The 56973-nt window shown below is 69.2% G+C and carries 49 protein-coding genes and 1 tRNA gene; 33 read left to right on the plus strand and 17 right to left on the minus strand.

What is annotated here, in order from left to right:
* Nucleotides 1-67 precede the first annotated feature (67 nt).
* Nucleotides 68-144, plus strand: a tRNA-Met gene (locus F1599_RS12525).
* Nucleotides 145-351: 207 nt separating this feature from the next.
* Here the strand turns inward: F1599_RS12525 and F1599_RS12530 are convergent.
* Nucleotides 352-1308, minus strand: a complete 957-nt coding sequence (locus F1599_RS12530; protein ID WP_190286348.1) for a helix-turn-helix transcriptional regulator — start codon at nucleotides 1306-1308, stop codon at nucleotides 352-354.
* Between the two features lie 414 nt (nucleotides 1309-1722).
* Between F1599_RS12530 and F1599_RS12535 the strand changes: the two genes are divergently transcribed.
* Nucleotides 1723-1980: a hypothetical protein gene (locus F1599_RS12535; protein ID WP_150083309.1), complete on the plus strand. Its 258-nt coding sequence runs from the start codon at nucleotides 1723-1725 to the stop codon at nucleotides 1978-1980.
* Between the two features lie 299 nt (nucleotides 1981-2279).
* Nucleotides 2280-2717, plus strand: coding sequence for a universal stress protein (locus tag F1599_RS12540; protein ID WP_150083310.1), 438 nt, complete (start codon nucleotides 2280-2282; stop codon nucleotides 2715-2717).
* Between the two features lie 87 nt (nucleotides 2718-2804).
* Here F1599_RS12540 and F1599_RS12545 read toward each other — a convergent pair whose 3' ends face one another.
* Together F1599_RS12545 and F1599_RS12550 are read right to left on the minus strand one after the other, a co-directional pair.
* Nucleotides 2805-3836 carry a serine/threonine protein kinase gene (locus F1599_RS12545; protein ID WP_149316802.1) on the minus strand — a complete coding sequence of 344 codons (1032 nt, stop codon included), beginning with the start codon at nucleotides 3834-3836 and terminating at the stop codon, nucleotides 2805-2807.
* Nucleotides 3837-3867: 31 nt separating this feature from the next.
* Nucleotides 3868-5430 (minus strand): DEAD/DEAH box helicase, encoded by a 1563-nt coding sequence (locus tag F1599_RS12550; protein WP_150083311.1) that lies wholly within the window; start codon nucleotides 5428-5430, stop codon nucleotides 3868-3870.
* 469 nt (nucleotides 5431-5899) lie between these two features.
* Between F1599_RS12550 and miaB the strand changes: the two genes are divergently transcribed.
* The 11 genes from miaB to F1599_RS12605 all read left to right on the plus strand — a co-directional run bounded on the left by miaB (nucleotide 5900) and on the right by F1599_RS12605 (nucleotide 18500).
* A complete protein-coding gene (miaB, locus tag F1599_RS12555; RefSeq protein WP_262484850.1) occupies nucleotides 5900-7216 on the plus strand; it encodes a tRNA (N6-isopentenyl adenosine(37)-C2)-methylthiotransferase MiaB in 1317 nt (438 codons plus the stop codon).
* Nucleotides 7217-7349: 133 nt separating this feature from the next.
* Nucleotides 7350-8345 (plus strand): PhoH family protein, encoded by a 996-nt coding sequence (locus F1599_RS12560; RefSeq protein WP_149316799.1) that lies wholly within the window; start codon nucleotides 7350-7352, stop codon nucleotides 8343-8345.
* 1 nt (nucleotide 8346) lies between these two features.
* Nucleotides 8347-9096, plus strand: a complete 750-nt coding sequence (ybeY, locus tag F1599_RS12565; RefSeq protein WP_150083312.1) for an rRNA maturation RNase YbeY — start codon at nucleotides 8347-8349, stop codon at nucleotides 9094-9096.
* 271 nt (nucleotides 9097-9367) lie between these two features.
* Nucleotides 9368-10240 (plus strand): HlyC/CorC family transporter, encoded by an 873-nt coding sequence (locus F1599_RS12570; protein ID WP_149316797.1) that lies wholly within the window; start codon nucleotides 9368-9370, stop codon nucleotides 10238-10240.
* On the plus strand, nucleotides 10237-11943 hold the full coding sequence (gene lnt, locus F1599_RS12575) for an apolipoprotein N-acyltransferase (RefSeq protein WP_150083313.1): 1707 nt from the start codon (nucleotides 10237-10239) through the stop codon (nucleotides 11941-11943). The genes F1599_RS12570 and lnt overlap by 4 nt, the downstream gene beginning before the upstream one ends.
* Nucleotides 11944-12392: 449 nt before the next feature.
* Entirely contained in the window at nucleotides 12393-13388 is a 996-nt protein-coding gene (gene glyQ, locus F1599_RS12580; protein WP_150083314.1) for a glycine--tRNA ligase subunit alpha, read from the plus strand.
* A complete protein-coding gene (locus tag F1599_RS12585) occupies nucleotides 13385-13978 on the plus strand; it encodes a hypothetical protein (protein WP_149316794.1) in 594 nt (197 codons plus the stop codon). Before glyQ ends, F1599_RS12585 begins: the two co-directional genes overlap by 4 nt.
* A 64-nt stretch (nucleotides 13979-14042) precedes the next feature.
* Nucleotides 14043-16166 (plus strand): glycine--tRNA ligase subunit beta, encoded by a 2124-nt coding sequence (glyS, locus tag F1599_RS12590; protein ID WP_150083315.1) that lies wholly within the window; start codon nucleotides 14043-14045, stop codon nucleotides 16164-16166.
* 65 nt (nucleotides 16167-16231) lie between these two features.
* A complete protein-coding gene (gene gmhB, locus F1599_RS12595) occupies nucleotides 16232-16873 on the plus strand; it encodes a D-glycero-beta-D-manno-heptose 1,7-bisphosphate 7-phosphatase (RefSeq protein WP_150083316.1) in 642 nt (213 codons plus the stop codon).
* Nucleotides 16870-17622: a lysophospholipid acyltransferase family protein gene (locus F1599_RS12600; RefSeq protein WP_006579167.1), complete on the plus strand. Its 753-nt coding sequence runs from the start codon at nucleotides 16870-16872 to the stop codon at nucleotides 17620-17622. The genes gmhB and F1599_RS12600 overlap by 4 nt, the downstream gene beginning before the upstream one ends.
* Entirely contained in the window at nucleotides 17619-18500 is an 882-nt protein-coding gene (locus tag F1599_RS12605; protein WP_370639527.1) for a M48 family metallopeptidase, read from the plus strand. Before F1599_RS12600 ends, F1599_RS12605 begins: the two co-directional genes overlap by 4 nt.
* Before the next feature lie 81 nt (nucleotides 18501-18581).
* Here the strand turns inward: F1599_RS12605 and F1599_RS12610 are convergent, their stop codons facing one another.
* Complete coding sequence (locus F1599_RS12610) at nucleotides 18582-22751, minus strand: ankyrin repeat domain-containing protein (RefSeq protein WP_150083317.1); 4170 nt, start codon at nucleotides 22749-22751, stop codon at nucleotides 18582-18584.
* 253 nt (nucleotides 22752-23004) lie between these two features.
* Here F1599_RS12610 and gloA point away from each other — a divergent pair, with 253 nt between their 5' ends.
* Nucleotides 23005-23412 carry a lactoylglutathione lyase gene (gene gloA / locus F1599_RS12615; protein WP_149316789.1) on the plus strand — a complete coding sequence of 136 codons (408 nt, stop codon included), beginning with the start codon at nucleotides 23005-23007 and terminating at the stop codon, nucleotides 23410-23412.
* Between the two features lie 96 nt (nucleotides 23413-23508).
* Here the strand turns inward: gloA and F1599_RS12620 are convergent, their stop codons facing one another.
* The 5 genes from F1599_RS12620 to F1599_RS12640 form a co-directional block, all read right to left on the minus strand.
* Entirely contained in the window at nucleotides 23509-24795 is a 1287-nt protein-coding gene (locus F1599_RS12620) for an ankyrin repeat domain-containing protein (RefSeq protein WP_150083318.1), read from the minus strand.
* Nucleotides 24796-25008: 213 nt separating this feature from the next.
* Nucleotides 25009-25821, minus strand: a complete 813-nt coding sequence (gene rsmA / locus F1599_RS12625) for a 16S rRNA (adenine(1518)-N(6)/adenine(1519)-N(6))-dimethyltransferase RsmA (protein WP_150083319.1) — start codon at nucleotides 25819-25821, stop codon at nucleotides 25009-25011.
* 10 nt (nucleotides 25822-25831) lie between these two features.
* Nucleotides 25832-26935: a 4-hydroxythreonine-4-phosphate dehydrogenase PdxA gene (gene pdxA, locus F1599_RS12630; RefSeq protein WP_223819614.1), complete on the minus strand. Its 1104-nt coding sequence runs from the start codon at nucleotides 26933-26935 to the stop codon at nucleotides 25832-25834.
* 93 nt (nucleotides 26936-27028) lie between these two features.
* The gene (locus F1599_RS12635) at nucleotides 27029-28534 is read right to left on the minus strand and encodes a peptidylprolyl isomerase (RefSeq protein WP_149317091.1); all 1506 of its coding nucleotides are present in this window, start codon (nucleotides 28532-28534) and stop codon (nucleotides 27029-27031) included.
* A gap of 9 nt (nucleotides 28535-28543) precedes the next feature.
* Nucleotides 28544-30967 carry an LPS-assembly protein LptD gene (locus F1599_RS12640; protein WP_149316786.1) on the minus strand — a complete coding sequence of 808 codons (2424 nt, stop codon included), beginning with the start codon at nucleotides 30965-30967 and terminating at the stop codon, nucleotides 28544-28546.
* A 157-nt stretch (nucleotides 30968-31124) separates the two neighbouring features.
* Between F1599_RS12640 and F1599_RS12645 the strand changes: the two genes are divergently transcribed.
* The 10 genes from F1599_RS12645 to purH all read left to right on the plus strand — a co-directional run bounded on the left by F1599_RS12645 (nucleotide 31125) and on the right by purH (nucleotide 40514).
* On the plus strand, nucleotides 31125-32168 hold the full coding sequence (locus F1599_RS12645; protein ID WP_149316785.1) for an aminoglycoside phosphotransferase family protein: 1044 nt from the start codon (nucleotides 31125-31127) through the stop codon (nucleotides 32166-32168).
* The gene (locus F1599_RS12650) at nucleotides 32168-32899 is read left to right on the plus strand and encodes an AzlC family ABC transporter permease (protein WP_150083320.1); all 732 of its coding nucleotides are present in this window, start codon (nucleotides 32168-32170) and stop codon (nucleotides 32897-32899) included. Before F1599_RS12645 ends, F1599_RS12650 begins: the two co-directional genes overlap by 1 nt.
* Complete coding sequence (locus F1599_RS12655; protein WP_149316783.1) at nucleotides 32896-33219, plus strand: AzlD domain-containing protein; 324 nt, start codon at nucleotides 32896-32898, stop codon at nucleotides 33217-33219. Before F1599_RS12650 ends, F1599_RS12655 begins: the two co-directional genes overlap by 4 nt.
* Nucleotides 33216-33992 (plus strand): nucleotidyltransferase family protein, encoded by a 777-nt coding sequence (locus F1599_RS12660; protein ID WP_149316782.1) that lies wholly within the window; start codon nucleotides 33216-33218, stop codon nucleotides 33990-33992. Before F1599_RS12655 ends, F1599_RS12660 begins: the two co-directional genes overlap by 4 nt.
* 221 nt (nucleotides 33993-34213) lie before the next feature.
* Nucleotides 34214-35599 (plus strand): aminopeptidase P N-terminal domain-containing protein, encoded by a 1386-nt coding sequence (locus F1599_RS12665; RefSeq protein WP_150083321.1) that lies wholly within the window; start codon nucleotides 34214-34216, stop codon nucleotides 35597-35599.
* Nucleotides 35599-36066: a hypothetical protein gene (locus F1599_RS12670; protein ID WP_150083322.1), complete on the plus strand. Its 468-nt coding sequence runs from the start codon at nucleotides 35599-35601 to the stop codon at nucleotides 36064-36066. The genes F1599_RS12665 and F1599_RS12670 overlap by 1 nt, the downstream gene beginning before the upstream one ends.
* Nucleotides 36047-37375 carry a UbiH/UbiF/VisC/COQ6 family ubiquinone biosynthesis hydroxylase gene (locus tag F1599_RS12675; RefSeq protein WP_150083323.1) on the plus strand — a complete coding sequence of 443 codons (1329 nt, stop codon included), beginning with the start codon at nucleotides 36047-36049 and terminating at the stop codon, nucleotides 37373-37375. Before F1599_RS12670 ends, F1599_RS12675 begins: the two co-directional genes overlap by 20 nt.
* A 259-nt stretch (nucleotides 37376-37634) precedes the next feature.
* The gene (gene dusB / locus F1599_RS12680) at nucleotides 37635-38693 is read left to right on the plus strand and encodes a tRNA dihydrouridine synthase DusB (RefSeq protein WP_150083324.1); all 1059 of its coding nucleotides are present in this window, start codon (nucleotides 37635-37637) and stop codon (nucleotides 38691-38693) included.
* Complete coding sequence (locus F1599_RS12685) at nucleotides 38690-38923, plus strand: Fis family transcriptional regulator (RefSeq protein ID WP_006578759.1); 234 nt, start codon at nucleotides 38690-38692, stop codon at nucleotides 38921-38923. The genes dusB and F1599_RS12685 overlap by 4 nt, the downstream gene beginning before the upstream one ends.
* Before the next feature lie 16 nt (nucleotides 38924-38939).
* Nucleotides 38940-40514: a bifunctional phosphoribosylaminoimidazolecarboxamide formyltransferase/IMP cyclohydrolase gene (gene purH / locus F1599_RS12690; protein WP_150083325.1), complete on the plus strand. Its 1575-nt coding sequence runs from the start codon at nucleotides 38940-38942 to the stop codon at nucleotides 40512-40514.
* 148 nt (nucleotides 40515-40662) lie between these two features.
* On the opposite strand, the gene F1599_RS12695 is transcribed toward purH, so the two are convergent.
* Nucleotides 40663-40953, minus strand: a complete 291-nt coding sequence (locus tag F1599_RS12695) for a HigA family addiction module antitoxin (protein ID WP_150083326.1) — start codon at nucleotides 40951-40953, stop codon at nucleotides 40663-40665.
* 140 nt (nucleotides 40954-41093) lie between these two features.
* On the opposite strand from F1599_RS12695, the gene ruvC reads away from it, so the two are divergent.
* The 5 genes from ruvC to F1599_RS12725 all read left to right on the plus strand — a co-directional run bounded on the left by ruvC (nucleotide 41094) and on the right by F1599_RS12725 (nucleotide 45914).
* Nucleotides 41094-41639, plus strand: a complete 546-nt coding sequence (gene ruvC / locus F1599_RS12700) for a crossover junction endodeoxyribonuclease RuvC (RefSeq protein WP_150083327.1) — start codon at nucleotides 41094-41096, stop codon at nucleotides 41637-41639.
* Between the two features lie 294 nt (nucleotides 41640-41933).
* Nucleotides 41934-43121, plus strand: coding sequence for a glycerophosphodiester phosphodiesterase (locus F1599_RS12710; RefSeq protein WP_150083328.1), 1188 nt, complete (start codon nucleotides 41934-41936; stop codon nucleotides 43119-43121).
* Nucleotides 43122-43303: 182 nt separating this feature from the next.
* Nucleotides 43304-43885: a Holliday junction branch migration protein RuvA gene (ruvA, locus tag F1599_RS12715; protein WP_149316773.1), complete on the plus strand. Its 582-nt coding sequence runs from the start codon at nucleotides 43304-43306 to the stop codon at nucleotides 43883-43885.
* Nucleotides 43886-44193: 308 nt separating this feature from the next.
* The gene (gene ruvB / locus F1599_RS12720; RefSeq protein ID WP_149316772.1) at nucleotides 44194-45270 is read left to right on the plus strand and encodes a Holliday junction branch migration DNA helicase RuvB; all 1077 of its coding nucleotides are present in this window, start codon (nucleotides 44194-44196) and stop codon (nucleotides 45268-45270) included.
* Between the two features lie 14 nt (nucleotides 45271-45284).
* On the plus strand, nucleotides 45285-45914 hold the full coding sequence (locus tag F1599_RS12725; protein ID WP_223819615.1) for a hypothetical protein: 630 nt from the start codon (nucleotides 45285-45287) through the stop codon (nucleotides 45912-45914).
* Nucleotides 45915-46023: 109 nt separating this feature from the next.
* Here F1599_RS12725 and cobA read toward each other — a convergent pair whose 3' ends face one another.
* From cobA to F1599_RS12760, 7 genes are all read right to left on the minus strand, one after another.
* A complete protein-coding gene (gene cobA, locus F1599_RS12730; protein WP_150083329.1) occupies nucleotides 46024-46788 on the minus strand; it encodes a uroporphyrinogen-III C-methyltransferase in 765 nt (254 codons plus the stop codon).
* Nucleotides 46789-46836: 48 nt separating this feature from the next.
* A complete protein-coding gene (locus F1599_RS12735; protein WP_150083330.1) occupies nucleotides 46837-48150 on the minus strand; it encodes a sulfate adenylyltransferase subunit 1 in 1314 nt (437 codons plus the stop codon).
* 106 nt (nucleotides 48151-48256) lie between these two features.
* Nucleotides 48257-49243, minus strand: coding sequence for a sulfate adenylyltransferase subunit CysD (gene cysD / locus F1599_RS12740; RefSeq protein WP_149316768.1), 987 nt, complete (start codon nucleotides 49241-49243; stop codon nucleotides 48257-48259).
* A gap of 8 nt (nucleotides 49244-49251) precedes the next feature.
* Nucleotides 49252-50061 (minus strand): phosphoadenylyl-sulfate reductase, encoded by an 810-nt coding sequence (locus F1599_RS12745; protein ID WP_150083331.1) that lies wholly within the window; start codon nucleotides 50059-50061, stop codon nucleotides 49252-49254.
* Nucleotides 50058-50636 (minus strand): DUF934 domain-containing protein, encoded by a 579-nt coding sequence (locus F1599_RS12750; protein WP_149316766.1) that lies wholly within the window; start codon nucleotides 50634-50636, stop codon nucleotides 50058-50060. The genes F1599_RS12745 and F1599_RS12750 overlap by 4 nt, the downstream gene beginning before the upstream one ends.
* Before the next feature lie 41 nt (nucleotides 50637-50677).
* Nucleotides 50678-52357 (minus strand): nitrite/sulfite reductase, encoded by a 1680-nt coding sequence (locus F1599_RS12755; RefSeq protein ID WP_149316765.1) that lies wholly within the window; start codon nucleotides 52355-52357, stop codon nucleotides 50678-50680.
* Between the two features lie 75 nt (nucleotides 52358-52432).
* Complete coding sequence (locus F1599_RS12760; protein WP_150083332.1) at nucleotides 52433-53206, minus strand: sulfite exporter TauE/SafE family protein; 774 nt, start codon at nucleotides 53204-53206, stop codon at nucleotides 52433-52435.
* A 157-nt stretch (nucleotides 53207-53363) separates the two neighbouring features.
* On the opposite strand from F1599_RS12760, the gene F1599_RS12765 reads away from it, so the two are divergent.
* From F1599_RS12765 to F1599_RS12775, 3 genes are all read left to right on the plus strand, one after another.
* On the plus strand, nucleotides 53364-54305 hold the full coding sequence (locus F1599_RS12765; protein WP_150083333.1) for a CysB family HTH-type transcriptional regulator: 942 nt from the start codon (nucleotides 53364-53366) through the stop codon (nucleotides 54303-54305).
* Between the two features lie 77 nt (nucleotides 54306-54382).
* Entirely contained in the window at nucleotides 54383-55534 is a 1152-nt protein-coding gene (locus F1599_RS12770; RefSeq protein ID WP_223819621.1) for a methyltransferase, read from the plus strand.
* 175 nt (nucleotides 55535-55709) lie between these two features.
* A complete protein-coding gene (locus F1599_RS12775) occupies nucleotides 55710-56909 on the plus strand; it encodes an ABC transporter substrate-binding protein (protein WP_150083334.1) in 1200 nt (399 codons plus the stop codon).
* The last annotated feature ends 64 nt before the right edge of the window (nucleotides 56910-56973 follow it).

The following is a 56973-nucleotide window of genomic DNA, read 5'->3' on the forward strand; positions in this document are numbered from 1 at the left end:
CGAATGCAAGGGCCCGTACAAAAGTGTTGACAGCGATCCAACGGCCCGTATAATGGCGGTCTTCGTCGGCGAATTAGCTCAGTCGGTTAGAGCGACGGAATCATAATCCGCAGGTCCGGGGTTCGAGTCCCTGATTCGCCACCAGTATTTCGAAGGGGTCAGCGCAAGCTGGCCCCTTTTTGTTTTGGTGCCGCGGGAGTTGCGCCACGGGTTTGGTGGCGCCGCGGCTTGCCGCCGTGCCGGCGCCGCGACGCGGGGGCGGATCGGAAGCCGATCCATCGCCCCCTTCCCAGCCCCCCTTCCCAGCCCTCCTTCCCAGCCCCTCCTTCCCGCCCCCTTCCCCAAGCCCGCTCAGCTCCTGCAGTAAGCCCGCGCCATCGTCTTGACCTCGTGCGCCAGCGCGCGCCGCAGCGAGACCGGCTCGAGCACCTCGGCCTGCGGACCGAACGAGCGCAGCCAGCGCACCAGCCAGTCGGCCATCTCCACCGTGCAGCGGACCACCAGCGAACCGTCCGGGCCGATCTCCTCGGTCTGATCGGGCGAGATCGGCGCATCGCGCACGATATCGCCGCAGCCCTTGGCGAAGCGGACCGCCAGCTTGATATTGCCGTCCGCGTGCAGGCCGAATTCGGCCGCCTCTTCCACATAGTCGGCCAGCGAGAAATGGTCCGGGTAAATGAAGCGCTCTTTCAGCGCGTGCGCCGCATGGACCCGGTCCAGCCGCAGGCATTGGGGCGCGGGGTCCTCGTCTTCCAGGCCCACCAGGTAGACCATGCCGGCCTTCTCGACCACGCCCAGCGGCATCAGCACGCGCTTGCGCTCGGGCTCGAAGCGCGGCCGATACACGACCTCCAGGTTGCGCTCCTCGAATACCGCGGTCAGTACCGGCAGCAGCACGGTCTCGCGCAGCCGCGGCGGCACCAGCGGCGAGCTGCGTTCGACCACCGACAGCTTGCGATGCCAGGCGATCCGGCCGGCGCAGCCTTCGCGGCCACGCCGCCGCAGCTTCGACTCGGCGGCATCGAACAACGGCCGCAGCAGGGTCGCCATCACCGAAGTGATCTGGCGGCCGGCGAACCGCTTCAGCACCTGCAGGGCGAGCGCCTCTTCGTCGCTGAGCCAGGTATCGGCGTTGGCCAGCACCTTGCCGGCACATTCGGCGCGGCGCCACATCAGGCCGCGCCCTTCCGCGCGGCACTCGGCCGAGCCGTCGGCGACCAGCAGCACCAGCCGCTGCTGCAGCACCTCGGCGGGCGGCTCGGCCACCTCCAGGGCGGCCAGGCCGCGTGCCACGTCCTGGGTGCTCATCCAGCGCCGGGGACCGCCGTCGTCAAGCAGGACGGAAAGAATGGAAACGTCGAGTTGCGAATCGAACTGGTGGGCCATAAAGCGCAATGAAAGGTTGGTCTGCGTGGGGAGAGCGAAGCCTATCAAGCGGGGCGTCCGGAAATGAAGGAAATGGACAAGGAACGACGGTTCCCGGCACGCACTTCGGCCCTCCGAATCGAAAGTGCGAGCAACAGCCTATGCGATGCGCGCCGGCACGCGGAGTGAGCAGCGCCCACGCCGGGCCCGCACAAGCATGCGCATTGTTAAAAACTTTGAATAACTGATACGAGGCGGTCGTGCGTTGCCTCCGGGAGGTGAGCCTATTCTTCTCCCATCGGCTCACGACATCCCCGAGCAAAACGATTCTCAAAAATTCAACAACTGGAGAAAATCATGAAGATCACGACCGCCCGCCTGGTTCTCAGCGCTGCCATCGCCGGTACCGCCCTGCTGTCGCTGAACAGCGTGTTCGCCGCGCCGGTGCGCGGGTCGCATGCCGGCGACGACTATGGCTATACCTTCCGCGCGGTGGACCGCTTCACCGAGGGCGCGCGCGCCTTCGACGTCTACGCGGAGGGCGCCCGCACGCACGACGTCTTCAGCGAGGGCGCGCGCTCCCGTGCCGACTATCCGGCGCCGATCGGCGAATGAAGGACGGGATGAAGGAAGGAATGAAGGAGCAAGCGATGAGCCTTCGAGACAATGCACTGATCGTCGCGGCGTGGATCGGCGCCTGCCTGGCCAGTGGCTGGCTGGTCACCTTTACGGGGCTGCTGCTGTCGCAATAAGTGCCGAGACGGGCATGAAGGTAGGCCAAGTGCCGAGTTTTTGACCGGAATCATGGCGAGATCGCCGCCTAGCTGCCATCATGAATTCAGCCAGGCAAGGCGCCGCCGAACCGCCTGGCCGTCGACAACGCCTGCAAGGCCCGTGATAGGAGAACCCTCGCCATGACCCATATCGTGCTCGCCACTGACGGCTCCGCCTTCAGCGACGCCGCCGCCCGCTTTATCGTCGAAGGGAAGCTGCTGCAGGGCGAAGTGACCGTGCATGTGGTGCACGTCGCCCCGGAGGTCACCGGACAGGTGCGCGCCTTCGTCAGCAAGGACGCGATCGACGACTGGCATCGTGAAGAGAGCGAGAAGGCGATGCGCTCGGTGTGCGACATCCTGGGCGCCGCGCAGCTGCGCGTGGAAAAGCATGCGCTGAGCGGCTTTCCGCCGGACCGGATCGTGGCGCTGGCCAAATCGGTGAACGCCGATGCGATCGTGATCGGCACCCATGGCCGCGGATCGTTCTTCGATGCGGTGCTCGGCTCGGTCGCGGGCCGCGTGGTGGCGCACGCGTCGTGCCCGGTCATCCTGGTGAAGGCACCGGACAAGGCCTGACGGCCCGACGCGGGGCCATTCAAAGGTAGAAGTGGGAGTAAGACCGGGCGCTGCCGCGGCGCCCGGGACAATTGCCCGGTCAGCTGTTCAGCTGGACCACAGCGGCGGCTCGTCCATCAGCGCGATCTGCTCGCGCAATTCGAGGATGCGGTCCTGCCAGTAGCGCGCCGTGCCGAACCACGGAAACGCCGCCGGAAACGCGGGATCGTTCCAGCGGCTCGCCAGCCAGGCGCTGTAGTGCAGCAGTCGCAGCGTACGCAACGCCTCGACCAGATGGAGCTCGCGCGTCGAGAATTCGGCGAAATCCTCGTAGCCGGCCACGATATCGGCCAGCTGGCTCTGCATCGAGGCGCGGTCGCCCTCCAGCAGCATCCACAGATCCTGTACCGCCGGGCCGGTCCGGCTGTCGTCGAAATCGACGAAATGCGGACCCGTGCTGCCACCGCGGGCCTGATCCGCTTCGATCCACAGCAGATTGCCGCGATGGCAGTCGCCATGCAGCCGCAGCAGCGCCACGTCGCCGGCGCGCTCGTAGCAGCGCCGCACGCCCTCGATGGCGAGATCGGCGGCGGCCTGCCAGGCCGGCCGCAGATCGGCGGGAATGCAATCCTGTGCCAGCAGCCAGTCGCGCGGCGCCACGCCGAAGGTCTCGACATCGAGCGCGGGCCGGTGGACATAGGGCTGAGTCGCGCCGACGGCGTGGATGCGGCCGATGAAACGGCCAAGCCAGGTCAGCGTATCGGCCCGGTTGAGCTCGGGCTCGCGGCCGCCACAGCGCGGGAACACGGCGAAGCGGAAGCCGCCATGCGACAGCAGCGTACTGCCGCCGCAATCGAGCGGCGGCACGGCCGGGATCTCGGCCTCGGCAAGCTGCCGCACGAAGGCATGTTCCTCGAGGATGGCGGCATCGCTCCAGCGCCCCGGCCGGTAGAACTTCATCACCATCGGCGCGCCGTCCTCGACGCCCACCTGCCAGACTCGATTCTCGTAGCTGTTCAGCGCCAGCAGCCGGCCGTCCGGCATGAAGCCGGCCGCCTCGAGCGCATCGAGGATCAGGTCGGGTGTCAGCCCCGCGAACGGAATGTCCGGCGAGGCGGCGGGATCGGGCGACGTCACCATGGCTAAGCGCTAGCTTAGGACACCGCGCGCGTCAGGACCCCTGCCGCGAGCGCTGTCCGCCGAGCAGCGCGGCCTGCGGGCCGGGCCGGCGGTTGCGCGAGGGACCATTCGACTCGGACGCCGCGCGCGGTGCCGACTGCGAACGCTCGCCGTTGCCGGCCTGGCGGGCACCGCCCTTGGGCTGCCCGCTGGGTTGACCGCTGCGCTGACCGCCGGGCTTGCCATTGCGTTGGGGCGCGGCGCCGGCCTCCTGCGGCTGGCGGGCGGGACGCGGCTGGCGCGGCGGCCGGGCTTCCGCCCGGCGCTCGCCCGAGGGCGCGCCGGCAGCGGGCCTGCCGCCACCATTGCCACCACCATTGCCCCCGCCATTCCCCTGCGGACGTCCCCGTCCTCCACCGCCATTCTGGCCGCGCGCCTGGCGGCCCTTCTGGATCGGCTCGGGGGCGATGGTCGGATCCGGTTCGAAGCCCGGCAGCACGATCTGCTCGAGCTGGCGCTTGATCAGGCGCTCGATGTCGCGCAGCAGGCCATGCTCGTCGACGCAGACCAGCGACACCGCCTCGCCCTCGGCGCCGGCACGGCCGGTACGGCCGATCCGGTGCACATAGTCTTCCGGCACGTTGGGCAGGTCGAAGTTGACCACATGGGGCAGCTGATCGATATCGATGCCGCGCGCGGCGATGTCGGTCGCCACCAGCAGCCGCAGCGTGCCGGCCTTGAACTCGGACAGCGCGCGCGTGCGCGCCGACTGGCTCTTGTTGCCGTGGATCGCCAGCGCCGACAGGCCTTCCTTGCTCAGTTGCTCGGCCAGCCGGTTGGCGCCGTGCTTGGTGCGGGTGAAGACCAGCACCTGATGCCAGTCGTGCTCGCGCACCAGGTGCGCCAGCAGTTCGCGCTTGCGCTCGCGATCGACCGCGTAGACGCGCTGCGCCACGGTCTCGGCCGTGGTGTTGCGGCGCGCGACCTCGATCGAGGCCGGATTGTCGAGCAGGCGGTCGGCCAGCGCGCGGATCTCGTCGGAGAACGTCGCGGAGAACAGCAGGTTCTGCCGCTTGGGCGGCAGCACGTTCAGGATCTTGCGGATGTCATGGATGAAGCCCATGTCCAGCATGCGGTCGGCCTCGTCCAGCACCAGCATCTCGACATGCGACAGATCGATGGTGCGCTGGCCCACGTGGTCCAGCAGACGACCCGGCGTGGCCACCACGATATCGACGCCGCGCTTGAGCTGGTCGATCTGCGGATGGATGCCGACGCCGCCGAACATCACCATCGAACGCAGGCGCAGGTACTTGCCGTAGTTGCGCACGCTCTCTTCGACCTGCGCGGCCAGTTCGCGCGTCGGCGTCAGCACCAGCGCGCGGATGCGGGGCCGCTCGCCGCGCGCGGGCGGCTCGGCCCGCGACAGCAGCTGCAGCATCGGCAAGGTGAAACCGGCGGTCTTGCCGGTACCGGTCTGGGCGCCGGCGAGCAGGTCGCCGCCCTTCAGGATCGCGGGAATGGCTTGTGCCTGGATCGGCGTGGGCGTGGTATAGCCCTGCTCCGCCACGGCGCGTACAAGCTTGTCAGACAAGCCTAGTTCGGAAAAAGACATGGAATTCGTTTCGGCCGCCCCTTGCGCACGGATGCGCCAATCGTCGGGGCCGGCATGGATAGTGGCGACTGGCCGGCTGCCGCCGTCACCGCCTGCTTGGGCGGGGCGAAGGGCGCCGGGGAAGCGGAACGACTGCCTCCGCTTCCAGGTTCGGAAGGCCCGTAGTGTATCAGCCCCGGCGCATTCGCACCGGACGCCCCATGTGCCGAGCGGGTAGAATAGCGGGCTGTCCCGCCTGCCCCGTCCCCGCCTGCCTGTCCGCCTGTCCACCCGCCTGGCGCCGGCCCCCGCGGCGGGCCGCGCGGCAGGCCATGTAACGCCCCCTGAAGCATCCGATGCCCCCAGGTCAACCACTGAGATCGGCACCATGAATCCACGTCCCCAAGACACCCAGGCCGCCCCGGCCCAGCCCGCCGCCGCCCCTGCCGCGCCCACGAAAAAGGTCTTCGTCAAGACCTATGGCTGCCAGATGAACGAGTACGACTCCGACAAGATGGTCGACGTACTGCACGCCAGCCAGGGCCTGGAAAAGACCGACAACCCCGAAGACGCCGACGTGATCCTGTTCAACACCTGCTCGGTACGCGAGAAGGCGCAGGAAAAGGTGTTCTCCGAACTGGGACGGATGAAGGCGCTGAAGGCCGCCAAACCCGACCTGGTGATCGGCGTCGGCGGCTGCGTGGCCAGCCAGGAAGGCGCGGCCATCGTCTCGCGCGCGCCGTATGTCGACGTCGTGTTCGGCCCGCAGACGCTGCACCGGCTGCCCGAGATGATCGCGCGCCGCCGCCAGAGCGGCCATTCGCAGGTCGATATCTCCTTCCCCGAGATCGAGAAGTTCGACCATCTGCCGCCCGCGCGCGTCGAAGGCCCGAGCGCCTTCGTGTCGATCATGGAAGGCTGCTCGAAGTACTGCAGCTACTGCGTGGTGCCCTATACCCGCGGCGAGGAAGTGTCGCGCCCCTTCGACGACGTGCTGGCCGAGATCGCGGGGCTGGCCGACCAGGGCGTGCGCGAGGTCACGCTGCTGGGGCAGAACGTCAACGCCTACCGCGGCCGCATGGGCGACACCAGCGAGATCGCCGACTTCGCGCTGCTGATCGAATATGTGGCCGAGATCCCGGGCATCGAGCGGATCCGCTACACCACCAGCCACCCGAAGGAATTCACCGCGCGGCTGATCGACGTCTATGCACGCGTGCCCAAGCTGGTCGACCACCTGCACCTGCCGGTGCAGCACGCCTCGGACCGCATCCTGATGGCGATGAAGCGCGGCTACAGCGTGCTCGAATACAAGAGCATCATCCGCAAGCTGCGCGCGATCCGGCCGACCATGTCGATGTCGTCGGACTTCATCGTCGGTTTCCCCGGCGAGACCGATGCCGATTTCGACAAGCTGATGGCGATGGTCGAGGAGATCGGCTACGACACCTCGTTCTCGTTCATCTTCAGCCCGCGGCCCGGCACGCCCGCTGCCAACCTGCACGACGACACGCCGCACGAGGTCAAGCTGCGCCGCCTGCAACGGCTGCAGGCGACCATCGAGGAAAACGTGCAGCGCATCAGCCGCGGCATGGTCGGCACGGTGCAGCGCATCCTGGTCGAGGGCCCGGCGCGCAAGGACCCGACCGAGCTGCACGGCCGCACCGAGAACAACCGCGTGGTCAACTTCGCGCTGCCCGGCGTGCCGCAGGCCAGCCGCGACCGGCTGATCGGGCAGATGGTCGAGGTGACCATCACCGAGGCCTTCCCGCATTCGCTGCGCGGCGAGATCGTGGTGCGCCAGTAGTGCAAGGAGTGCCAGGAGTGCCGGTAGTGGGACGATCGAAGGCACGATCGCCGGGCCGCGAGTCCGCCGAGGACCGCGGCCGGCACGTGGCCATCGCACGCCCAACGACGAACAAGAACGGAGCGCTCTCCCGATGAAAATTCCTTCCGCTGAATTCGTGGCGCCCAAGGACGACAACGCCCGCCTGCAGAACCTGTGCGGGCCGCTGGACGAAAACCTGCGCCAGGTCGAACAGGCGCTGGACGTCACGATCCAGCGGCGCGGCCACAAGATGACGGTGCGCGGCGCCAATGCCAACGAGGCCGCCGCCGCGCTGGAGCGCTTCTACAACCAGGCCCGCACCCCGCTGTCGATCGACGACGTGCAGCTGGGCCTGATCGAGACGCGTCAGTACGCGGCGCATGTCGCGGGCCCGCCGGGGGCGGAGAACGACGCCGGCGGCGACGCCGACGACGAATCGCCGGTGCTGCATACCCGCCGTACCGGCCTGGTCGGCCGCACCGCCGCGCAGCGCGACTACCTGCGCAATATCGTCTCGCACGACCTGACCATGGGCATCGGCCCGGCCGGCACCGGCAAGACCTATCTGGCGGTAGCCTGCGCGGTCGATGCGCTCGAGCGCGACGCGGTCAAGCGCATCGTGCTGACCCGGCCCGCGGTCGAGGCCGGCGAGCGGCTGGGCTTCCTGCCCGGCGACCTGGCGCAGAAGGTCGATCCGTACCTGCGCCCGCTGTACGACGCGCTGTACGACCTGCTCGGCTTCGACCGCACGCAGAAGATGTTCGAGCGCCAGATGATCGAGATCGCGCCGCTCGCCTATATGCGCGGCCGCACGCTGAACCATGCCTTCATCATCCTGGACGAGGCGCAGAACACCACGCCGGAGCAGATGAAGATGTTCCTGACGCGGATCGGCTTCGGCTCCAAGGCGGTGATCACCGGCGACACCACGCAGATCGATCTGCCGCGCGGCCAGAAGAGCGGCCTGATCGAAGCGCAGCACGTGCTGCGCGACGTGCGCGGTGTCGCCGCGACGCGCTTTACCAGCATCGACGTGGTGCGCCATCCGCTGGTGGCGCGCATCGTCGAGGCCTACGACGAATACCACGCCCAGCACAAGGACACCTGATTTGACCAGCAAGAACCCAGCGCCCAGCCTGATCCTGTTCGACGGCGAAGGCCGGGCCCGCAAGAGCGCCGCGCACGCGCTGCGCGTGCAGCTGCCCGACGGCCGCAGCCTGACCGTCGACCTGTCGCAAGCCGCCGACGGCGTGGTGTCGCTGCTGGCCGAGCACAGCGACCCGCGCCAGCGCGCGGGCCTGCTCGCCCGCCCCGACAGCCACGATGCGCTGGCGGTGGCGGTCACCGCCACGCCGCAGCTGACCACCACCGGCACGCCGGCCACGCCGCCCGAACTGACGCTGGACGTGCAGTACGGCGACGGCATCCGCGGCCGCCGCGGCCTGCCGCCGCGCGCGCGGGTGCAGACCTGGCTGCGCTCGGCGCTGTTCGCCGATGCCCAGCTGACGGTGCGCTTCGTCGACGAGGACGAGGGCCGCGCGCTGAACCGGGGCTTCCGCGGCAAGGACTACGCGACCAATGTGCTGACCTTCGCCTATGCCGAGCACGACGACGACCCGGTCAGCGCCGACATCGTGCTGTGCTGCCCGGTGGTCGAGCGCGAGGCGCGCGAACAGGGCAAGCCGCTCGAGGCGCACTACGCGCATCTGCTGGTGCACGGCGCGCTGCACGCCCAGGGCTACGAGCACGAGGACGACGCCGAGGCCGAGGAGATGGAGGCCATCGAGACCGAGACGCTGCTCGCGCTGGGCTTTGCCGACCCGTACCGCGACGACCGCGGCCCGCGCCTGGGGCACTGAGTCCCGGGGCCGGACCGGGCCCGGCCCGGCCCGATATTCGGCCCGAGATCCGGCCTGAGGTCCGGGCCGAAATTCGGACCGAGCCCGCCTACCAAAACCTTGCGCCCGCGCCCCGCACGGGGCCGGCGCGATCCCTCCGGCGCGGCGCCGCCCGTGCGACCCCGGCGCCGCATCGGACCGGCGGTGGCGCCAACCCCCGGCCGCCCCCGGTCTGAACCGAAAAACAATTGGTGTATGCTTGCTCCGGTATCCACCACGCGCAACTTGCGCCATGAACGACCCTTACCCTAGTTCGAAACCAGTCGACCGGCCCCGGTCCCTGCTCGAACGACTGAGCGATCTGATTTCTCCCGAGCCCGAATCGCGGGCAGAATTGCTCGAAGTCCTCCAGGACGCCCACGCCCGCAATCTGATCGACGCCGAGTCGCTCTCGATGATCGAAGGCGTGTTCCAGGTCTCGGAATTGACCGCGCGCGACATCATGGTGCCGCGCGCCCAGATGGACGCGGTCAATATCGCCGATGCGCCGGAAGCCTTCATCCCCTTCATGCAGGAGACCGCGCACTCGCGCTTTCCGGTCTACGAAGGCAGCCGCGACAACATCATCGGCATCCTGCTCGCCAAGGACCTGCTGCGCTACTACACCGACAGCGACTTCGACCTGCGCGAGATGCTGCGGCCGGCGGTCTTCATCCCCGAGTCCAAGCGCCTGAACATCCTGCTGCGCGAATTTCGCAACAACCGCAATCACATCGCGATCGTGGTCGACGAGTACGGCGGTGTCGCCGGGCTGGTCACCATCGAGGACGTGCTGGAACAGATCGTCGGCGACATCGAGGACGAATTCGATCTCGACGAGGATGACGACAATATCGTGCCGCTGCCCGACGGCAGCTGGCGCGTGCACGGGCTGACCGAGATCGAGCAGTTCAACGAGGCCTTCGGCACCCAGTTCCCCGACGACGACGTCGATACGGTCGGCGGCCTGCTGACCAACCATGTCGGCCACGTGCCGCACCGCGGGGAAATCATCACGCTGCCGCCGCTGCGCTTCGAGGTGCTGCGCGCCGATGCGCGCCAGCTGCACCTGCTGCTGGTCCGGCGTGAAGCGCCCGCGCTCACCGACGCCGTGGCCAACGCATGAAGCGGCTGGCGCAGGGCTGGAACGGCGCCGCCGCTGCCGAACTCGAAACACCGCTGAGCGACACCCACCGCCGCGCGCGCTGGGGCCGTCTATTGCTGGCCGGCGTGCTCGGCGTCGCCCATACCCAGGCCTTCGCGCCGCGGGACTGGTGGTGGCTGCAGCTGCTGGCGCTGGCGGGACTGGCCGCGCTGCTGTTCGACACCCGCCGCGCGCGCGATGCCGCCGCGCTTGGCTACGCCTTCGGGCTGGGCTGGTTCCTGTCCGGCATCTGGTGGCTCTATATCAGCATGCACGTCTACGGCGAGATGCCGGCCTGGATGGCCGCGCTCGCGGTGCTGCTGTTCTCGGCCTACCTCGCGCTCTACCCCGCGCTGGCGGCCGCCGCCTGGCATCGCGCCACCGCGCCGCGGCGCTTCGATCCGGCTCGGCGCACCGGCTGGTTCGGCCTGCTGGCCGCGCCGCTGGCGTTCGGCGCGGCCTGGGGCCTGACCGAATGGCTGCGCGGCGTGATCTTCACCGGTTTTCCGTGGCTGGGCAGCGGTTACGCGCACACCGACGGTCCGCTGGCCGGCTACGCGCCGCTGCTGGGCGTCTACGGCATCGGCGCGCTGGCCGCCGTCTGCGCGGCCTGGCTGGCGGCGCTGGCGCGCGTCGCGCGCCCGGGATCGGCGGAATCGCCCGGATTGCCGCAGGGCGAGCGTGCCGCCGCGCCGTCGGCGACCCTGTCGGCGACGCTGTGGGCAAGGCTCGCGGTCCCGCTCGGGCTGGCGGCCGTGCTCGGCGCCGGCTGGCTGCTGGCCGGCCGCGCCTGGACCGAACCGGTCGGCAAGCCGCTGTCGGTGCGGCTGCTGCAGGGCAACGTGCCGCAGGACATCAAGTTCGAAGCGGCCGGCATCGCCCGCTCGAACGCGCTGTACCGGGACATGATCACCGCCGCCCCGGCCGACCTGGTGGTCACGCCCGAGACCGCGTTTCCGCTGATCCTGCAGGACATGCCGCCGGAGATCGCGCTGGCGCTGCGGCAGTTCAGCACCGGCACCGGCACCGCGCTGCTGTTCGGCGCGGCGGGCGCCGACTCGCCGATCGACTTCACCAACAGCGTGTTCGGCATCGGCCCCGAGATGCAGGGCCTGTACCGCTACGACAAGCACCACCTGGTGCCCTTCGGCGAGTTCATCCCCTGGGGCTTCCGCTGGTTCGTCGACATGATGAAGATGCCGCTGGGGGACTTCCGCCGCGGCGGCCTGGCGCAGGCGCCGCTGCCGGTGCGCGGCGTCATGGTGGCGCCCAATATCTGCTACGAGGATCTGTTCGGCGAGGAAATCGCGCGCACGCTGCGCGGCCAGCCGCAGCCGGCCAATGTGCTGGTCAACGTCACCAACCTGGCCTGGTTCGGCGACACCATCGCGCTGGACCAGCACCTGCAGATCTCTCGCATGCGCGCGCTGGAAACGCGCCGGCCGATGCTGCGCTCGACCAATACCGGCATGACGGCGGTGGTGGCCCCGGACGGCAGCGTGCCGGCGCGGCTGGCGACCTTCACCACCGGCACGCTGAGCGCGCAGGTACAGGGCACAAGCGGGCTGACGCCCTATGTGCGGGTCGGCAATGTGCCGGCGGTGCTCGGCTGCCTGCTGGTGCTGCTGGTGGTGGCCTGGCGCGCGCCGTCGGCCCAGGACCGTGGCCGGAGCGGCGGCGCCTGAGCCTGTGCCGAGGCCGAGCCGGTGCTCAGCCCTGGCGGTCCAACCTCAGTGGATCACGCCCGCCACGATCGATACCGCGGCGGCGGCCGCCATCACTGCCAGGGCGACCCGATAGGGTTTGCGCGAGAGAAACGACATGATGTTTGTCCCCGTTGTTGGCGCCGACGGTCACCGCGGGGCGCCGTCCGCTGCCTCTGTCGAACAGCTTTTCAATAATGTATACAAAAATCGATAACGGCAGGCCTTTCCGGAACTTGAGCGCCCTCGGGATTTACCCGAGGTCCTCGCCCACCTGCCTCCCCCTTCCCTTCGGCGGCTGCCGGGCAAAAACCCGCTAGAATTCTGGGTTTGGCAACGGCGGGACCGGCCGGCCCGGCCGCCGTCCCCTGCCCGCTTCCGCTTCGGTGGCCCGCCGCCGGGCCAACTCTCCGCGATCCGTCGTCTTCGTTATGCTGACCTTCCAACAAATGATCCTGACCTTGCAGTCCTACTGGGACCGGCAAGGATGCGCGCTGTTGCAACCCATCGATCTGGAGGTTGGCGCCGGTACCTCGCACGTGCATACCTTCCTGCGCGCGATCGGCCCCGAGCCGTGGCGCGCCGCCTATGTGCAACCGTCGCGCCGCCCCAAGGACGGCCGCTACGGCGAGAACCCGAACCGGCTGCAGCACTACTACCAGTACCAGGTGGTGCTCAAGCCCGCGCCGGAGAACATCCTCGAGCTCTACCTGGGCTCGCTCGAGGCGCTGGGCCTGGACCTGAAGCAGAACGACATCCGCTTCGTCGAGGACGACTGGGAAAACCCGACGCTCGGCGCCTGGGGCCTGGGCTGGGAGGTCTGGCTCAACGGCATGGAGGTGACCCAGTTCACCTACTTCCAGCAGGTCGGCGGCATCGACTGCAAGCCGATCACGGGCGAGATCACCTACGGCATCGAGCGCCTGGCGATGTATCTGCAGGGCGTGGAAAACGTCTACGACCTGGTCTGGACCGAGTGGGAGGAGAACGGCAAGACCCGCCGCCTGACCTACGGCGACGTCTATCACCAGAACGAGGTCGAGCAGTCGACCTACAACTTCGAGCAGAGCAATACCGAGATCCTGTTCCGCCATTTCGCCGAGCACGAGGGCGAGGCCAAGCGGCTGATGGGCGTCGGCGCGGACGGTGACGCGGCCGAGGCGGCGGGCGTCAAGCTGGCGCTGCCGGCCTATGAACAGGTGCTCAAGGCCGCCCACACCTTCAACCTGCTGGACGCGCGCGGCGCGATCTCGGTGACCGAGCGCGCCGCCTATATCGGCCGCATCCGCAATCTGTCGCGGCTGGTCGCGCAGGCCTACTACGAATCGCGCGAGGCGCTGGGCTTCCCGATGTGCGGACCGGCCGGTGCCAACGCCGCGAGCGACGCGTCGACGGCCGCCAGGCCCTCCGTCGAGGCCGCCGCATGAATTCGATGGCACGCCGTGCGCTGTGCTGCGCGCTGGCGGTGGCCGCCGCGGGCGGCGCGCACGCCATCGTGCCGTCGGCCTATGCCCAGGCCTCGCAGGTGCTCTACCCCTCGGCCGAGCAGGCCAATGTCTGCGAAGGCGATTCGCAGGCGCTGCAGCAGGCCATCAACAAGCATCTGCAGCCGCCCGCCAACGCGATCGACCAGTGGACGCAGCTGGTGCGCTCGATGTCCTGCGACCTGTCCGGGTCCAGGGACCTGGGCTGGCGGCGCGTGCCGCTGCGCGCCTATGAGAGCGCGATCCGCTATCCGCTGACCTGGGTCGAGACCGTGCACCGCAACGGCCGGCAACGGCGCCTGGTGCGGACCTATCATTCGGCCTCGCAACTGCCGCCGCGGATCGATTTCTGGATCGGCGGTCGCATCGACGAGATCCGCTACGATCGCCGCCATCACCGCCTGTACGCGCGCTTCTCCGCCAACAGCGAGAAGCTGGCCGGCAATGCGCAGTCCGCGTGCCGCTCGACCACGCTGCAGTTTCGCCAGCAGCACGGGCTATGGCTGCTGTCCGGCGTCGAACCGCGCTGTTGAGCACCGCTGAACCCTTCCGGCGCCGCCGATGCCGGCGTGCGCCACAAACCGTTGGAACCGATTCATGTCGCAACCCCTGACCGATTCGCTGCTGATCGAACTGTACACCGAAGAGCTGCCGCCGAAGGCGCTGGCGCGCCTGGGCGAGGCCTTTGCCCAGGGCCTGTTCGCCGGCCTCGCCGAACGCGGCCTGCTCGATGACGGCAGCACGGTAACGCCGTACGCCACGCCGCGCCGCCTGGCCGCGCTGATCAGCGGCGTGCGCGCCAGCGCGCCGGACCGCGAGCAGCGCGAGAAGGTGCTGCCGGTGTCGGTGGCGCTGGACGCCGCCGGCGAGCCGACCGCACCGCTGACCAAAAAGCTGGCCGCGCTGGCGAAGTCGGTCGGCGTCGAGGCGATCGACTGGCAGACGCTGGAGCGTGCCTCCGACGGCAAGGCCGAGGCGCTGTTCTACCGCTACACCGCGCGCGGCGCGGTGCTGGCCGACGGCCTGCAGGCCGCGCTGGACGACACCATCGGCAAGCTGCCGATTCCGAAAGTGATGAGCTACCAGCGCCCGGACGGCAGCACGGTCAACTTCGTGCGCCCGGCCCACCGGCTGATCGCGCTGCACGGCGACAAGGTCGTGCCCGTCTCGGTGCTCGGGCTGGCCGCGGGCAACCGCACGCTGGGCCACCGCTTCCTGTCCGAGGGCGAGATCGAGATCGCGCACGCCGAGCGCTACGCCGCCGTGCTCGAGAACCAGGGCAAGGTGCTGGCCAGCTACGCGCAGCGGCGCGAGCGCATCCGCGAGCAGCTGCTGGCCGCCGCCGGCGCGGACCGCGTGATCATGCCGGACGCGCTGCTCGACGAGGTCAACGCGCTGGTCGAATGGCCGGTGGTCTACGCCTGCCATTTCGAGGAGGCCTTCCTCGCCGTGCCGCAGGAATGCCTGATCCTGACGATGCAGACCAACCAGAAGTACTTCGCGCTGACCGACGCCAACGGCCAGCTGCGCAACCGCTTCCTGATCGTGTCGAACCTGGCCACCGACACGCCGCAGTCGATCATCGGCGGCAACGAGCGCGTGGTGCGCCCGCGCCTGGCCGACGCCAAGTTCTTCTTCGACCAGGACCGCAAGAAGACTCTGGCCTCGCGCGTGCCGCAGCTGGCCAACGTGGTCTATCACAACAAGATCGGCACGCAGCTGGACCGCGTGCAGCGGCTGCAGCAGATCGCCGGCCATATCGCCGATGCGCTGGCCAGGGCCGGCGTGCCGGTCGACAAGGCGGCCGCGATGCGCGGCGCGGAACTGGCCAAGGCCGACCTGCTGACCGATATGGTGGGCGAATTCCCCGAACTGCAGGGCACGATGGGGACCTACTACGCCCGCCACGACGACGAGGCCGAGGAAGTCGCGCTGGCCTGCTCCGAACACTACCGTCCGCGCTTTGCCGGCGATGCGCTGCCTTCGAACGCCGTCAGCATCGCGGTGGCGCTGGCGGACAAGCTGGAGACGCTCGTCGGCATCTGGGGCATCGGCCTGCAGCCGACCGGCGAGAAGGACCCGTTCGCGCTGCGCCGCCATGCGCTGGGCATCCTGCGCATGCTGGTCGAGACGCCGCTGCCGCTGGGCATCGACGCGCTGCTGGCGCTGACCGAGCAGGCCTTCGCCGGCGTGCCGGCGGTCAAGCCCGCGCGCGAGGACATCACCGACTTCCTGTACGACCGCCTGCGCGGCTACCTGAAGGACAAGGGCTACACCACCAACGAGGTCGAGGCGGTGGTCAGCCTGCGCCCGCAGCGGCTCGACGACATCCTCGGCCGCATGGAGGCGGTGCGCACCTTCGCCGCGCTGCCCGAGGCGGCCGCGCTGGCGGCCGCCAACAAGCGCATCACCAACATCCTGCGCAAGAATACCGAGGCCGTCGGCGAGGTCGCCCCCGCGCTGTTCCAGGAGGATGCCGAAGGCGCGCTGCATGCCGCCATCGACAGCGTGCGGCCCGGGGTCGAGGCGGCGTTCGCACGCGGCGACTTCACCGCCGCGCTGCGCGATCTGGCCCGGCTGCGCGAGGCGGTGGACCGCTTCTTCGACGGCGTGATGGTGATGGCCGAGGACGCAGGGCTGCGCGCCAACCGCCTGGCCCTGCTGGCCTCGCTGCACGCGCTGGCCAACCGCGTCGCCGACATCTCGAAGCTGGCCGGTTGACCCGCGCCCGCAGCACGGCCAGCAGAACCAGCAGCATCGACCGTACCCGTTACCGAAGCGCCGCCATGCCGCAGACACCGCCCAAATTCGTGATCCTGGACCGCGATGGGGTCATCAACCTCGACAGCGACCAGTTCATCAAGACGCCGGACGAATGGATTCCGATCCCCGGCAGCCTGGAAGCGATCGCCGCGCTGAACGAGGCCGGCTACCGCGTCGTGGTCGCCAGCAACCAGTCGGGCATCGGCCGCGGCCTGTTCGAGATGAGCGCGCTCAACGCGATGCACGAGAAGATGTACAAGGCGCTGGCCCGCCTCGGCGGCCGCGTCGAGGCGATCTTCTTCTGCCCGCACACCGCGGCGGACGATTGCGACTGCCGCAAGCCCAAACCCGGCCTGATCCAGCAGGCGGCGCAACGCTTCGGCATCGAGCTACGCGGCGTGCCGATCGTCGGCGATTCGCTGCGCGACCTGCAGGCGGGCGTCGCCTTCGGCTGCACGCCGCATCTGGTGCGCACCGGCAAGGGCGAAGCCACGCTGGCCAAGGGCGGCCTGCCGCCCGGCACGCTGGTCCACGACGATCTGCGCGCGTTCTCGCGCTGGCTGCTCGAAGGCGAAGGCACGCGCCACGGCGCCGCGGCATCGCACGCGGGCACGGCCGCTTCGCCATCCGCCACGTCACCGGTTGACTCGACGAACCCTCGATGATCTTTCTACGCTCCCTGCTGTTCGCGTTGTACCTGCTGGTACTGACGCCTCCCTATGCCTGTGCCTGCTTCCTGGCCTTCCCCTTCATGAGCGCCAATCGGCGCTATCGCTTCGTGCGCGGGTGGCCCAAGCTGGTGATCGGCGCCGCCTGGCTGATCTGCGGCATCCGCTACCGCATCGAAGGCGGCGAGCATCTGCAGGCCATGATCGACAAGCCGGTGGTGCTGCTGTCCAAGCACCAGTCGGCGTGGGAGACCGTGGCGCTGGTGGCGACGATGCCCAAGCCGCTGTGCTTCGTCTTCAAGCGCGAGCTGCTGTTCGTGCCGTTCTTCGGCTGGGCGCTCGGCATGCTGAAGATGGTCCATATCAACCGCAAGGACGGTTCGCGCGCCTTCGCCTCGGCCGTGCGCCAGGGCCGCGAGCGGCTCGCCGAAGGCGCGTGGATCATCATGTTCCCCGAAGGCACCCGCACCCCCGCCGGCATGGAAAACCCGCGCTACAAGAGCGGCGGGGCACGCCTGGCGGTCGAGACCGGCGCCTCGGTGATTCCGATCGCGGTCAACTCGGGCCGCCTGTGGCCGCGCAACTCGTTTCTGAAGTACCCCGGCACCATCACGATCTCGATCGGCCCGCCGCTGTCGTCGGCGCACAAGACCGCCGACATGCTGAACCAGGAAGTCGAGCAATGGATCGAGCGCGACATGCGCCGCATCGATCCGGAGAGCTATCTGCGAGGGCAGCCTGCATGAAGCCGGCACGCCGCGCTCCGGAACCCGCGGACGGCCAGATGGAACTGCCGTTGATGGATTCCGGCGCCGGCACGTCCGGCGCGCGGCCGGCGGCCAGCGCGCTCGATGGCACCACGTCGGCCGGCCCTGCCACGGCACCCTGGCCGGCGCCCCAGCCCAACGCCCGGCTGCTGCGGCTCGGCGAACGTCCGCTCCACTACACGCTGAAGCGTTCGTCCCGGCGCACCATCGGTTTCGTCATCGATGACCGCGGGCTGTCGATCACGGCGCCGCGCTGGGTCACGATCGCCGACATCGAGGCGGCCATCGCCGAGAAGCAGCGCTGGATCTTCGGCAAGCTTGCCGAATGGCAGCAGCGCGACGCGCAGCGCGTGCTGCCCGCGGTGCAGTGGCGCGACGGCGCGACCCTGCCCTTCCTCGGGAAACCCATCACGCTGCGCCTTGATTCGCCGACCGGTACGCTGCTGTTCGATGGCGAGGCACGCGTGCTGCATCTGGCGCTGCCGGAGCAGGCCGACGAGCAACAGATCAAGGACCGCGTGCAAGCCTGGCTGCAGCACCAGGCCAAGCGCCTGCTGGCCGAACGGCTCGATATCTATGCGGAAAAGCTCGGCGTGCGCCACCGCGCCTTCGCGCTGAGTTCGGCCAATACGCGCTGGGGCAGCTGCACCTCGGACGGCAAGATCCGCCTGAGCTGGCGGCTGATGCATTTCCCGCTGTCGGTGATCGACTATGTGGCCGCGCACGAGCTGGCGCATCTGAAGGAAATGAACCACAGCCCGCGTTTCTGGGACACGGTGGCGTCGATCTTCCCCGAGTTCCGCGACGCCCGCGCGCAGTTGCGCAGCCATCCGCCGGAAGCCCTGCCGGCGTTCTGAAGCGGCGCCCCGGCTGTCGCTGTCGCTGCCCCCACCGCTGGCCCTACCGGTGCCGCTCGCCGCGCTGGCGCCGCGCCCGCGCTAGGCGGAGGCAAGCCCCACCGTCTTGTCGCGACTGGCTGCGCCGCATTGGCGCAACTGCGACAGCCAACCGTCCCGCCTCCAGCGCTCCGCCAGCGAACGCAGCGTTTCCCCGCTGGCCAACGGCGTGTTGATCCAGGCATCGCGTCCATGGCGCAGAAATGCAATCAGGCGGCTGAACGGATTGCGCGCCCTGGCCTTTTCCCGCAGCTTGCCGAGCAGCAGATCCATGTCGCGTCCCACCTCGATGGCGTTGTCGGCGATGGCCTTGCCGAGCAGCTCGCGCGCTTCCCGCAGGTCATGCCATTGCGCGCCTGCCCTGAGCGCCTTGACGATCCGGTTCCAGTCGCCGACGCTCGCCGCGTCGCGCAGCAGGCGCTGTCCGGCCTTGCCGCCAACCGATATCCCGGTGGCGTTTTCCAGCCGATCGACGACCGCTGGCGGACAGCACAGGGCCAGCGCCAGCAGCTGGGGCGCCAACGGTTCGATCAAGCGCTTTGCAGCGGTCCGAGGACCGCTGGCGAGGCAGTCCACCAGGTCGACAACGACGGCGTCGCGCCGGGCCAGGGCATCCCATCGTTTCGGATCGAAGCCGTGTATCGCCTCCACCCGCTGCAGACACGCGATCAAGGCTCGGATCGTTCCGGCGCCACGGCTCACGATGGCGCCGATCCGGTCGGCCCTCATTCCGGCAACCACCGCGGCGGCCACTTCCGGAGAGCCCTCGGCGGCCACGACATCGAGCGCGGTCCGGCCGTCGGCAAGCGGGGCCAGCAGCGAGTCCCCCTGCTCGAGGCAGGCGCGCACCAGTTCGACATCGCCGCACTCGACGGCGGCAACGAGCAACGTCGCGCCTCCGCGGTGATCGACCGGTATGTCGGCATGGCCGCCTTGCTCGATCCACCACCGCGCGAGCCGGCGCCAGTCCTCGTTGTCGGCCCGATAGTCGTCGCGAATCATGCCGGGCAGTTCCCTTAGCACCTCGGCACGGTCCTGTTCGTCCAGGCGATGCCATATGGCCTTGGCGATTTCGTTGCGATGCGATCGCAGCGCCATCACCAAATGGCGCGCTCGCGGCTTGACCAGCGGCCAGTGCAGCATGCGCAGGACCTGCACATCGGTGTGCACTGCGCCCAGCACCGCCATCAACGCACGATCGGCGGTCTCCTGCGTCGCGGCGTGCTGTTGGACCCAGTCGATCGGCCGGACACGGAAGGCGAGCTCCTCCAGCGCCGCGTCGCCGTCATTGCCAAGGGCCCCGCGCCACTGCCACAGGCACGCGACCAACCTGGACGCGAACACCGCATTGGCCGGGTTCCGCAGCCAGTCCCAGGGGATCGCGGCGGCCGGGGAGATGCCATCGCGCGCCGGCAGCGCCAGCAAGCGCCTCATCATCCGGCCGCTGTCCGCGCTGATCGCGCGCTCCCACGCGCCGCGCAACCAGGCCGGATAGGCCTTGGCGAATGGCGGTTGCGCGAGCCACGCCGCCAGGCGGTCGCCCCCGCCGGCGACGATTGCGCTATCGAGAATCGCATCGATCGACGCTTCGGGCCACGATCCGGCGCGCTCGGGGGAGAGCGTGTCGAGAATGGGTACGAGCAGCGGTGTGCAAGGGTCGAGCCGCCATACCGCCGTCAGGGCATCGATCCGCTGTGCCTGGCTGCAATGGGGCAGCATCAACGTCCACAGCGGCACATTGCGGCCGCGGATGGCGGCGTCCATGGAGGCCTTGGCCAGCCGGCCATCCGGTGCCCAGCGGCAACCGGCATCGAGCAGGATGCGCGTCAGGTGGTAGGCCGATTCCGAATCGGCCAGCGTACTTGCCTGATGCAACAAGGACTCGCCCGAGCATTGCCATCTCGCCGCCACGGCCAGAGGCGACTGGATCAGGTACGCGAGCAGCTTGTGGCGGCCAGTACGGATCGCCGTTTCGAGCGCTTGCCACGGCAAGCTGTCCCGCTGGCGGGATGCCAACCATGCGGGCGAGACGGCCAGCAGCAGGCGGCACACCTCGACGGCGACGTCGTCCGGTGCCTGGCAGGCCGCGCGGATGGCCTCGTCCAGCATGGCGTGCAGGCGCGGACCGGCATCGCGGGCGGCGTGCTGCAGCAGCAAGCCTACCATGGCGATGTCCCCGCGCGCGATCGCCAGGGACAGCAGCGGCACACGGTGTGCTGTCATTGCGTTGGGATCGGCCCCTTGTTCGATCAGCCATGCCGCGATGGCGTACTGCCCCTTCTCGATCGCATGCTTCAATGGCGGATCGCCGCTCAGGTCCCGGAAGTGCGGCCCCGGCGTGTCCGGCAGCGCGGCCTGCACGGCATCGAACCGGCCGGCGCGAATCGCGGCGATCGTCTGCGCCTGCGCGTCCAGCGTCGCCTGCACGAAGTCTGCCGCCTCGGGATGGCCGCTGCGCCGGGCCAACTCGATCGCTTCGTAGGCCACCGGCGCGAGCTGCGCTCCCCCGGCCATCAACCCGGCCAGCATCGCGACGTCGCCCGTCTTCGCGGCGCCGAGCAATGGCGAGCGGGCTGGATTGCGGCGCACGTGTTGCCAATCGCCCTCTGGCGCGCTTCGCCGCTGCGCCGCGCAAGCCAGCAACGGCAGGCGGTAGCGCAGCGCCAAGGCGAGCCAGCGTGATGCGGTGGAAGCCGGCGCCGGCTCGCTGGCCGCCATCGGCGCCATCGCTGCCATCGACGCCATCGCCGAGACGAGCCGTTGCTGGAACTGCGTGAACGCTTGCGGCGAACGCCTGAGCGCCTCGATGATGGGGTCAAGCCCCTCGGCGCCGGCCGGATCGCCTTCGGCGCCCTCGGCAACCGCGGCGACGCAATCGCCCAATGCATCGACGATGGCGCCGTCCGGCGCGGCGACCGCTCGGCGCAGCAGGTTGCCGGCGTGCCGCAGGAAACCTTCCGCATCGAACGGTCCCGGAAGCATGCGCATGCCTTCGTAGAGGTGGCACAGATCGCTCGGCTCCAGCAGACGCACGGCATGGTCGTCATGGACGCTCTCGATCCAGAAGACGTCGGCGAAGCGATGCAACTGCATGTCGCGCGGCCGCCCGCCGGGTTGCAGCGGCGCTTCGCTCCACTGGCGCAACACGTCGGACTTCACGCCGGTCAGGACACCGATGTCGCGCAGCGTCCGCGCCAGGTTCCATTGCAGCAGGGACCGGTCCGGACACAGCTGATACCCGCCGCCGGGCTCGTCGGGCCCGAGCTCGCGCAACAGCGACCCCAGTTCGATGGATCCGAAGTCGCGCAGCAGCGCATCGTCTTCGAGCAGGGGCATGATCTCCGCCGCGACGGCGGACTCGGAAATCGCCTGCCCGGACCACAATGGATGCTCCGCGCCGATACGCGTCTTGAGGGCCTCCATATACTCGTCGGCCAATTGGGCCAGCATCGCTCCGGTCAAGCGCGCCACCTCTGCCGGTTCGGTGATGGCCGCCAGCGCCTGCCGGTCGGAGTCCTCCAGCGGACGGTCGGCGACGAATGGATCCTTGACGACGGGCTGGCCAAGCCATTCGGACAGCGCGTTCAGGCAAGCCTGCAAACGGTGCGTGTCCCAACCGCGGTGGCCCTGGCGCAGTACCAGCCGAAGCAGCTGCTCCGTCATGACATCGTGGAAGATCGCCCTCGCCCTGCCGGCCAGCGAGCTGTCGCAGGCGAGATCGAGCTTGTGGGCGGCCATGGCGATGCCATTGATCGCGCCGGGCCCGCACTTGGGCACGCTGTCGGCCAGGGCAAGCATCACCCGCGTACGCAACGGCATGCAGACCCGGGGATCGTGCAATCGCGCAGCGATCCGCTCCAGCGCCGGCTTGACGACGGTATAGGCAAGCTCCAGATGCGGCTGGAAGCGCGCCCCGGGGCCATCGACATCGTCGCCGAAGAGATCTTCCACCAGTGCATGGATGGCGCCGCGCAGCGGATGATTGAGGTCCTCGGCCATGGCGCAGGCCGCTATGCTGGCGGCCGCCTTCTCGCACTGCTTGCGGAATCGCGGGAATGCCGGGGATCGGCCAAAGGCCTTCACGTCGCCATGCGCGGCGGGGTCGTAGTACACGGGTTCGTCGGGGCCAGCGCCCGCACGCCGCGGCTCCCCATTTGCCGCGGCAGGCCCCATGCCGCCGGGATTGCCTTGCGCAAGGACCATCATCACCATCGCCGCTCTCCGATCCGCCGTTTGAAAGGCGCCCATCTTAGGTGGCTGCGTCAGCTTTGCTTAACACATGGCGCCCGCATGTCGGGTTTCGACGGCGGCCGGGCCTCGGCCGCGGGTTCCGCATCCGGATCCCGCTGCGCCGGCGAAGGGAGGCGGCAAGGGGCCGCGGGGAGGGACCGTCGCCCTGCTTCACCGGTCAAATGCGACTAAACTACGTCCTCGCCTATAAAACGATCCACAAAGGTTTCAATTCATGCGACTCCTCCACACCATGCTCCGTGTCGGCGACATGCAGCGCTCGATCGATTTCTACACCCGCGTGCTCGGCATGCAGCTGCTGCGCGAGAGCGACAATCCCGAATACAAGTACCGGCTCGCCTTCGTCGGCTACGGCCCCGAGAGCGAGACCGCGGTGCTCGAGCTGACCTACAACTATGGCGTGGACAAGTACGAGATGGGTACCGCCTACGGCCATATCGCGCTGGAAACGGACGATGCCGCGGGCGCCTGCGAGCGTATCCGCGCGGCGGGCGGCAAGGTCACGCGCGAGGCCGGCCCGGTCAAGGGCGGCACCACGGTGATCGCCTTCGTCGAAGACCCGGACGGCTACAAGATCGAGCTGATCGAGCGCAACTCCACGCGCGACGCCAGCCGGCCTTGACGGCCCCGGGGCCTCGGCGCCCCTGGGCACGCGGTGACACGCCGGGCCGCGGTACCGCGGTGCGCCGCGGTCGGCGCGGCGCGGCGCACCGCGGCCTCAAAGGATGGTGCAAGTGCTCTTGCCCTCCGCCGCCCGACGGAGATTGCTTTCGCGCTGATAGTCCCTGACGGTCCGGCCCTCGCCATCCACCATGTCGGTCCGCGCCCCCGCCATGATGATCTTCAAGATGAAGCCCAGCGGCTGGTCGCCCAGGTGCGCGTACATCAGCGGCGTGCGTCCCAGCCGATCGCGGCCGTTGATGTTGCCGCCGGCATCGCGCAGGCTCTTGACGATGTCCAGGTGTCCGGCCGACGCTGCCGCCATGATCGGCGTGGCGCCGGTCTCGTCGCGGGCGTCCGGGTGGGCGCCGTAGGACACCAACTGCCGCACGGCATGCAGCTGACCTGACGCAGCGGCGAGATGCAGCGCCGTGAGGCCGAACGGCCCCTGGACATCGACGGGGACGCCATGGAGCAGCAAGCGCGCGAATGGCGCGCCGGCTTTGAGCGCTACCGCTGTCATCAATGGCGTCATGCCGAGCTGGCTTTTGGCCTGTTCCAGCACGACGCGATTGTCCACCGCCGCCGCCAGGTCGATGATGTCGCAGGCCACGCGCGGCGCCTCGTACCGCAAGGCCAGCTGCAACAGATCCAGCTCTTCCGCCAGCGGCATATCGAGGCACCAGCCGCCGGTGGTCACCAGGTGCCGCACCGCGGCCGCATTGTCGGCATCGATCGCGGCCAGCACACTGGTGCGAAACCCTTCCATCCACTCCACCAGCGCCGACTCGAGCGCCGGCAGAACCGCCGCATGGCCGGATGCCGGCGCGCCGCCCACATCCCTGCCGAGCTCCAGCGCGGTCCTGCCGTGCCGGTTCGGCTTGCCGAGCGCGCCGAGCCCGATGCCGCCGCCGAACCAGCGCCCGTGGTCCAACAAGGACTGGACCACCGCCGGCATGGTCGGGCGCATGCCCAGCGCCAGATGCATGCAGGTATCGCCGTCGCCGTTGGTGATGGCGGGATCCGCCCGATGGGCAAGCAGCGTATTGATCAGCTCCGGTTCGCAACGCGACCGGATCGCCGTGTGCAAGGGCGTGTTGCCCTGCTCGTCGCGCCAGCCGACCGCCGTCGGCTCGCGGGCAAGCCACTCGCGGACCGCCGGCCCATCGTGGCGCCGAAGCGCCAGCGTCAGTTCGCGGCCGGCTTCGGAGCCGCCGGCGCCGCGGTCAGCACGGTGGACGGCGTCAGGCACGGGGCCGGGCTGGAACAGCGGTGGCTGGGTCGTGGTAAGGCGTGCATGCATGCTCGCGCTCCTTTGCGGTTGAGGGATCGGGCGACGGGGCATTCGGCCTGTCGCGGCGCGATTCTCATCCGCGCCGGAGGGCGGGCTTTAGCATTCGGGCGGGGTTCTTTCGCGCGCTGCAGCGGTGGTCGGCTGGACCGCGGCCGCCGGCGAACCGGGAAGGAAGGCAGAGGAAAGCGAACGGCGAAGGGGACGGCGGAGGGGACGGCGAAAGAAGCGGCAAAGGAAGCCCGCAAGGGCAACGGCGGGGCCGCCTTACCCGCCGATGCGATTGGCCAGCTCGACGTATTCGGCGACCGGCACCTCTTCGGCGCGGCGGCCCAGGTCGAAGCCGATCGCGTCGAAGTCGACATGATCGCGCAGCATCGACAGCGTGTTGCGCAGCACCTTGCGGCGCTGCGAGAACGCGGCGGTGACGAGATCGCCCAGCACGGTCATGTCGCAGGCGGCGTACGGCGAGCGCAGCCGGCCGTCCTCATGGCGCGGCCACGGAATCATCCGCACCACCGCCGAATCGACCTTGGGCGGCGGGTTGAACGACTCCGGCGGCACGTCGAGCACGTACTCCATGTGGTAGCGGACCTGCAGCATGATCGACAGCCGCCCGAATGCCTTGCTGCCCGGCTCGGCGACCATCCGCTCGACCACTTCCTTCTGCAGCATGAAATGCTGGTCGCGCACGTGGTCGGCGAACTCCATCAGGTGGAACAGCAGCGGGCTGGAGATGTTGTACGGCAGGTTGCCGACGATGCGCAGCGGGCGGCCGGGCTGCTTCAGCTCGTCGAAGTCGAAGGCGAGCGCATCGCCGGCGTGGATCGTCATGCGGTCGCCGTGGCGGCGGCGCAGCCGTTCGACCAGATCGCGGTCCAGTTCGATCACGTGCAGATGATCGAGGCGCTCCAGCAGCGGCTCGGTCAGCGCGCCCAGGCCGGGACCGATCTCGACGACGAGGTCGCCCGCCTGCGGATCGACGGCATTGACGATGCCATGAATGATGCTGTCGTCGACCAGGAAGTTCTGGCCGAATCGCTTGCGGGCCGTATGGCCCTGGTGAACAGGGGAACGCATCGATGTCTCTTCAGTGTCCGGCCGGCGGCTCGCCGTGCAGGCGCCGCCCGGTATGGCCGACCATCCCGATGGCGCAGCGGATCGCCTCGATCATGCTGCCGTGCTCGGCGCGGCCCGTGGCGGCCAGGTCCAGCGCCGTGCCGTGGTCGACCGAGGTGCGGATGAACGGCAGGCCCAGCGTGATATTGACGCCATGGCCGAAGGTGCCGTATTTCAGCGGCGCCAGGCCCTGGTCATGGTACATCGCCAGCACGCAGTCGGCATCGCGCAGCAGCCGGGGCTGGAACAGCGTGTCGGCCGGATAGGGGCCGCGCGCGTCGATGCCCGCCTCGCGCGCCTTCGCCAGCGCCGGCGCGATGATGTCGATCTCCTCGCGCCCGAGGTGGCCGCTCTCGCCCGCGTGCGGGTTCAGGCCGGTCACCAGGATGCGGGGATGGGTCAGGCCGAAGCGGCCCCGCAGATCGTTGTCGACGATCGTCAACGTCTCGAGCAGCATCGGCACGTCCAGCGCATCGGGCACCGCGCGCAGCGGCAGATGGGTGGTGGCCAGCGCCACCCGCAGCATCGCATTGGCATGCGCCGGCTGCGGGCCGGCCAGCATCATCACCACGCGCGACACGCCGGCCCGCTCGGCCAGATATTCGGTATGGCCGGTGAAGGGCACGCCGGCGTCATTGATGGTGCTCTTCTGCACCGGTGCGGTGACCACGGCCGCATAGCGGGCGGCCTGCCCCGGTTGGGGCAGCAGGCCGGCCAGCGCCGCATCGAGCAGCGCCAGCACATGGCGGCCGTTGCGCGCGTCGAGCACGCCCGGCGTGCATGGAGCCGCCAGCGGAATATCTTCGACCACCGCCTCGCCCGCATCGAGCTTGGCCTGCCACGCCTGCGCCAGTCCGAGCGCCGCGGCCCGCTCGGCCAGCAGCCGCGCGTCGCCCAGCACATGGAAGCGCGGACCGCCCTGCCCGCCGGCCAGCTCCAGCACCGCGCGGATCGTGATGTCCGGCCCGATGCCGGCCGGCTCGCCGGTCGTGATCGCGATCGGCAGCGGCGCGGCCGGATGCGATGGGACGGACGGGGCGGGCGAGGAGGAGGGTGTGGCAGGCGGCGCGGTCATCGTGGTCGCGAAACGGAGCCCTTGGCGGGTCCCATGGCAGGTCCTATGGCGGGTCCTGTGGCGGGTCCCATGGCCGGTCCGTTCGCGAGTCCCTTAACGGGACGCCTCGCGATTGGTCCGGTATTCGACATAGGCGGCCTCGCGCAGCTGGCGCAGCCAGTCCTCGTAGGCGGCGCGCAGCTTCTGCTCGCGCACCTCGGCGCGGGCGAAGTCGCGCTGCTTCTCCGGCGACACCTCGACCTCGCGGCGGTTTTCGACCTGGATCAGGTGCACGCCGAACTGGCTGGTGACCGGCTCGGAAACCTCGCCCGGGCGCAGCCGGTTCATCGCCTGCTCGAACTCGGGGACCAGCTCGCCGGGCGACACCCAGCCGAGCTCGCCGCCGTTCTGTGCCGAGCCGTCCTGCGAATAGCGCTTGGCGACATCGGCGAACTGCGTGCCGTGCTGGATGCGTTCGCGCAGCGTGGACAGCTGGCGGCGCGCCTCGGCCTCGGGCATGTTGGGGCCGGTGCGGATCAGGATATGGCGCACCTGGGTCTGGGTGATGCGGCTCGGCGCGACATCGCCGCCGGCAGGCGCGGTGCGCTTGCCGGCGAGCTTGAGCACATGGAAACCGGCGGGGCTTTCGACGACCTCCGGCACCACCTTGCCCGGCTGCAGGTCGAGCACGGCGTTGGCGAACTGCGCCGGCAGGCGGCCGATTTCGCGGTAGCCCAGCGAGCCGCCCTTGGGACCTTCGGCGCCGTCGGAATTGTTCTGTGCCAGCTGCGCGAAGTCGGCGCCGCCCTGGGCCTGCTTCAGCAGCCCTTCCGCCTTGGCGCGCAGCTGCGCCTTCTGCGCCTCGCTGGCGCCCTCGGGCACGCGCACGAAGATCTGGGCGACGTCGTACTGCGGCTCGCCGGTCGGGGCGGCACCGCTGCGTGCCGCGCGCGCGGCCAGATAGTTGTCGATCTCGCCGTCGAACACCTGCACCTTGGAATCGACCTCGCGCTCGCGCAGCCGGATCACCTGCACCTGCTTGCGCAGCTCGCTGCGGTACTTGTCCCAGGTCATGCCGCTGCGGTCGACCTGCGCACGCAGATCGGCCACGCTGATGCGGTTCTGCTGCGCGACCGATTCGATCGCGCGGTCGACCTCCTGGTCGGTCACGCGGATGCCGGCGTCCTGCGCGGCCTGGGTCTGCACGCGCTCCATCACCAGCCGTTCCAGCACGTCGCCGAGCAGTTCCTCCCGCGGCGGAATCGGACGGCCGGCCGTACGCAGCTGGTTCTCGATCTCGTCGGCGCTATCGAGCAGCTCGCGCCGCGTGATCACGGTGTTGTTGACCACCGCCACCACCTCGTCGACCAGTTGCGAGCGGCCGGTGCGCTGCCCCGAACCCAGCCGCGGCTGGGTGGGCGAGGTCGGCGGCGTGGCCTGCGAGCCTTGCGGCACGAAGATGCCGGTGGCGCGCGGTGTGGAGCCGGACCCGCCGGGTGCCTTGAGCTGCGCCGCCGCCGGAACGGCCACGCAGGCTAGCAATGCCGACAGCACGATGCCGCGCGAACGCCGCGACGAAGCCGCGGCAACGGAAAATACGGAAACTGCTTGACGCTTCATCATGGTCCGTCATTCGTAATGGTCGAACTGGGTCTGAGGGATCGGCGCGGCCGAGACAGGCTCGTAGCCCGGCACGTTCAACCTCATGATATCCAGCGGATTGGAGCCGATCTTCGACAGGCCGCGGAACTCCACCTGCAGAAACACCCGGCCGGTGTAGCCCTGCGTGGTATTGCGAAAACGCTGGTAGGCGATCCGGCCGACCCAGCAGTCGGCGGCATATTCGAGCCCCAGCAGCGTATCGACCAGCTGGTTGGCGCTCATGTCGTAGGCGACACGCCCGATGCCGTAGGTCCGCCGCGTGATCGGCCACTGGCTCGAGATCTCGAACTGGTCGATCGCGGTATTGTCGGTGACCGCGGTCGGGCGCCGGTAGCGATAGCCGATGTTCAGCAGCTTGCGCGCCTCGGGCCGCCAGGCGAACGCGATGTTCGACTGGATCACCCGGTCGTTTTCCGGGTTGTACTGCATCCCGGCATTGATGTAGTAGCCGCGGAACAGCTGGATCGTGGTGGCCGCCAGCAGGTCGGAATAGCCCCTCTCGGCGTCGTCCAACGTGCCGGTCAGCTGCACGCGCTGGCCGCTGAAGTCGAAGCGCTGCGCCAGCGTACCACGGAAGCGTTCGATACCCGTCTCGGACTCGATCAGGCGGGTGGTCACGCCCGCGGTCAGCTTGTTGTTGTCGGCGATGCGGTCGTAGCCGGTGAACGGGTTCTCGCTGAAGATCTGCCCGTAGCCGAAGTCCGACTGCACCGTATCGAACAGCGGGAACGCGCTCTGGTCGCGGAACGGCGTGTAGACGTAGAACAGGCGCGGTTCGAGCGTCTGCAGGTACTTGGTGCCGAACAGCCGGCTGATGGTCGGCGCGTCGCGCTCGAACGTCATGCCGCCGTCGAGGCTGAAGGTCGGCACCGAGCGCGTCAGCGTGTTGTTGGCGCCCGGCGTGTTGGTCGACGGCTCCATCTGGTACTGGGCCGCGTTGAACATGACCTTGGGCGTCACGAACCAGCCCGGGCGCACGATCGGATAGCTGATCGACGGCTGGATGAAGACGCGCTCGCCCTGCGGCTGCTGGAAGCCGGTGCTCGTCAGCGGGATGCGGAAGCGCGTGTAGTCGGCCTCGACCTGCACGTCGAAGCCGCCCCAGTTGTAGCGCGTGAACTTGCCGTTCAACTGCGGCACGCGCTCGTAGGTCGGCTGGCTCGGCGCCAGCGTCTGGAAGGTCTGCACCCGCGCCAGCAACGAGAAGTCCTGCCAGTTGTAGGTGACCCCGCCCTCCTGCGTGTACTGCCGCAGCGTCGACTGCGCGACCGTACGCGTCAGGTCGTCCGGATAGCGGTCGTCCGATACCCGGTTCAGGTTCACATAGGCGTTCAGGCCCTTGGCAAGGTTCTGGCTATGCTGGATCGAGTACAGCCAGCGGTCCGAGTTGGTCTTCTGGTCGTTGGGCAGGAACTCGCCGCGGATGCGCCCCGCATAGCCGTTGCCGATATAGCGGAAGTCGCCGCCGAGCTGCACGCCGCGTTCGCTCATCACGCGCGGATACAGCGTCAGGTCGCGGTTCGGCGCGATATTGAAGTAGTACGGCACCGTCAGGTCGAAGCCCGAACGGGAGCTGTAGGCCATCAGCGGTGCGAGGAAGCCGCTGCGGCGCTCGTCGGTCAGCGGGAAGGTCACCGCCGGCGCGGCCAGGATCGGCACATCGAAGAAGCGCAGCACGGCGCCGTGCGCGGTGCCGACCTGGCGGTCGCTGTCCAGGTCGAGCTGGCGCGCGCTGAAGTACCAGTCCGCGTTGTCGGGCGAACAGGTGGTGTAGGTGGCGCGCTGGATGGTGCTCTGGTCCTTGGTCAGGAAGTCGATGCGCTCGGCCGTGCCCGAGCCGCCGGTCTGCTGGAAGTAGTAGTCCGGCGACAGCATGTAGCCTTCGTTGGCCTCGACGCGCAGCCTGGCCTCGGGGCCGACCGCCAGCGTGCCTTCGCGCGAGAGCCGGACGTTGCCGGTCGCCAGCGCCTCGTCGCTGTCCTGGTCGTAGGTCAGCTTGTCCGCCTTGATCACGGCGCCGTCGCTGCGCAGCTCGGCATTGCCCTGCAGTTCCAGGCCGCGCTCGTTGTATCCGGTCATGCTGTCGCCGGAGACATAGGTCGGCGCGCTGGGATCGCCCTCGGCGCTGCGCCAGGTGGCCGGCTCCGACAGGTAGGGGATCAGTTCGCCGGGGCGCGGGGGCTGGCGCGGGTCCGCTGCCTCGGCCGTCGGCTCCGCCGCCGGCAGCGCGGGAATCGCCGAGCCGACCGCCTGGCCTTGCGCCTGCGCGCCCAGCGACCAGCCGGCCATGGCCAGCACCAGCGGACGCAGGGCCCGGACTGGCCGGCGCCCGGGCTGGCGGCCCGGCGCCTGGATTGCGGTGTGATTCGGTGATCGTTGTTGTTCGGTCATGCGAGCGGGTCGTCGGTCGGACGGCGGGACGGTTGCGCAGAACCGCCGCAGCCACCGTCCAAACAGGCTGCCAGGCACAGGACGGCCCACCTGGGAGCCGCCCGGCGCCCGGGTCTGGTCGGGTATTATACGGGGCAACTTATCGACCCTTTCCGGCATGGCAGCACTTCCCCTCGACCCGCGCCAGGACCAGCTCAAAGCGTGGGTGTCCGGACTCGCTCCGGATTGGTCCATCGATCCCGAATCGTGCGTACCGGCTTCGGCCGACGCCAGCTTCCGCCGCTACTTCCGGCTGCGCACCGACAATCCCGCGCATCCGACCGTGATCGCGATGGACGCCCCGCCCGCCCGCGAGGACTGCCGCCCCTTCATCCATGTCGCCGCGCTGTTCGGCGAGGCCGGCGTCACGGTGCCGACCGTGCTGGCGCAGGACCTGTCGCAGGGCTTCCTGCTGCTGGCGGACCTTGGCAACACCACCTATCTGTCGAAGCTGGACATCACCACCGCGCGCACGCTGTACGGCGACGCCGCCGCGGCGCTGGTCAGGATCCAGGCCGCGACCCGGCCGGGCGCGCTGCCCGCCTACGACCGCGAACTGCTGCAGCGCGAGCTGGACCTGTTCCCGCAGTGGTACGTGGCGCGCCATCTGGGCGTGGAACTCGATGCCGGCCAGCAGGCGGACCTGAGCGAGGTCATGCAAACCCTGCTCGCCAACAACCTGGCCCAGCCGCAGGTCTACGTGCACCGCGACTACCATTCGCGCAACCTGATGGTGCTCGACGGGGACGACAAGGGCGGCAACCCCGGCATCCTCGACTTCCAGGACGCGGTGATCGGCCCGATCACCTACGATGCGGTCTCGCTGTGGCGCGACGCCTATATCGAATGGGACGAGGAGCTGCAGCTGGACTGGCTGATCCGCTACTGGGAGCGCGCCCGCAAGGCGGGCCTGCCGGTGGCCGGCGACTTCGGCGAGTTCTATCGCGACTTCGAATGGATGGGTCTGCAGCGCCATCTGAAGGTGCTCGGCATCTTCGCGCGCCTCTACCATCGCGACGGCAAGGACGGCTACCTGGCCAACATGCCGCTGGTGCTGAAGTACGCTCGCGCGGTGGCCGGCCGCTACGGCGAGCTGCGCAAGCTGGTGCGGCTGTTCGATACGCTCGAAGGCGTCGAGCGCCCGGCGGGCTATACCTTCTGATGGACGCGGAAAGCGGCCCGACCCGGCGCGGTGAATGGTGGGCCGGCGTGCGCGCGCTGGCGCCGATGCTGCTGGGCGTGGTGCCGTTCGGCCTGATCTACGGCGTGCTGGCGGTCGGCGCCGGCATGCCCGCGTGGCTGGCCTGCGCGATGAGCGCGATCGTCTTCGGCGGCGCCTCGCAGATGATCCTGACGCAGCTGTGGGCGGCGGGCACGCCGGCGGCGATCGTCGCCACCACGGTCGCGATGGTCAATCTGCGCCACGCGCTCTACTCGGCCACCATCGCTCCCGCGCTGGCGCATCTGCCGCGCCGCTGGAAGGCGCTGATCGCCTATCTGCTGACCGACGAGGCCTTTGCCGCGATGACCCGGCGGCTCGGCGACGACCCGGTGCAACGGCGCTACCGGCACTGGTACTTCTTCGGCGCGGGCTTCGCGCTGTGGAGCAGCTGGCAACTGTCGACGCTGGCCGGCGTGCTGGTCGGCGCCCAGGTGCCGCGCCACTGGCCGCTGGACTTCTTCCTGCCGCTGACCTTCATCGCGATCATCGTGCCCGGCCTGAAGCACCGCTCGCACATCGCCGCGGCGGTAACCGCCAGCGTGCTGGCGGTGCTGTGCTTCAACGTGCCGCACAAGCTCGGGCTGATGGCGGCGGCGCTGGGCGGCATCGCGGTCGGCATGCTGCTGCTGCCGCGCCAGAGCGGCCCCGCCGGCAAGGAGCGCACCGCATGAGCCCGTGGATGCTGCTCGGCGTGATGGCGGCCGCGGGCCTGGCCACCTATCTGATCCGCCTGTCCTTTATCGCCGTCGAAGGCAAGGTGCGTCTGCCGGCGTGGTTCCGCACCGCGCTGCAGTTCGTGCCGGCGGCGATGCTGTCGGCGCTGATCGCGCCCGACCTGCTGATGCGCGATGGCCAGCTGGCCATCGGCCTCGACAATGCCCGCCTGATCGCCGGCGTGGTGGCCATCGTGATCGCCGCGCGCACGCGCAGCATCGGCTGGACCATCGCCGGCGGCATGGCCACCCTGCTCGTCCTGGAGACCCTGATTTGAAAGCGATGATCTTCGCCGCCGGACGCGGCGAGCGCATGCGCCCGCTGACCGATGGCTGCCCGAAGCCGCTGCTGCAGGTCGGGGGCAAGCCGCTGATCGTCTGGACCATCGAGGCGCTGGCCCGCGCCGGCCTGACCGAGATCGTCATCAACCACGCCTGGCTTGGCGAGCAGATCGAGGCGGCGCTCGGCGACGGCAGCCGCTTCGGCGTGCGGCTGGCCTATTCGGCGGAGGGCGAGGCGCTGGAAACCGCGGGCGGCATCGCGCAGGCGCTGCCGCTGCTGCGGGAAGGCACCGGTGGCGATGGCGAGATCGGCGATGGCGGTGCGGACGACGGCACCGGCCGCGATGGCAGGGGCGAGATCTTCGTCGCGGTATCGGGCGACATCTATTGCGACTACGACTTCCGCGCGCTGCTGCCGCGCGCCGCGGCGATGGCGGCCTCGCCCGAACCGCGCATGCATCTGGTGATGGTGCCCAATCCGCCGTTCCACCCCGAGGGCGATTTCGCGCTCGGCGCCGATGGCAAGCTGTCGCTGCCGGGCGAGGCGCCGCTGGCCGAGGGCGCTGCGCGCCTGACCTTCGGCAATATCGGCCTGTACGACACGCGCACCTTCGCCGGCATCGCGCCCGGGCAGAAGGTGCCGATGACGCCGTTCTACCGCGCGGCCATTGCGGCGGGCCTGGCCACCGGCGAGCGCTTCGCGGGCCGCTGGGAGAACGTCGGCACGCCCGCGCAGCTGGCCGCGCTGGACGCCGCGCTGTCGCGCTAGGACGCGCCGCGCTCTCAACGGCTGTCATCGCCTGTCGTTGCCGCGCAGGCGCGGCTCGGCGGCCTGGCGCGCGGCCCTCGACGTCCCTGAGGCCCCCGCCTGCGCAGGAACGACGTGGAGGCATCGGCGAGACCTCCTCGCCGCGCACGTCAACCTCGGCAACGAGCGGCGTTAGAATCGGGCCATTGCCCACTGCCTGCCCGATGCGAGTCGGTCCCCTCATGTCCGCACCAGATTCCGCCCTTCTCCAGGCCTGTCGCGCGCGCCGCGCCCGCGTGCTCGACCACCTGCGCGCCGCCGGCGGCGGCGTGGCGATCCTGCCCACGGCCCCGGAAGCGATGCGCAACCGCGACAGCGACTTCCCGTACCGGCACGACAGCTACTTCTACTATCTGAGCGGCTTCACCGAGCCCGAGTCGGTGCTGGTGCTGATCGCCGTGCCGGCCGGCGGCAGCGACCGCAGCATCCTGTTCTGCCGCCCCAAGCACGAAGAGCGCGAGATCTGGGACGGCTTCCGCTACGGCCCCGAAGCGGCACGCGAGGTGTTCGGCTTCGACGAGGCCCACTCGATCGAGGAGATCGACGCCCAGCTGCCGCAGCTGCTCGCCAACCAGAATCTGATCGCGTATCCGCTGGCCGCTTCGACCCGCATCGACATGCAGGTGCGCCGCTGGCTCGACGCGGTGCGCACGCAGGGCCGCGCCGGCGTGGTGGCGCCGTCGAGCGCGCTCGACATCCGCACGCTGCTCGACGAGATGCGGCTGTTCAAGGACGCCGGCGAGCTCGACATCATGCGCCGCGCCGCGCAGATTTCGGCCCAGGCCCATGTGCGCGCGATGCAGGCCAGCCGCGCCGGCCTGCGCGAATACCATCTGGAAGCCGAGCTGCTGTACGAGTTCCGCCGCAACGGCGCGCAGAGCGTGGCCTACAACTCGATCGTCGCCGCCGGCCCCAATGCCTGCGTGCTGCACTATCGCGCCGGCCCGGCCGAACTGCGCGACGGCGACCTGTGCCTGATCGACGCCGGCTGCGAACTGGACGGCTACGCGTCCGATATCACGCGGACCTTCCCCGTGTCGGGCCGCTTCTCGCCGGCGCAGCGCGAGCTCTACGATCTGGTGCTGGCCGCGCAGCAGGCTGCCATCGACCAGACGCGCGTCGGCGTGCCGTACAACGTGCCGCATGACGCGGCGGTGCGCGTGCTGGCGCAGGGCATGCTCGACACCGGCCTGCTGGACCGGAACAAGGAAGGCGGCGTCGACGACGTGATCGCCAGCGGCAGCTATCGGCGTTTCTATATGCACCGCACCGGGCACTGGCTCGGCATGGACGTGCACGACGTCGGCGAGTACCGCGTGCCCGGCCCGGCCCCCACCGAAGGCGAACGCCCGTGGCGCCCGCTCGAGGCCGGCATGGTGCTGACGATCGAGCCCGGCATCTACGTCCGCCCGGCCGAGGACGTACCGGAGCGCTACTGGCATATCGGCATCCGCATCGAGGACGACGCGGTGGTCACGGCCGACGGTCCCTGTGAATTGATGACCCGCGGCGTCCCGGTCGACGCCGACGAGATAGAGGCGCTGATGCGCGAACGGAGTGAGTTGTAATGGTCAGCTGGTTGAGAAAACTGTTCGGCGGCGCCGATGACAACGCGACGGCGTCGCGAACGCAGGCGGAGCCGGAACAGCCGTTCATCGTCAATCTGTTCGACGACCGCCTGGTGGTCCATCGTCCCGACGGCCAGCGCGAAGAGGTCGAATGGCAGGCGCTGGAGCGCGTGGTCGCGCGGGTCTCGCGGCGCGCGCCGTGGACCGGCAAGGCCTGGCTGATCCTGATCGGCGAGGAACGCCCCGACGGCCGCCAGCAAGGCTGCGTGACGCCGCTCGACGCCGTCAACCACGAGGCGCTGCTGGCACGGCTGCGCGCAATGCCGGGCTTCGATCAGACCCTGCTCGACAACGCCCTGCGCGATGCGCGCAACGGCAGGACGCGCGAGGACGTGGTGTGCTGGCAGCGCGGCGGGCCGGAAAGCGCCGCTGCCGGAGGTGCCAACGATGAACCAGCCCAGCCCTGAACTGCACGGCGACGCCTGCGACATCGCCATCGTCGGCGGTGGCCCGGTGGGCCTCGCGCTGGCCTGCCGGCTGCTGCAGACCAGCCCCTGGCGTATCGCGCTGATCGACGCCGCCACGCCGGCGCGCGCCGCCCGCGATCCGCGCGCGATCGCGCTGTCGCACGGCAGCCGCGATCTGCTGGCGCAGCTCGATGCGTGGCCCGTGGCGGCCACGCCGATCGAGCACATCCATGTGTCGCAGCGCGGCCGCTTCGGCCACGTCAAGCTGCATCACGACGACTACGGCATTCCGGCGCTCGGCTATGTGGTCCGCTACGGCGACCTGTGCGCGGCGCTCGAGCACGCACTTGGACGTGCCGGCGGCCAGCAGCGGCTGGTGCGCGCGTTCGACACGCGCATCGATGCCATCGACCAGATCGACCGGACCGACCGGATGGACGGAGGCTTTCCGCCCGAAGCCAGGCACGGCCCCGCGGGCGCCGCGGCCGAGGCCGTCGCCGCGGGTTCGCCGGACACCGCGCCGGTGCAGTTGCGCGGCGCCGGTCCCGACGGCCAGCCGGTGCGCCTGGGCGCGAGCCTGGCGGTGCAGGCCGAGGGCGGCCTGTTCCATCAGCAGGTCGCGCGCACGGCCGCGGCCGGCGCCACGGGAACGCGCCGCCGCGACTATGGGCAGACCGCGATCGTTTCGCATGTCGCCTGCAGCCATCCGCTGCCCGGCTGGGCCTGGGAACGCTTCACCGAGCAGGGGCCGCTGGCGCTGCTGCCGCACGATCTGGACGACGACCCGCATGGCGACGGCGGCTCGGGCTACGCGCTGGTCTGGTGCTGCTCGCCCGAGGAGGCCGCGCGGCGCCTGGCGCTGGACGACGCCCGCTTCCTGGCCGAGCTCGGCGAGGTCTTCGGTCCGCGCATGGGACGCTTCACGCGGGTCGGCAAGCGTCACGCCTTCCCACTGGGCCTCAATGCCGCGGAGCTGACCGTCAAGGGCCGGCTGGTGGCGATCGGCAACGCCGCGCAGACCCTGCATCCGGTCGCCGGCCAGGGGCTGAACCTGGGGCTGCGCGATGCCTTCGCGCTGGCCGACGAGCTGCGCACCGCCTGCACGCCGCAGGCGCTGGCCGCATTCGGCGCACGCCACCGGCTCGATCGCGCGGTGACCATCGGCGTCACCGACCTTCTGCCGCGCGTGTTCGGCATTCCCTATCCGCTGGCCGCGCACGCGCGCGGCGCCTCGCTGGCAGCGCTGGCCTGCCTGTCGCCGCTGAAGCACGCGCTGGCGCATCAGATGATCTACGGCATGCGCCGCTGATCCCGCTGGCGCAACGAGTCGTCGGGAGTTCGGAGCCGGCTCCCGGCCGCTCCGGTCCCATGTCGCGCCGCAGCACATCGGCCCTGCTTATTTATTGGGCAGCCGGCCGGTTTAGCGGTAAAATCCCGCCCTCGCACATGCCCCCCGCTTCACCGCCGACGCTGCTTCGGCCGGGCATGCCTTTCGCCATTCGATCCGTGACACCGCCCAGTGGCGCCCGGTCACGGCCAGCCTTTCTGGACGTCGCCGGACCCTAGCCGTGCAAATCGGACCTCACCAACTTCGCAACAACCTGTTCGTCGCGCCGATGGCCGGCGTCACGGACCGCCCCTTCCGCCAGCTGTGCAAGACGCTCGGCGCGGGCTATGCGGTCTCGGAGATGGTGGCGTCGAACGCGCAGCTGTGGAAAAGCGAAAAGACCATGCGCCGCGCCAACCACGACGGCGAGGTCGAGCCGATCGCGGTGCAGATCGCCGGCGCCGAGCCCGGCATGATGGCGGAGGCGGCGCGCTACAACGTCGACCGCGGCGCGCAGATCATCGATATCAATATGGGTTGCCCGGCCAAGAAGGTCTGCAATGTCGCGGCCGGCTCGGCGCTGCTGCAGAACGAGCCGCTGGTCGTGCGCATCGTCGAGGCGGTGGTCGGCGCGGTGGGCGACCGCGTGCCCGTCACGCTGAAGATCCGCACCGGCTGGGACCGGCAGAACCGCAACGCGGTGCGCGTCGCGCGCATGGCGGAAGCGGCGGGCATCAGCATGCTGACCGTGCATGGCCGCACCCGCGCGGACCTGTACCACGGCGAGGCTGAGTACGAGACGATTGCCGCGGTCAAGGATGCGATCCGCATCCCGGTGGTCGCCAACGGCGACATCACCACGCCGCAGAAGGCGCGCCACGTGCTGGCAGTTACCGGCGCCGACGCGATCATGATCGGCCGCGCCGCGCAGGGACGCCCGTGGCTGTTCCGCGAGATCGCGCATTTCCTGGCCACCGGCGAGCTGCTGCCGGCGCCGGAAGTGGCCGAGATCCGCGCCATCATGAACGCGCATCTGCAGGACCACTACGCCTTCTATGGCGAATTCACCGGCGTGCGTACCGCGCGCAAGCATATTGCCTGGTACACGCGCGGACTCAAGGGTGCCAATCTGTTCCGGCACCGGATGAACACACTGGAAAGCACCGAGGCGCAGCTGGCCGCCGTCAACGCTTTCTTCGACGAGCAGGCCGCGCTGTCCGACCGGCTGGTGTATGTCGACGAAGGCGAAGCACAGACCGGCGCATCGAACAACAACAACAGGGAGTTGCTTGCCGCATGAGCCGCAATGTTATCGACCAATGCATCCGGGACAGCCTGAGCGCCTATTTCCGCGATCTGGACGGCGAGCAGCCGTCGAACATGTACAACATGGTGCTGGAGGCGGTGGAACGGCCGCTGCTGGAGACGGTGATGGCGCGTGCCGACCGCAACCAGTCGCTGGCCGCGGCCTATCTCGGCATCAATCGCAATACGCTGCGCAAGAAGCTGCAGCAGCACGGTTTACTTTGAAGCGTCCTCCATCACCATGATCAAGCAAGCCCTTCTCTCCGTTTCCGACAAGACCGGCATCGTCGACTTCGCGCGCGAACTGCATGCGCTCGGCGTGACGCTGCTGTCCACCGGCGGCACCGCCAAACTGCTCGCCGACGCCGGCCTGCCGGTCACCGAGGTGGCCGACTACACCGGCTTCCCCGAGATGCTCGACGGCCGCGTCAAGACGCTGCACCCGAAGGTCCACGGCGGCATCCTGGCGCGCCGCGACCTGCCGGAGCACATGGCCGCGCTGGCCCAGCACGACATCCCGACCATCGACCTGCTGGTGGTCAACCTGTACCCGTTCCAGCAGACCGTCGCCAAGGACGACTGCACGCTGCCCGACGCGATCGAGAACATCGACATCGGCGGCCCGACCATGCTGCGCTCGGCGGCGAAGAACCATCGCGACGTGACGGTGATCGTCGATCCGGCCGACTACGCGCCGGTGCTCGACGAAATGCGCGCCAACGGCAACCAGGTCGGCTACGACACCAACTTCCGGCTGGCCACCAAGGTGTTCGCGCATACCGCGCAATACGATGGCGCCATCACCAACTACCTGACCAGCCTCGGCCCGGACAAGTCGCACCAGGCCCGCAGCGCCTATCCGCAGACGCTGAACCTGGCGTTCGAGAAGGTGCAGGAGATGCGCTACGGCGAGAACCCGCACCAGTCGGCGGCGTTCTACCGCGACCTGAAGGCCGTCGACGGCGCGCTGGCCAACTACGTGCAGCTGCAGGGCAAGGAGCTGTCGTACAACAACATCGCCGACGCCGATGCGGCGTGGGAATGCGTCAAGTCCTTCGGGCCCGGCGATGGCGCGGCCTGCGTCATCATCAAGCACGCCAACCCGTGCGGCGTGGCGATCGGCGCCAATGCGCTGGAGGCCTACGAGAAGGCGTTCAAGACCGATTCGACCTCGGCCTTCGGCGGCATCATCGCCTTCAACGTCGAGCTCGACGGCGCGGCCGCGCAGGCGGTCGCCAAGCAGTTCGTCGAGGTGCTGATCGCGCCGTCGTTCAGCGCGCAAGCACGCGAGGTGTTCGCCGCCAAGCAGAACGTGCGCCTGCTGGAAATTCCGCTCGGCAAGGGCGTCAACCAGTATGACCTGAAGCGCGTCGGCGGCGGCCTGCTGCTGCAAAGCCCGGACGCCAAGAACGTGCAGCCGTCCGAGCTGCGCGTCGTCACCAAGCGCCATCCGACGCCGAAGGAAATGAGCGATCTGCTGTTCGCGTGGCGCGTCGCCAAGTTCGTCAAGTCCAACGCCATCGTGTTCTGCGGCGGCGGCATGACGCTCGGCGTCGGCGCCGGCCAGATGAGCCGCGTGGACTCGGCCCGCATCGCCAGCATCAAGGCGCAGAACGCCGGCCTGACGCTGGCCGGCTCGGCGGTGGCCTCCGACGCGTTCTTCCCGTTCCGCGACGGCCTGGACGTGGTGGTCGACGCGGGCGCGACCTGCGTGATCCAGCCGGGCGGCTCGATGCGCGACGACGAAGTGATCGCCGCCGCGGACGAACGCAATATCGCGATGGTGCTGACCGGCACCCGGCATTTCCGGCATTGAGTCCGGACCAAGGGGACCGAGCGGCAACGCGCCGCTCGCAGCCGGGCGAGCAGATCGAATGAGCGGTACGAACGCGCAGTTCGACGAGCACCGGCTGTCCTCTCCCCTGCCCCTCTCCCGCTAGCGGGAGAGGGAACCTTGACGACCCTCAAGCCGCGCGCGCCAACCTTTGAATGCGCTTGCGCGGTTTTCGTGAGGCAGTCCAAAGATCATAGGCGGACTGCAAACCGATCCACATCTCGCTGCTGGTGCCCAGCGCGTCTTCCAGCCGCAGGGCGATATCGAGCGTGATCGCGGCGTGTCCGTTGACGATGCGCGATAGCGTCGCCCGCGTGACGCCGATATGTCGCGCGAAATCGGTCAGCGTCATGGCATCCAGGTCGCGCAGCCATTCGGCGAGCACCGTACCCGGATGCGGTGGGTTGTGCATCCTCGTCATGATTCGATCCCCTCGATAGCCTAGTGATAGTCCTGGTATCCACCCTCTGAGAGCTTTGGCTTTACGCCCGGCGATTTGCGGGATTCGACGACCGTAACGAACGCGCTTACACTAGCGGCCAACCTAGACTCATTGATCCAATGCGCATCCTCGGCATCGACCCCGGCCTTCGTACCACCGGCTTCGGCGTGGTCGAAAAGCACGGCCACAAGCTCGCCTACATCGCCTCGGGCACCATCAAGAGCGATGGCAACGGCAGCCTGCCCGAGCGTCTGAAGACGCTGTATGACGGCATTGCCGAGGTCACGCGAACCTATGCGCCCGATTGCGCGGCGATCGAGAAGGTGTTCGTCAACGTCAATCCGCAATCGACGCTGCTGCTCGGGCAAGCCCGTGGCGCGGCGATCTGCGGGCTGGTGGGCTATGGCCTGCCGGTGTTCGAATACACCGCGCTGCAGTTGAAGGTCGCCGTGGTCGGCTATGGCCGCGCCAACAAGGCGCAGGTGCAGGAGATGGTGGCGCGGCTGCTGGCCCTGCCCGGCCATCCCAGCTCCGATGCGGCCGACGCGCTCGGCGTGGCGATCTGCCATGCCAATGGCGGCGATACGCTTGCCACGCTGAGCGGCCTGGCACCCGAACTCGCGCGCAAGGGCGTGCGGGTGCGGCGCGGCAGACTGGTCGGCTAGCGCCGGCTCTTTCGGTTCTCGGGTTCTCGGGCTCTCGGGCTCTCGGGCTCTCGGGCTCTCGGGCTCTCGGGCTCTCGGGCTCTCGGGCTCTCGGGCTCTCCGGCTCTCCGACTCTCCGGCTCTCCGGCTCTCCGGCTCTCCGGCTCTCCAGCTCTCCAGCTCTCCGGCTCTCCAGCTCTCCAGCTCCCCGGCTCTCGGGCTCTCGCGGCTCTCCAGCCCCCGCGGCGCTGACGGCGTCCCAGGCGACGCCCGCCTCACTTACAATCGGCCTCATCCCGCGCTCGAGGAGGCCGCATGTCCCGTCCCAGCTTGATCCCCCGTTTTGCCTTGCAGCCCGCCGCGCGACTCCACGCCGCGATGTCGGCCGCGATGCTGGCCGCCCTGCTCGCGGGCTGCGTCACCCAACCCGTGCCGCCCGCCGCGCCCGCCGCCGAACCGCCGCAAGCCCAACCGGCACCGCCGAAGCCCAAGCCGCTGGTGATCGGCCATCGCGGCGCCAGCGCACTGCGGCCCGAACATACGCTGGCCGCGTACAGCAAGGCGATCGAGGACGGCGCCGACCTGATCGAACCCGATCTGGTTGTCACGCGCGACGGCGTGCTGGTGGCCCGGCACGAGAACGAGATCGGGGGCACCACCAACGTCTCCACGCTGCCGCAGTTCGCCGACCGCAAGCGCATCAAGGTGATCGACGGCGAGCGGCTGGAAGGCTGGTTCACCGAGGACTTCACGCTGGCAGAGCTGAAGACGCTGCGGGCCCGCGAGCGCATTCCGAAGCTGCGCCCGGCCAATACGCAATACGACGACAAGTTCGAGATCCCGACGCTCGCCGAGATCATCGAACTGGCCGCCAATGCCTCGCGCCGCAGCGGCAGGACCATCGGCCTCTATATCGAGACCAAGCATTCGAGCTACTTCCGCGGCATCGGCCTGCCGATCGAAGAGAAGCTGGTCGAGGCGCTGCGCGCCAACGCCCACACGCGCCGCGCGCCGGTCTATCTGCAATCGTTCGAGACCGCCAATCTGCGCGCGCTGCGGCAGCGCATCGGCAAGTCGATGCCGAACGTCAAGCTGGTGCAGCTGATCGGCAATGCCACCAAGGCGCCGGCCGACTGGCGCCTGGCCGGCGATACGCGCCGCTACGCGGACATGATCACGCCGCTCGGCCTGCGCGAGGTGGCCACCTATGCCGACGGCATCGGCCCCGAGCGCACGCACGTGGTGCCGCGCGACAGCGCCGGCGCGCTCGGCACGCCGACCGCGCTGGTGCGCGACGCGCATGCGGCGGGCCTGGTCGTGCATCCCTACACGCTGCGTCCCGAGAACGCCTTCCTGCCCAAGAGCCTGCGCGGCCCGGGCGGGGACGCCGCGCGGCATCCGGCCGGCATGATCCGCGAGGCGCGGGCGCTGATCGACGCCGGTGTGGACGGCTTCTTCACCGACGATCCGGCGCTCGGCCGCCGCGCGGTGGATGCGCCGTAGAACCGCCGTAGAAGCGCCGTAGAAGCGGAGTAGACCCGCCGCAGACACGCCATGGACCGCCATGGAGCCCCGTAGTCGCGCGGCGGACCGTCTGCCTCGCTGCGCTACACTGGCGCCCTTTCAGACCGACCCATGCCGGCGTGCGCAACAACGCGCCGGCAGCCCATCCCCCGCAAGCCACCATGATCGGACGCATCGCCGGCACCCTCATCGAGAAGAACCCCCCGCATCTGCTGGTCGACTGCCACGGCGTCGGCTATGAGGTCGACGTGCCGATGAGCACCTTCTACAACCTGCCCGCGGTCGGCCAGCCCGTCACGCTGCTGACGCAGCTGATCGTCCGCGAGGATGCGCATCTGCTGTACGGCTTCGGCAGCGCCGAGGAACGCAATACCTTCCGCGAGCTGATCAAGATCAGCGGCATCGGCGCGCGCATGGCGCTGGCGGTGCTGTCGGGCATGTCGGTCGCCGAACTGGCGCAGGCCATCACGCTGCAGGAGGCCGGCCGGCTGACGCGCATTCCCGGCATCGGCAAGAAGACCGCCGAACGGCTGCTGCTGGAGCTCAAGGGCAAGCTTGGCGCGGAGCTCGGCCACGTCGGCGGCGCGGCGGCCGCGCACGACAGCGCCGCCGATATCCTGAACGCGCTGCTGGCGCTGGGCTATTCCGACAAGGAGGCCGCCGCGGCGACCAAGCAGGTCCCTGCCGGCACGGGCGTCTCCGAAGGGATCAAGCTCGCGCTGAAGGCCCTGTCGAAAGGCTGAGGCCGCGCGGCGGCGCGGGCCGGTGTGCAGCAGTGGGCGAGCCGGCATGCGAGCCGGTGTGCAGGCGGTGTGCGAGCCCGTGTGCGAGCCGGTGTGCGAGCCCGTGCGCGAGCCCGTGCGCGAGCCGGTGCGCGAGCCCGTGCGCGAGCCGGTGCGCGAGCCGGTGCGCGAGCCGGTGTGCGGGCCGGTGTGCGGGCCGGTATGCTGGCCGGCGCGCGAGCCCCCGCGTGACCTGTGCCCGCTGAGACGGCGGCCGGCGCCGATGATGCCGTGGGCTACAATCGAGCCAGTTTTCCCGCCTCCGCGCCATGATCCAGACCGACAAGTTCGCCCCGAGCCGCCCTGCCGACAGCGGCGACCGCCTGATCGCCGCCACGCCCGCCTCCAGCAGCGAGGAGGCCTTCGAGCGCGCGCTGCGGCCCAAGCTGCTCGACGACTATGTCGGCCAGCAGAAGGTGCGCGACCAGCTCGACATCTTCATGCACGCGGCGCGCAATCGCCGCGAGGCGCTCGACCACGTGCTGCTGTTCGGCCCGCCGGGCCTGGGCAAGACCACGCTGGCTCATATCATCGCGCGCGAGATGGGCGTCAACCTGCGCCAGACTTCCGGGCCGGTGCTCGAGCGGCCCGGCGACCTTGCCGCGCTGCTGACCAACCTCGAAGCCAACGACGTGCTGTTCATCGACGAGATCCACCGGCTGTCGCCGGTCGTCGAGGAAATCCTGTACCCCGCGCTCGAGGACTACCAGATCGACATCATGATCGGCGAGGGCCCGGCCGCGCGCTCGGTCAAGCTAGATCTGCAGCCGTTCACGCTGGTCGGCGCCACCACGCGCGCCGGCATGCTGACCAATCCGCTGCGCGACCGCTTCGGCATCGTCGCCCGCCTGGAGTTCTATACCGCCGACGAGCTGGCCCGCATCGTCACGCGTTCGGCGCAGCTGCTGCACGCGCGCATCGATCCGACGGGCGCGCTCGAGATCGCGCGCCGCTCGCGCGGCACGCCGCGTATCGCCAACCGCCTGCTGCGGCGCGTGCGCGACTATGCCGAGGTCAAGGGCGACGGCACCATTACGCGGGAGATGGCCGATGCCGCGCTCGCGATGCTCGACGTGGACCGCGTCGGCTTCGACCTGATGGACCGCAAGCTGCTCGAGGCGATCCTGCACAAGTTCAGCGGCGGCCCGGTCGGCGTCGACAACCTGGCCGCGGCGATCGGCGAGGAGCGCGACACCATCGAGGACGTGCTCGAACCCTATCTGATCCAGCAGGGCTATCTGCAACGCACGCCGCGCGGACGCGTGGCGACGCCGGCGGCCTACCGGCACTTCGGGCTGGCGGCGCCGGGCGGCGCGCAGGGAAGCATCCTGCCGGACGAGGCATGATCCGATAAACCACCGTGGAGGCGCCGATGCGAAACGATCGAGACAGCACGATACGACGCGGGGCGCGCGCGCTGGCGCTGGCCTGCACGAAGACGGTCACGTTGACGGGCGCGTTGATGGGCGCGTTGATGGGCGTGTTGGCGGCCGGCGCCATCGGCAGCGCGAGCGCACAAACCGCGTCCGCCACCACCGCGGCAGAGGTCGTCCGCATCGACGCCTCGAATGCGGTACTGGTGCGCGGACCGCAGGGTCAGCTGACCGAATTGATGACCGGCGACGAGGCTCGCCATTTCGGTACGGTCAACGCCGGCGACCGCCTGACGGTGACGCGTGGCCCGGCACGGATCACGAAGCTGGAGCCGCTGGCGAGCCGCAATGTCGCGACCGCGGAATCGGTGGACCGGCTGTCGCGCCGCCTCGACGACGGCCGGCCCGGCGTGGTGCGCGAGATCACCACCACGGCCACCGCCGAAATCGTTGCGGTCGATCCGATCGGACGCACGGTGACGTTCCGCGGCCCGCGCAACGCGGAGCACGCCGCGCGGGCGGACGACATCTCGATCGACGTGGCCGGCCTGCGGCCGGGCCAGATGGCCCGGATCGTGTATCGAGAGACGGTGGAGATTACGAGGGAGGGACGGTAGTCCCGACGCTGTCCGCTGTGATCGGAGTCAGGAAGGTTTGCTCCCCTCTCCCGCGAGCGGGACAGGGAAGAAAACCCATTGCGGCGGCTACCGGCTGACGAGCCTTGCGTCAGGCCGCTTTCGGCTGGCGCTCGCGGTCCCGCTGCTCATCGTCGACCGCACCGCTGACGCGCGCACCCAGCGCCTCGCCGATCATCAGCAGGCTCGGATGTTGCGGGTCGATCCATGCCGCGGCTTCGCCCGCCGCCATCTGCCGCAGCGTGAACTGTCGGCTGCGCTGATGCGGGGTCGAGGCGGCCTCGACCACCCAGGCCGGCGTCGATGCCGGTTTGCCGTGCGCGATCAGCTGCGCGGCGATCGAAGCCGCCTGGTCGCGACCCATGTAGTACACCAGCGTATCGGCCTTGACGTCGGCCTCCACGTCGATGGTGTCGGGCGCCTTCGCCTGCGTGGCAAACGCCACGCTGCGCGACACGCCGCGCTTGGTCAGCGGACGCGCGATCGCCGAGGCGGCGGCCAGCGCGGCCGTGATGCCCGGCACGATCTCGTAGGCGATGCCCGCCTCTTCCAGCGCCTGCAATTCCTCGTCGGCGCGGCCGAACAGCATCGGATCGCCGCCCTTCAGGCGCACCACGCGTTCGTACTTGTGCGCCAGGTCGACGATCTGCCGGTTGATGAAGAGCTGCGCGGTCGAGCGCTTGCCGCAGCGCTTGCCGACCTCGACCAGCCGGGCCTGGGGACACCAGGCCAGCATCTCGGGCGACACCAGCGCATCGTGCAGCACCACTTCGGCTTCGCCCAATAGTCGTGCACCACGCACCGTAATGAGGTCCGCCGCGCCGGGACCGGCGCCAATCAGGTAGACCTTGCCCATATTGCTGCTCCTCGTGATTCCTGGATCGACTTCGATCTCGCTTCGATGTCAGGAATATGCACGGATCATGCCCGCGGCGACCGTGTGATTGGTGGCCTCGTCGATCAGCACGAACGCGCCGGTGGCCGGGTTGTCGCTGTAGACGTCGCACACCACCGGCTTCTGCAGCGTGATCTGCACCGAGCCGATATCGTTCAGGCGAATGTCGTGACGGCCGGTCTCGTGCGACAGCGTATGCACGTCGAGCACGCGGTCCACCGACGACACGCGCGCGAACACGCTGGCGGTGGTGTGCTTGAGCACGTATTTGCGCGCGGTGTTCAGCGCCGCATCGTCGAACCAGCACAGGTCGGCCTGCAGCTTCTTCGCCGGCAGCGCCTGCTCGGTTTCCGCGGCGGCGGCCACGAACATGTCACCGCGCGATACATCGACGTCTTCCGCCAGCCGAATGGTGATGGTTTCGCCGGCGCTCGCCTCCTCGGCCGCGCCGTTCGGCGTCAGCACCTCGGCGACCACCGCCTCGCGGTTGGCCGGCAACACGCGCACGGCCTGGCCGACGCGGACCGTGCCCGCCTCGACGCGGCCGGCATAGCCGCGGAAATCGTCGGACTGCGCACCGTCCTGGCGGATCACCAGCTGCACCGGGAAGCGCAGCGCGGCCTCGCCCTGCGGCGCGACTTCCTCGACCGGCAGCGCCTCGAGCAGCGGCAGCAGCGGCTCGCCCTGATACCAGGGCATCGCCTCGCTGGCATGCACGATGTTGTCGCCGCGCAGCGCGGACACCGGCACGTAGCGCACGTCCTTCAGGCCCAGCTGGCTCGCCAGCTCCGCATAGGCGGCACGGATCTCGTTGAAGCGCTGTTCGCTGTAGTCGACAAGGTCCATCTTGTTGACCGCGACGATCACGTGCTGCAGCTCGAGCAGCTTGACGATCGCGGTATGGCGCTTGGTCTGCGCCAGCAGCTGCGCGCGGCCGTCGGCCACGGTCACGCGAGTGGCGTCGATCAGCACGATCGCGGCGTGCGCGGTCGAGGCGCCGGTGACCATGTTGCGGGTGTACTGCTCATGGCCCGGCGTATCCGCGATGATGAACTTGCGGCGCGCGGTCGAGAAATAGCGGTAGGCCACGTCGATCGTGATGCCCTGCTCACGCTCGGCCTCGAGGCCGTCGGTCAGCAGCGAGAAGTCGATCTGCTCGCCGGCGGTGCGCTTGTTCTTGGCGTTCGCCAGCGCGGTCAGCTGGTCCGACAGCACCGCCTTGCTGTCATACAGCAGGCGGCCGATCAGCGTGCTCTTGCCGTCGTCGACCGAACCGGCGGTGATGAAACGCAGAAGGCCCTGGTGGGCGGCTTGGGTGGTCATGATGCAATCCTGTCTCTGGGCGTCGCTGCTTGCGTCGCTGCTTGCGTCGTTACTTGCGTCGTTAGCTGCGTCGCGGCGTGCGTCAATGTCGCTGGATCGGTCCGGCTCAGAAGTAGCCTTCCTTCTTGCGGCGTTCCATCGACGCTTCGCTGGTCTGGTCGTCCATGCGCGTGGCGCCGCGCTCGGTGATCTCGGTGACGGCGGTCTCGGCGATGATCTCGACCGGGGTCGCCGCGGTGCTGGCCACCGGGCAGGTGCAGCTGATGTCGCCGACCGTGCGGAAGCGCACCGACAGCACCTCGCTGACATCGCCGTCCTGCTTCGGCGTCAGCGGCGTCACCGGCACCAGCAGGCCGTTGCGGCGGACGACCTCGCGCTGGTGCGCGTAGTAGATCGGCGGCAGCGCCAGGTTCTCGCGCGCGATGTACTGCCACACGTCCAGCTCGGTCCAGTTCGAGATCGGGAAGACGCGCATCTGCTCGCCCGGCGCCATGCGGGCGTTGTACAGGCTCCACAGCTCGGGCCGCTGCGCCTTCGGATCCCATTGGCCGAACTCGTCGCGGAACGAGAAGATGCGTTCCTTGGCGCGCGCCTTTTCCTCGTCGCGGCGGGCACCGCCCATCAGCGCGTCGAACTGGTGCTGCTCGATCGTCTCCAGCAGCGTGACGGCCTGGGCCGCGTTGCGCGAATCGGTTTCCTTGCGCAGCCGCACGGTGCCGCGCTTGATCGAATCCTCGACATGGCCGACCACCAGCCGCGCGCCGATCTCGGCCACGCGCTGGTCGCGGAAGGCGATCACCTCGGGATAGTTGTGGCCCGTGTCGATATGTACCAGCGGAAACGGCAGCTCGATCTTGCGGTTGCCGAGCCGGAACGCCTTCAGCGCCAGATGCAGCATCACGATCGAGTCCTTGCCGCCGGAGAACAGCAGCGCCGGGTTGCGGCACTCGGCGGCGACCTCGCGGATGATGTAGATCGACTCGGCCTCGAGCCGGTCCAGGTGGTCGTTCTGCACCTCGATCAGGTGCGCGATGTCGGGATTGCCGTCGCGCGTGGCCGCGGCGCCGGCCTGGAGTTCGTTCATGATGCCCATCTGTGGCCTCAATGCTTGATGTTCTGTTCGTGCAGGCCGCACTCTTTCGAGTCGCGGCTTTCCCACCACCAGCGGCCGGCGCGCACATCCTCGCCGGCGCGCACGGCGCGCGTACACGGTTCGCAGCCGATGCTGGGATATCCCTTGGCGTGCAGCGCGTTGATCGGCACCGCATGGCGCTTCAGATAAGCCCACACTTCGGCCTCGGTCCAGTCCGCGAGCGGATTGAACTTCGGAATGCCGCGCGCCTCGTCGATTTCCTCGAACGGCAGGTCGGCACGCGTGACCGCCTGCTCGCGGCGCTGGCCGGTCAGCCAGGCATCGGCGTGCGACAGCGCGCGGTTCAGCGGCTCGACCTTGCGGATGCCGCAGCATTCCTTGCGCAGCTCGACGCTGTCGTAGAAAGCGTTCAGGCCGTGCTTGCGCACATAGTTCTCGACCGCTTCGGCATCGGGCGTGAAGCGCTCGATCTCGTAGCCGTAGTGCGCCTTGACCTCGTCGAGCATCGCCAGCGTCTCGGCGTGCAGGCGGCCGGTCGCCAGCGTGAACACGCGGATGCCGGCGCGCAGCGCGGCCGAGCCGCGCAGGATCGCGTCGGTGATCACCATGTCCTCGGCGGCCAGGCTCGACGCAAAGCGCGCGCGGTAGAAGCGGCTCGCGATCGCTTCGAGCCGCTCGGCCAGCGCGGCCTCCTTGGCCTCGAGCGCGGCGGTGCTGCCGGTGTATTCCGGCGCCGTCCACAGCGCGGGGCGCAGCGGCGAGGCGGCCGGAATCTCCGAAGCGGTCCCCGGCAGTTCGACGATCGGAATCACGCTCATGCCGATTCCCGCTGTTCGGCGCGCGCCCGGCGGAACAGTGGCAGCGGCTCGTCCACCGAGGCCTGGTAGGTCACGGTGAATTCGCTGAAGCCCTTGAGCGCGTCCTCGATGTTCTTGTCGGCGCGCACGGCAAAGGCGTCGAAGCCGCAGCGCTTCATGAAGTTCAACTGGTCGCGCAGCACGTCGCCGATCGCGCGCAGCTGGCCCTTCCAGCCATAGCGGGTGCGCAGCAGATAGGCGGTGGAAAAGCCGCGGCCATCGCGGAACACCGGGAAGTCGACCGCGAGCAGCGACACGCGCGCCAGCTCGCCGGCAACGTCGCCCGGCTCGTCGTCCGGTGCCAGCCAGATGCCGGTGCGGGCCGCGTCGCGGCTGGCCAGCAGGCCGTCCTTGTGCGCCAGCCAGACCGGCAGCGGGAACAGCACCGCGTCCTGGCTCGATGCCGCCGCGGCGATCTGCTCGTCGGTCGGGGCCTGGCCCTCGGCGCCGCGCAGCACGGTCCACGCGTCGTCGACGATCGCCGGCACGGCGGCCTGGCCGCCGTCGGCGCGTTGCAGTTGGATGATCTTTGCCATATTCGTTCTCGATGCGTTTGCTGTCGTCGATGCCGTCAATCTCAGGCTTCGGCGCGTTCGCGCTGCTTGTCCGCGTAGACGCGCTCCTTGAAGGGCGCGACGCCGATGCGGGCGAAAGTGTCGATGAAGCGTTCGTCCTCGATGCGGTGCGCGACGAAGGTCTCGATGATGCGGCTGACCACGTCCGGCATTTCCTCGGCCTTGAACGAGGGGCCGATCACCTTGCCCAGCGCGGTCTGGTTGCCCTGCGCGCCGCCGAGCGTGACCTGGTACCACTCCTCGCCGTCCTTGTCGACGCCGAGCACGCCGATGTTGCCGACGTGGTGATGGCCGCAGGCGTTGATGCAGCCCGAGATGTTCAGCGAGACCTCGCCGAGGTCGTGCACGAAGTCCAGATCGTCGAAGCGCTGCTGGATCGCCTGCGCGATCGGGATCGACTTGGCATTGGCCAGCGAGCAGAAGTCGCCGCCGGGGCACGAGATGATGTCGGTCAGCAAGCCGATGTTCGGCGTGGCCAGGCCGTTGGCCTTGGCCAGCTGCCACAGGTCGTACAGGTCGCGCTTGCGCACGTCCGGCAGCACCAGGTTCTGCTCGTGCGCGACCCGCAGCTCGCCGTAGCCGAAGCGGTCGGCCCAGTCGGCCACCAGCTCCATCTGCTCGGCGGTCACGTCGCCGGGAGGCGCGGCCACGCCGGGCTTGGTCGACAGCGTCACCGCGGCATAGCCCGGCACCTTGTGGCCGTGCACGCTGCGGCGGACCCAGCGGGCGAAGGCCTTGTCTTCCAGCAGATGCTTCTCGAAGCTGGTGTCGGTGTCGGGCAGCTTTTCATAGGCCGGCGGCGCGAAATGCCGCGCGACACGGTCGAACTCGGCCTGCGTCAGCGTGCCGGGACCATCCTTGCTGTGCTGCCATTCGGCCTCGACTTCCTCGGCGAACTTCTCCGCGCCCAGCGACTTGACCAGGATCTTGATGCGGGCCTTGTACTTGTTGTCGCGGCGGCCATAGCGGTTGTAGACGCGGATCGCCGACTCGATATAGGTCAGCATGTGCTGCCACGGCAGATCGTGCTTGATGATCGTGCCCAGGATCGGGGTACGGCCCAGGCCGCCGCCGGCCAGGATGTTCAGGCGCAGTTCGCCGGCCGCGTTGCGGTAGGCGTAGACACCGATATCGTGCATCTGCACCACGGCGCGGTCGTCCTTCGAGGCCGAGATCGCGATCTTGAACTTGCGCGGCAGGAAGGCGAATTCGGGCTGGAAGGTGCTCCACTGGCGCAGCAGCTCGGCCAGCGGGCGCGGGTCCACCGCCTCGTCCGGCGCGACGCCGGCGAAGTGGTCGGTGGTGATGTTGCGCACGCAGTTGCCCGAGGTCTGGATCGCATGCATCTCGACCGAGGCGAGGTCGGCCAGTGCATCGGGCACGCGCTCGAGCTCCATCCAGTTGTACTGGATGTTCTGGCGCGTCGAGAAGTGGCCGTAGCCGCGGTCGTAGTGGCGCGCCAGATGCGCCAGCATGCGCAGCTGCTTCGACGCCAGCAGGCCATAGGGAATCGCCACGCGCAGCATGTAGGCGTGGCGCTGCATGTAGAGGCCGTTCTGCAGGCGCAGCGGCAGGAATTCTTCCTCGGTCAGCTCGCCCGACAGGCGGCGACGCACCTGGTCACGGAACTGCGCGACGCGCTCGGCAACGATGCGCTGGTCGTATTCATCGTACTGATACATGGTGTGGGTCCGTTCAGTATGCGTTCGTGTTCGTGGGTGTTCGTTCGTACGGGCCGCGGGACAGCAGCACCGCGGCTAGGAAACCAGCTTGATCGCCACCAGCGTCAGCGTGGTGGCCAGCGCGCCGCGCACCAGCCGCTCCGGCAGCGCGCGCGACAGTTGCGCGCCCAGCCAGATGCCGGGGATCGAGCCCACCAGCAGCGCCAGCAGCAGGTTCCAGTCGACGGTGCCGAGCCACACGTGGCCCAGCCCGGCCAGCGCGGTCAACGGCACCGCGTAGGCGATATCGGTGCCGGCCACCTCGGCCGGCTTCATGCGCGGATACAGCAGCAGGATCAGCGTCGCGCCGACCGCGCCGGCGCCGATCGACGACACCGTGACCAGCACGCCGATCACCACGCCGACGATCACCGTGGCCACCGCCTGGGCGCGGCCTTCCAGCTGAAAACGGGGATTGCGGGCCAGCCATTCGAGCAGCTGGCGGCGGAACAGCAGCGACAGCACGGTCAGGATCACCGAGATGCCGATCGACAGACGGATCGCGTGCAGCCAGCCGGCGTCGAGTTCGCCGGCGCTCTTGAGGACGAGAATGGCGGCCAGCGCGGCCGGCAGGCTGCCGATGCACAGGCGCCTGACCACCTGCCACTGGATATGGCCGTGGGCGCGGTGCGCCAGCGTGCCGAAGCCCTTGGTGATCGCCGCGAAGGCCAGGTCGGTACCGACCGCGGTGGCAGGCGAGAAGCCAAACAGCAGCGTCAGCAGCGGCGTCATCAGCGAGCCCCCGCCCACGCCGGTCAGACCGACGAGGATGCCTACCAACAGACCGGAAACGGTAAAGGCCAGGGACATGGGGGCGCACCGAAGTGGGTCCCCGCCGGGCCGCGCCGGCGATGTAACGCCGGGCGCACGGGGACTAGCCGTTCATTAACAAAGTTCGCAAATCGTAATAAACTCGCCTCATATCTCAAACTAATAAGAAGTTGTTTGTTTATACGGACGACGATATATGAACCTGCACCAATTCCGCTTCGTGCGCGAGGCCGTCCGTCAGAACTTCAACCTGACCGAAGCTGCTAAAGCGCTCTACACGTCACAACCCGGGGTCTCCAAGGCGATCATCGAACTCGAGGAAGAGCTGGGTGTCGATATCTTCACTCGGCACGGCAAGCGGATCCGCAGCCTGACCGAGCCGGGCCGCCGCATCCTGACCTCGGTCGAGAAGATCCTGCAGGAGGTCGAGAGCCTGAAGCGGGTCGGCAAGGACTACGCCGCCCAGGACCAGGGCAACTTCACGATCGCCACCACGCACACGCAGGCGCGCTATGCGCTGCCCCGCGTCATCGGCGAGTTCACCAAGCGATACCCGAAGGTGCGCCTCTCCATTCAGCAGGGCAACCCGGCGCAGATCGCGGACATGGTGCTGCACGACCATGCGGACCTGGGCATCGCCACGGAAGGCATCTCCGGCGACAAGAATCTGGTGTCGCTGCCCGGTTACCAGTGGCAGCACACCATCGTGACGCCGCCGGACCACCCGCTGCTGGACAAGCCGCACCTGTCGCTGGAGGACCTGGTCAGTTATCCGATCGTCACCTACGACCCGAACTTCGCCGGCCGGACCAAGATCGACAAGGCGTTCGAGTTGCGGCAATTGCAGCCGGACATCGTGCTGGAGGCGATCGACGCAGACGTGATCAAGACCTATGTGGAGATCGGCCTCGGCATCGGCATCGTCGCCGGCGTGGCGTTCGACCCCGAGCGCGACCGCAATCTGCGCGGCATCCCGGCCGGCCACCTGTTCGGCACCAATGTGACGCATCTGGCCGTCAAGCAGGGCGCCTACCTGCGCAGCTTCGTCTATACCTTCATCGAACTGTTCTCGCCGACGCTGAACCGCAAGCTGGTCGAGCAGGCGATGTCGGGCGACCACGAGGCGTACGAACTGTGAGCGCACATCAACCTGAACAGCGGCCCAGCCAGGACGGCGCGCCTGAGACCACCCTCGGCGCCACGGCCGAGCCCACCATCGAGTGGACCGAGGAAGGCGTGACGCACCGCGCCCGCTGGCGCTCGGAGGCCGGCATGCCGCCGCCGCGACGGGTGGTGATCGCCGACGACCGCACCGACGCCGATACCGCCTACCGCCTCGCCTGCGAGGGCACCGCCCTGCTGTGGCGCGGCGACTTCCAGAACGCGCGCCAGCTGCTGCAGGCGATGGCGCGCCGGGTCGAACGCAAGCCCCGCCGGGCCCAGCGCCAAGCCAAGGCCAAGCCCGCGCCGGCCACGCCGGCCGAGGCCTTCCATCTGCATCGGCAGGCGCAGGCGCAGCGCGCCCGCACCTTGGGCATGCTGCTGCTGCCGTTCGGGGCCGATCACACCGTACCGCTGCGCCGCGCGCCCGATGTGCGCGAGGCCTGCACCGAGGCCTACGGGCCGGGCGACCAGCCCTATGTCGCCTCGATGCGCGAACTGCTGGGCCTGATCGGCGCGCACGAATGGCGCAAGAAGGGCGTGCCGGTGCCGGCGCTGGGCGACCGCATCCATCCCTGGTATGGCGTGTTCTCGCCGGTGCGCGGCGAGTATGTCGATCTCGTCGGCCAGGCACCGTTGCCGAAGGCACTGGCGCGCGAATCGCTGGCATTCGATATCGGCACCGGCACCGGCGTGCTGGCCGCGATGCTGGCGCGACGGGGCGTGGCCCGCGTCGTCGCCACCGACCAGGACCCGCGCGCGCTGGGCTGCGCCGCCGACAATATCGCCCGGCTGGGGCTGACCGGACAGGTCGAGATCGTGCAGGCAGACCTGTTTCCGTCGGGCCGCGCCCCGCTGGTGGTCTGCAATCCGCCCTGGGTACCGGCACGCGCCAACGCGCCGATCGAACATGCGATCTACGATCCCGACAGCCGCATGCTGCGCGGCTTCCTCGCGGGCCTGGCCGCGCATCTCACCGATGACGGCGAAGGCTGGCTGATCCTGTCGGACCTCGCCGAGCATCTCGGCCTGCGCAGCCGCGAGGCGCTGCTCGGCATGATCGAGGCCGCCGGGCTGCAGGTGCTGGGCCGCATCGACATCAAGCCGCGCCATCCCCGCGCCGCCGACGCCGACGATCCGCTGCATGCGGCCCGAGCCGCGGAGATGACCTCGCTGTGGCGGCTCGCGCCGAAGACAGCCGGCTAGCCCGGCTGATGCCGGACCCGACGGGATGGAAGTCCGATCGAAGCCGGATGGAAGCCCTATAGGACTGGATCGAAGCCGGATCGAAGCCGGATCGAAGCCGGATCGAAGCCATATGGAAGCCACATCGAAGCTGGATGAGCCAGACAGAAGCCAACAAGCCGAAGGAGGAGACCCCATGCCACGATCCACCCTGCCCCGCCTGCGACGCTCGCTGCGCCCGGTCACGCTGGCGCTAGCCGCCGTCGGCGCCGCGAGCGCCCTGCTCAGCGGCACCGCGCACGCCGACATCCGCGTCGGCATCGACGTCTCGACCACCGGCCCGGCCGCGTCGATCGGCATTCCGTCGAAGAACACCATCCTGATGTGGCCGGCGACGCTGGGCGGGCAGAAGGCCGAGTACATCCTGCTCGACGACGGCTCGGACCCCTCGGCCGCGGTGCGCAACGTCCGCAAGTTGATCTCCGAGGAAAAGGTCGACGTGATCGTCGGACCCAACATCACGCCGACCGCGCTGGCCGCGCTGGACGCGGTATCGGAGGGCGAAACCCCGATGGTTGCGCTGGCCGCCTCGGCCGCGATCGTCGAGCCGCAGACCGACCCGAAGCGGCGCTGGGCCTTCAAGATGCCGCAGAACGACTCGCAGATGGCGACCGTGCTGACCGAGCACATGAGCAACCACGGCGTGCGCACGGTCGGCTTCATCGGCTTCAACGACGCCTACGGCGAGAGCTGGTGGCGCGAGTTCTCCAAGCTGGCCGAGGTCCGCAAGATCCGCGTGGTCGCCAGCGAACGCTTCTCGCGCAACGACACCTCTGTCACCGGCCAGGTGCTCAAACTGATGGCCGCCAACCCCGACGCGATCCTGATCGCCGGCGCCGGCACGCCGTCGGTGCTGCCGCAGAAGACGCTGGGCGAGCGCGGCTACAAGGGCAAGGTCTATCAGACCCATGGCATCGCCACCGGCGAATTCCTGCGCATGGGCGGCAAGGATGTCGAGGGCACGCTGTTCCCGACCGGCCCCGTCGTGGTCGCGCGCCAGCTGCCCGACACCCATCCGGTCAAGAAGGTCGCGCTCGACTTCGTGACCCGCTACGAGGCCAAGTACGGCGCGGACTCGATCACGCAGTTCGCCGGCGATGCGTGGGGCGCGTGGCAACTGCTCGATGATGCCGCGAAGCGCGCGCTGAAGACCGGCGCGCAGCCCGGCACGCGCGAGTTCCGCCAGGCCATGCGCACCGCGCTGGAAACCACCGCCAATCTGACCGTGCCCAACGGCGTGCTGAATCTGAGCCCGCGCGACCACCAGGGCTTCGATCAGCGCTCGCGCGTAATGGGCGTGATCCGCAACGGCAAGTTCAGTTACGCGGGACAATAAGGCCGGCATTGCCGGGCGCGGCCTTTCTTGGCCGGCGCCCGGTGCCGCGCAACAACAAGATCAG

It is taken from the genome of Cupriavidus cauae, from assembly GCF_008632125.1.
GTDB classification, from domain to species: Bacteria; Pseudomonadota; Gammaproteobacteria; order Burkholderiales; family Burkholderiaceae; genus Cupriavidus; species Cupriavidus cauae.

Coding starts and splice junctions, on each gene's coding strand:
- F1599_RS12540 (WP_150083310.1), top strand. CDS start 2,280: ATGACCCATATCGTGCTCGCCACTGACGGCTCCGCCTTCAGCGACGCC.
- F1599_RS12765 (WP_150083333.1), top strand. CDS start 53,364: ATGAACCTGCACCAATTCCGCTTCGTGCGCGAGGCCGTCCGTCAGAAC.
- F1599_RS12545 (WP_149316802.1), bottom strand. CDS start 3,836: ATGGTGACGTCGCCCGATCCCGCCGCCTCGCCGGACATTCCGTTCGCG.
- F1599_RS12600 (WP_006579167.1), top strand. CDS start 16,870: ATGATCTTTCTACGCTCCCTGCTGTTCGCGTTGTACCTGCTGGTACTG.
- F1599_RS12570 (WP_149316797.1), top strand. CDS start 9,368: ATGAACGACCCTTACCCTAGTTCGAAACCAGTCGACCGGCCCCGGTCC.
- F1599_RS12560 (WP_149316799.1), top strand. CDS start 7,350: ATGAAAATTCCTTCCGCTGAATTCGTGGCGCCCAAGGACGACAACGCC.
- F1599_RS12745 (WP_150083331.1), bottom strand. CDS start 50,061: ATGAGCGTGATTCCGATCGTCGAACTGCCGGGGACCGCTTCGGAGATT.
- F1599_RS12665 (WP_150083321.1), top strand. CDS start 34,214: ATGTCCGCACCAGATTCCGCCCTTCTCCAGGCCTGTCGCGCGCGCCGC.
- F1599_RS12640 (WP_149316786.1), bottom strand. CDS start 30,967: ATGACCGAACAACAACGATCACCGAATCACACCGCAATCCAGGCGCCG.
- purH (WP_150083325.1), top strand. CDS start 38,940: ATGATCAAGCAAGCCCTTCTCTCCGTTTCCGACAAGACCGGCATCGTC.
- F1599_RS12605 (WP_370639527.1), top strand. CDS start 17,619: ATGAAGCCGGCACGCCGCGCTCCGGAACCCGCGGACGGCCAGATGGAA.
- F1599_RS12735 (WP_150083330.1), bottom strand. CDS start 48,150: ATGACCACCCAAGCCGCCCACCAGGGCCTTCTGCGTTTCATCACCGCC.
- F1599_RS12710 (WP_150083328.1), top strand. CDS start 41,934: ATGTCCCGTCCCAGCTTGATCCCCCGTTTTGCCTTGCAGCCCGCCGCG.
- F1599_RS12585 (WP_149316794.1), top strand. CDS start 13,385: ATGAATTCGATGGCACGCCGTGCGCTGTGCTGCGCGCTGGCGGTGGCC.
- ruvC (WP_150083327.1), top strand. CDS start 41,094: ATGCGCATCCTCGGCATCGACCCCGGCCTTCGTACCACCGGCTTCGGC.
- miaB (WP_262484850.1), top strand. CDS start 5,900: ATGAACGAGTACGACTCCGACAAGATGGTCGACGTACTGCACGCCAGC.
- F1599_RS12610 (WP_150083317.1), bottom strand. CDS start 22,751: ATGGTGATGATGGTCCTTGCGCAAGGCAATCCCGGCGGCATGGGGCCT.
- glyS (WP_150083315.1), top strand. CDS start 14,043: ATGTCGCAACCCCTGACCGATTCGCTGCTGATCGAACTGTACACCGAA.
- pdxA (WP_223819614.1), bottom strand. CDS start 26,935: ATGACCGCGCCGCCTGCCACACCCTCCTCCTCGCCCGCCCCGTCCGTC.
- F1599_RS12650 (WP_150083320.1), top strand. CDS start 32,168: ATGGACGCGGAAAGCGGCCCGACCCGGCGCGGTGAATGGTGGGCCGGC.
- F1599_RS12760 (WP_150083332.1), bottom strand. CDS start 53,206: ATGTCCCTGGCCTTTACCGTTTCCGGTCTGTTGGTAGGCATCCTCGTC.
- F1599_RS12635 (WP_149317091.1), bottom strand. CDS start 28,534: ATGAAGCGTCAAGCAGTTTCCGTATTTTCCGTTGCCGCGGCTTCGTCG.
- lnt (WP_150083313.1), top strand. CDS start 10,237: ATGAAGCGGCTGGCGCAGGGCTGGAACGGCGCCGCCGCTGCCGAACTC.
- F1599_RS12750 (WP_149316766.1), bottom strand. CDS start 50,636: ATGGCAAAGATCATCCAACTGCAACGCGCCGACGGCGGCCAGGCCGCC.
- glyQ (WP_150083314.1), top strand. CDS start 12,393: ATGCTGACCTTCCAACAAATGATCCTGACCTTGCAGTCCTACTGGGAC.
- ruvB (WP_149316772.1), top strand. CDS start 44,194: ATGATCCAGACCGACAAGTTCGCCCCGAGCCGCCCTGCCGACAGCGGC.
- F1599_RS12695 (WP_150083326.1), bottom strand. CDS start 40,953: ATGACGAGGATGCACAACCCACCGCATCCGGGTACGGTGCTCGCCGAA.
- F1599_RS12685 (WP_006578759.1), top strand. CDS start 38,690: ATGAGCCGCAATGTTATCGACCAATGCATCCGGGACAGCCTGAGCGCC.
- F1599_RS12775 (WP_150083334.1), top strand. CDS start 55,710: ATGCCACGATCCACCCTGCCCCGCCTGCGACGCTCGCTGCGCCCGGTC.
- F1599_RS12645 (WP_149316785.1), top strand. CDS start 31,125: ATGGCAGCACTTCCCCTCGACCCGCGCCAGGACCAGCTCAAAGCGTGG.
- F1599_RS12535 (WP_150083309.1), top strand. CDS start 1,723: ATGAAGATCACGACCGCCCGCCTGGTTCTCAGCGCTGCCATCGCCGGT.
- F1599_RS12670 (WP_150083322.1), top strand. CDS start 35,599: ATGGTCAGCTGGTTGAGAAAACTGTTCGGCGGCGCCGATGACAACGCG.
- F1599_RS12620 (WP_150083318.1), bottom strand. CDS start 24,795: ATGCCCCGTCGCCCGATCCCTCAACCGCAAAGGAGCGCGAGCATGCAT.
- F1599_RS12655 (WP_149316783.1), top strand. CDS start 32,896: ATGAGCCCGTGGATGCTGCTCGGCGTGATGGCGGCCGCGGGCCTGGCC.
- cysD (WP_149316768.1), bottom strand. CDS start 49,243: ATGGGCATCATGAACGAACTCCAGGCCGGCGCCGCGGCCACGCGCGAC.
- F1599_RS12550 (WP_150083311.1), bottom strand. CDS start 5,430: ATGTCTTTTTCCGAACTAGGCTTGTCTGACAAGCTTGTACGCGCCGTG.
- F1599_RS12755 (WP_149316765.1), bottom strand. CDS start 52,357: ATGTATCAGTACGATGAATACGACCAGCGCATCGTTGCCGAGCGCGTC.
- ruvA (WP_149316773.1), top strand. CDS start 43,304: ATGATCGGACGCATCGCCGGCACCCTCATCGAGAAGAACCCCCCGCAT.
- gmhB (WP_150083316.1), top strand. CDS start 16,232: ATGCCGCAGACACCGCCCAAATTCGTGATCCTGGACCGCGATGGGGTC.
- F1599_RS12675 (WP_150083323.1), top strand. CDS start 36,047: ATGAACCAGCCCAGCCCTGAACTGCACGGCGACGCCTGCGACATCGCC.
- F1599_RS12530 (WP_190286348.1), bottom strand. CDS start 1,308: ATGAGCACCCAGGACGTGGCACGCGGCCTGGCCGCCCTGGAGGTGGCC.
- cobA (WP_150083329.1), bottom strand. CDS start 46,788: ATGGGCAAGGTCTACCTGATTGGCGCCGGTCCCGGCGCGGCGGACCTC.
- gloA (WP_149316789.1), top strand. CDS start 23,005: ATGCGACTCCTCCACACCATGCTCCGTGTCGGCGACATGCAGCGCTCG.
- rsmA (WP_150083319.1), bottom strand. CDS start 25,821: ATGCGTTCCCCTGTTCACCAGGGCCATACGGCCCGCAAGCGATTCGGC.